Genomic DNA, 57671 nt, shown 5'->3' with positions numbered 1-57671 from the left:
CACCGCTGTAGACAATTTCTATTCCTTCAGGCAACTTGAGATCGGCTATTCGCTCATCTACTTTATTGGAAATAACCCCGAGATTCGTGGATGTTTTGTATTTCAATGTGAACTGGACCGCGTTCTGTTGGTTAATTCGCTGGATGTTGACAGGACCATTGCCGTTTTCAATCGTTGTAACCTGTCCCAAGGCTACATAGTTTCCGTCGGGTTTCCTGATTAAGAGATTTCGCAAATGATCGAGATTCCGGGTAATGTCGTTATCATATTCGACATCAACACCATAAATCGTTGAATCTTCGGTGGTAATTTGTGTAGCTCTCACTCCCCTTGTGACATCATTTACAATCATCGCGATCTGAGCAGGCGCCAGGCCCTCTTGAAGAGCTCTCTCCCGGTTAACCGTGATTTGAATCTCTTCAACCGTCTCTATTAAGTCTGTCGATAATTCATTTACATCATTCATCTCACTCAATGACGCATATATTTTTTCAACCGATTCATGCAATCTTGCTTCATTCGTGTCACGAACACTAAATGTTAATGTATTCGGCGCAGTGCCGGCAGAGGATTGCAGATTATATGTTAACTCGGCCGTTGGATTTGCATTTTTCGCGGCACTCTGAAAATCGCTTTTTAGATCATCGACAAATTGAAAGGTGGATCGGTCTCGTTTTTCTAAATCGTTCATTTTAATATATAGCTCACCGACATTGGCAGAAGTTCCACCTCTAAACGCAGCTTCCTGGGTTGTGCCGATCAAACTTACATATACTTCAACATCGTCCTGCTCCTTCAACTCGCTCTCAAGGGCAGCCATTACCTTTTCTGTTTCCGTTAAGGCAGCTCCATTTTCCAGATTGACGCGCACGCTGAAAAACCCCTCATCAGTCGCCGGCAAAAATTGTGTTCCGACGATCGTCAATCCATACCCTCCCGCGGCCAGAAGAAGCAATGAAATCAACATAACAATAAAGCGATGCCGTAAAGACCACCTCGTCGATCTTTCAAGCATTTTCAGGAAACCGGAACGCTGCCGTTTTCTTTCAATGTTCTTTTTCGGTGTCTTCAACAAGCGGCTAGCCAGCATCGGTACAACTGTTAATGCCACAATCAGTGAGGCAAACAGGCTGAACGAGATTGTCAGGGCAAACTCTGTGAATAACTCACCAATAATCCCCGAGATGAAGGCAACCGGCAAAAATACGACAACTGTGGTCAGGGTCGATGCCGTTATTGCGCCGCCAACTTCCTTAGCACCAGCATGGGCAGCTTCTTTTGGACCTTTCCCCATCGACAGGTGGCGGTATATATTTTCAATAACAACGATTGAATTATCGACAAGCATTCCGATTCCGAGCGCCAAACCGCCAAGCGTCATGATGTTGAGCGTAAAATCGGAGAAGTACATCAAGACAAACGTGAAAATAACTGAATAAGGAATCGCAATTCCAATAATAAGCGGACTTTTGATGCTCCTTAGAAAAAAGAACAAGACAACCATCGCCAGGGCCCCACCCAAAATAAGCGAATCGGAGATATTCCCGATTGCCTGTTGGATATAATCGCCCTGATTGAAAAGAACTTCTGCCTCTATCCCCTTATACTTGTCCAATTGCAGCTGCTCATTTAATTCATTCACAAACGCTTTCGATACGGCAGCAGTATTGGCATCGGACTGTTGCAGAACACTTATCAGCACAGACGGCGCTTGATTTGCCCTTGTAATCGTGCGGTCATCCTGTTTGACGATTTCAACAGTGCTGACATCCTGTAAGCGAATGTTTTGGCCAGTGGCCGGGTTAACAGTGACAGTCAGATTTTTTAATGTGTCGACAGAATTAATTGTACTGATGATTCTCGTTGTTAATTCTTTTCCATCGGCTAAAATGGTATCGCCAGGGAACGAAATATTATTAGCCTCGATCGTATCGACGATATCTGATTGAGTTAAGTGGTACGCTCTCAATTGATCCTGATTCAATTCAACCCGGACATTTTGCACGGATGTTCCGGAAAGATTAACACTTGCCACTCCATCTACTTTCGTCAGCTCAAGCTTTAAATCGTCGGCAAGTTCTCTTAATGATTCCTCATTACCTTCTGAACTTAACGATAGTTGGATGATTGGAAATAATGAAGGATCGAACTTAAGAAAACGTGGCTTTTCGACATCATCAGGCAATCTCGTTTGATCAATTCTTTGCACGACATCATCCTGAATTTCGTCCATTGACGTCGTCCAGGAAAATTCCATTAGAACAAAGTTGGCCCCCTCTTGCGATGTAGAGGTGATCGTCTTTATTCCCGGAAGTGTTGCAAGATTTTCTTCGAGAGGCTTTGTTACTTTCTCAAGCACTTCCTCCGGGCTTGCCCCAGGATAGTTCGCGACAACGACCCCTACCGGCGGATTAATATCAGGAATCAACTTAATCGGGATATTTAAGAGTGAAACCACCCCCAAAATTAAGACAAGAAACATCGTTACAATCGTAAACACTGGCCTTCTAATCGAAAAATTGCTTAATTTCATTATGTACTCCTCTCAGGGCTCGTCAGACTGGTTGAAAATTAATGGTGCTCCGTTCAAATATCTAGAATTCACTATATAAGAGGGCTTAAAGGTATGCAACTATGAAGCCGCTTGTTATTGTTTCATGTGAAAAAATAAATAATTAAGCGAAAATCAACTTTAATAAGCGAAACCGATGATATGAAAAAATTTCCCACTCAAGTTAAAATCAGAAAGAGAGGCATACAACGATGCCCCTCCCCCCTATTCATCAGCCGAATCCATCGGATTATATAGTTTGATATTCGGATTTTTTTCCTGGAACCAGCGTAATGCGAAGTCATTTTCAAACAAGAACACTTTTTTCTCGTAACGGTCATGAACAAGAAGGCTGCGAGAACTGGAGAGATTTTCATCAATCTGCTCATTTTCGACCCAGCGGGCAATTTTGTTGCCAACACGCTCCATTAGCACCTCTACATTGTATTCGTTCTTCATACGGTGCTCGAATACTTCAAATTGGAGCTGGCCGACCGCTCCAAGCAAATACTCCTCGCTTTTGACCGTTTTAAAAAGCTGGATAGCGCCTTCCTGGACAAGCTGTTGGATCCCTTTGTGGAAATGTTTTTGCTTCATAACATTTTTCGCTGTCACCCGTACAAATAATTCGGGGGTAAACTGTGGCAGCTTGTCATACTGGAACGATTCTTTTCCAGAAGTAAGCGTATCACCGATTTGATAAAGGCCTGGATCGTACAAACCGATAATATCACCGCTGACAGCTTCCTCTACTGTACTTCTGTCATCAGCCATGAATTGAGTAGATTGGGCAAGCTTCATTTGTTTGCCGGTCCGTGCCAGGTTTACGGACATGCCCCGCTCAAATTTTCCTGAACAAATCCGCAGGAATGCAATTCTGTCGCGGTGGGCCGGGTTCATATTTGCCTGGATTTTGAAAATAAACCCTGAGAACTCATTCGAAAGCGGGTCGATTTCGCCTGATGTCGAATGGCGCGGTTGCGGTGGCGGGGCAAACTGCAAATACGTTTCCAGGAATGTTTGCACACCAAAATTGGTCAAAGCACTGCCAAAGAAGACGGGAATCAATGTACCATCTGCAATCTTTTCTTTTGAAAATTCATTGCCTGCTTCATTTAACAGCAGTACTTCTTCAAGTGTCTGGTCATATAACGACGAAGCCTTCAAAGGATGCTCACCGTCAATTTCCCCTTGTTCGTTGAGGCTGATAAACCGGTCTTCTTCATTTGCCCGGAATTGTTCGATTCGCTTATAAAAACGATCGTAAATGCCATAGAATTCCTTGCCCATGCCAATTGGCCAATTCATTGGGTACGATTCAATCCCCAAAACCTCTTCAAGTTCAGCAAGCAGTTCAAGTGGATTTTTACCCTGGCGGTCCAATTTATTGATAAACGTAAAAATCGGAATGCCACGCATCCGGCAAACTTTAAAAAGCTTTAAAGTTTGCGCCTCGATCCCTTTTGCGGAATCAATGATCATGACGGCGCTGTCAACAGCTGTCAGCGTCCTGTACGTATCCTCACTAAAGTCCTGGTGGCCGGGAGTATCGAGGATATTTACGCGGTTCCCCTGGTAATCGAATTGCATCACACTCGATGTAACGGAAATTCCGCGCTGCTTCTCGATTTCCATCCAGTCGCTCGTCGCAAATTTCCCGGTTTTTTTGGCTTTTACTGTTCCCGCATCGCGGATTGCGCCCCCAAACAGGAGCAGTTTTTCCGTTAAAGTCGTTTTCCCTGCGTCAGGGTGGGATATAATTGCAAAAGTGCGTCTTGCAAGCACTTCATCATGTAATTTACTAGACATAAAAATTCCTCTCTCTTTTGACAATCATAAATTTTGCTCATACATTCAATCTTATCGTTCACTACCACAGTTTGCAATAATGCATTATTGTTTTTCTGATCTTCACTTCACGCACCTCACTAAAGAATTATTAAATATCGGTTTTTTAGGGGATGCTACCAGTGTAATTAGATAATGGCCTTTTTGCCAGCAAAAACAGGATTGTTCGTTACTGTCTACATAGTATGTTCGTGTTTAAACAGAAAACCATTCGCAACATGTAATAATTCAAATTATGAGGTGTGATATGAATTTTTTGTGGGGAATATTCGGGATATTGGTTGTGTTAGGATTAGCATTTTTGCTTTCTAATAATAGACGAAAGATTAATTTGCGAACCATCATGGTAGGATTGGCCATTCAAATCGGATTTGCTTTCATTGTTTTGAAATGGGATGTCGGCAGAAGGGTTTTAGAAAACTTCACATTTGCAGTTAATGATATCATTAGCTATGCCAATGAAGGAATCAACTTTTTATTTGGCGGATTGTTTGCCGAAGAAACCGGTGTCGGGTTCGTTTTCGCTTTCCAAGTTTTACCGGTTGTGATTTTTTTCTCCGCCCTCATTTCTGTCCTGTATTATTTAAACATCATGCAGTTTTTTATCAGAATAATCGGTGGCGGACTCTCATGGTTGCTTGGAACAAGAAAAGCCGAATCTATGTCGGCAGCGGCAAATATATTTCTCGGCCAAACTGAAGCGCCGCTGTTGATCCGGCCATTTATACCAAAATTAACAAAATCGGAACTATTCGCTGTCATGACCGGCGGACTTGCGTCTGTGGCAGGCTCCGTTTTAGTCGGTTACTCGCTGCTCGGTGTTCCGCTTGAATACTTGCTTGCCGCAAGTTTCATGTCAGCCCCGGCAGGATTGGTTATGGCAAAAATTATCGTTCCGGAAACAGAGACTTCGGAAGAGCCAAACGAGCTTGATATGGAAGCGGATCAAGAATCAACAAATGTTATAGATGCGGCTGCGAGAGGAGCAAGCGTCGGATTGCAGCTCGCTCTAAATATTGGTGCGATGCTATTGGCTTTCATTGCGCTGGTAGCGACGCTAAACGGGCTGCTTGGCTTTATCGGCGGATTGTTTGGCTTTGATGAGCTGACCCTTGAACTAATGCTTGGCTATTTGTTTTCCCCTCTTGCATTTGCAATAGGTGTGCCATGGGAGGAAGCCGTACAGGCGGGAAACTATATCGGCCAAAAGCTAATTTTAAATGAATTCGTTGCATACTCATCGTTTGCCCCGGAAATCCCGAACTTGTCTGACAAAGCAGTGGCGATCATCAGCTTTGCACTTTGCGGCTTTGCGAACATTTCCTCAATGGCGATCCTCCTCGGCGGCCTCGGAAACATGGCCCCTGATCGCAGGGCCGATATCGCCAGGCTGGGAATAAAGTCTGTTATTGCCGGTGCACTGGCTTCGTTGTTGAGTGCAGCGATTGCCGGGATGCTTTTTTACTAACATGCCCTCTTCAGCTTTGAATAAATTAAAACGACGGTTTTCCCGTCGTTTTTAATTTATTTATTCAGTTGAAAGCAATTCTTTTAATTGAAAAACAAATAAGATATTATTCTTTTCCTGCGGCATATTCCTGTTTATTTATCGTTTTTCGGTTTAGCTTATTACATAGTCAGATGGTAAACAATCGATTCGTAAGGGCGTAAGCGGACATTTTCGAACGAATTTGATGCATCAGGATAGTTTGAAAGCAGAACTTGCGCATTGTATCCTTTTAGATCCACATGATCAGGCAGGATAAATTGCGTTTCTTTACCGTAAAAATTATTTACAACAAGAAGTTTTTCGTTATCACCATTTCTGACATAAGCAAAAATATCGGGATGCTCATCAACAATAAGTTCATAATCACCGTACGTGATAATGTCATACTCTTTGCGGAGCTTGATCAACTCTTTATAATAGTAGAACACCGAATCTTCATCGTTTAAAGCTTTCTCTACATTAATTTCTTTATAGTTGGGAGCGACATTGATCCAAGGCGTGTTGCTCGTAAAACCTGCATGTTTTTCGTCATTCCACTGGACAGGCGTTCTTGAGTTATCTCTTGATTTGCTTTTCAAAATTTCAATAATCTCTTCAGCCGGCATTCCTTCCTCTAGCTTAATATCATAAATATTGAGCGATTCGACATCGCGATACTCGTCGATGGAGTCGAATTTCGGATTTGTCATGCCGATTTCTTCTCCCTGATAAATATAAGGAGTTCCCTGCATCATATGAATAGTCGTTGCAAGCATTTTTGCCGATTCACTGCGGAACTCGCCATCGTCTCCATAGCGGGAAACAATGCGTGGCTGATCATGGTTGCACCAAAATAACGCGTTCCATCCTCCGCCTTCATGCATTTCCACCTGCCAGGTCGATAAAATTCTTTTTAAGGAAAGAAAGTCAAAATCAGCAAGAGCCCATTTTTCTCCGTTTGGATAATCCACTTTTAAATGGTGGAAATTAAAAGTCATGCTCAATTCGTTCCGGTCCGGGTTCGAGTACTTTATACAATTCTCAATCGTTGTCGAAGACATTTCACCGACAGTCATACTATCATATTTCGAGAAGACCTCACGGTTCATTTCATGAATAAACTCATGCACTCTCGGACCGTCCGTATAAAATTTCCGGCCATCCCCGGGAGAAACTGATCCATCATCATCGGGAAAATGCTGATTCTTTGAGATTAAGTTGATTACATCAAGCCGGAAGCCATCGACTCCCTTTTCAAACCAGAATTTCATCATTTCATAGATTTCTTTACGGAGTGCTTCATTCTCCCAATTTAAATCGGCCTGGGTCACATCAAACAGGTGCAGATAATATTGGCCTGTTTTTGCATCATACTCCCATGCATTACCGCCAAACTTTGATTCCCAATTTGTCGGCTCACTACCATCTGGCTTGCCGTCTTTCCAAATATAAAAATCACGATAGCGGTTGTCCTTTGATTTCGAAGCCTCCTGGAACCAGCGATGATCTGTCGAAGTATGGTTAACAACAATGTCCATGATAATTTTGATGCCGCGCTTGTGCGCCTCTGCCAGCAGGCGGTCGAAGTCTTCCATCGTTCCATATTCTTCATGGATTTTAAAATAATCGCTTATATCATAACCGTTATCTTTTTGCGGGGATTGATAGATTGGCGTAAGCCAAATAACATCCACACCCAATTTTTTCAAATAATCGAGCTTAGCTGTAATACCCGGCACATCACCGACGCCGTTTCCCGTTGTATCATAGAAGCTTTTCGGATAAATTTGATAAACGACTGCTTTTTTCCACCAAGGTTGGTTTTGCATTGATAACACCTGCTATTCTTTAATGTTTTAAAATTGATTTACCTTTCCCTGACCCGTTGCTGTATAACCAGGAAATATGGATACCATGGAACGTTTAGATTCCATGGCATACTATTGCCTGATTAAGCTTTTTTTACTCTTGCGAATATCATTGTCAAAACAAATGGAACAATTAACACAATAACCATTCCGATAAAGAAGACACCCCAATACTCGGCCATGATTGAAAAGATCGCCGGCAAACCACCGACACCGATTGATGCAGCTTGTACAGCATTCATCGCAATAAAGATCCCTGCGATAGCTGAGCCAATGATCGCGGCAAAAAACGGATATCGATAACGAAGGTTTACCCCGAACATCGCCGGTTCGGTAACTCCGAGCCAGGCTGAAATGGATGAAGTTAAAGCCAATCCTTTCAGTTTGTCATTTTTCCGGTGAATGATCATCATCGCAAACGCTGCTGAGCCCTGCGCAATATTTGATAAGGCTACCATCGGCCACAGGAAGGTTCCGCCAATCGTACCAATCAACTGAAGGTCAACCGCCAGGAATGTATGATGCATGCCTGTGATCACGAGCGGAGCGTATAGCCCGCCGTAAACTAAGCCACCAATCGCAGGTGCCGCATCAAAAATGCCGACGACTCCATCAGTTATGAGGTTTCCGATGTAAAAAGTGATTGGTCCAATCGCGATAAAGGAAAGGAAGCCGGTAACCAGCAATGCGATCGGCGCAACGGTTAACAGTTGAAATCCATCGGCGATTCGCTTTCTTAAAAATATTTCAATTCTGGCAAGTACGTAAGAAGCGACTAATACCGGTAAAACCTGGCCCTGGTAGCCGACTTGTTGCACTTCGAGGCCAAACAAGTTCCAGGTTGGAACCTCTTCGGCTGCGCCATACGTCCAGGCATTTAATAAATCAGGATGTACAAGCATTAATCCGAGAACAATCCCCAGTAATGGGCTTCCACCAAAGCGGTTGACAGCACTCCAGCCAATTAAACCCGGTAAAAATACGAATGCTGTGTTGGCAATCAGGTTAATCATGCCGGCGAGACCAGCCCAGTTTTCATACACGTCAACAAAAGACTGATCATCAAAAAATATATCCGGGGCTGTCATAATATTATTAATCCCCATCAATAAACCCGCGGTAACAATCGCTGGCAGAATCGGAATAAAAATATCTGCAAGTGTTTTGATCGCCTTTTGCAACGGATTAAGCTTTTCAGCAGCGGCTGTTTTTATTTCTTCCTTCGAAGCGCGGCCGATTCCGGTGATGTCTACCATTTCGTTATATACTTTATCAACAGTGCCCTGCCCAATCACCACCTGGAATTGCCCATTGGCAGAAAAAGAACCTTTAACTAGGTCAATATCTTCTAGCTTTTCTTTATCTACTTTATCCTCATCTTTTAATGCAAACCGCAGACGAGTTACACAATGTGTAGCAGCGGCAATATTGTCTTTTCCGCCGACGGCATCGACGATCTGTTCGGCAGATTTCCTGTTATCACTCATTTATCTTTCCTCCTGTGACTGTTTTTCCAAAGGTGAAATGAAATAGAAAACTGCTTTATCCTAATCGTATTATTTGTTAAAAGGTCCAGCTATATCCTGTTAACTATGTAATAAGCAGTTAGCTGATCGCAGTTTATGACACAAACCGAACTTGTATATACATGTCTGTTTACGCTTTCATTTTACATCTATCTATAAGGCGGGTCAACACATAAGTCTTATATTTGATTAAAAACAAGATCACCCTATCTCACACATGATCGACGCAGATACTACTACCCAGGCATAGGCTGCTGTACAATTCTGCTTTTTTTGTTTGGCGGTACATTTAACGGGAATCACCAACTTTCCCCATCCAGGTGACGAAGCACAAAACTGTGCAAGTGAACAAGGGAAATGTCCTTCATCCAGGTCATGAAGGACGAAATTGACAAAGTGACCGGGAGAAATGTCCTTCATCCAGGTCATGAAGGACGACATTAGCTTAGTAACCGGGGGAAATGTCCTTCATCCAGATAATCTAGGACAGCATAATGCACGTGCGCGAATTACTCATTGTGAAAGCGCTTCGGTTGGATTAAGATCAAAAAAAGTGTTAATATCAAAAAAATCATATGTTTATGTTCGATCAATTGAAGGAAAATATATAGAAGAAAAAATCATAAAGTGAGGAATCGGTATGCCAACAGACGAAAAGATTGAAAAAGAACATCAAAAATATGAATCAAAGGCTAGTGGATATGCAAAAGATCCCGCTAAAGCGCAAAATTTGCTTAAAGAGGCCATGAATAAAGCGAATAAGAGTAGAGGGGCTCTGGCTGACACGTGGGACAAGCTTCAGCTGTTTTTTGAAATGATCCGGATGTGGATAAAAGGCGAATACCGGAAAATCCCAACCCGCTCGCTTATTACGATTTTGGCGGCAATCATTTACTTTGTTTCTCCGATCGATATAATTCCGGACTTTATTATTGGCCTGGGGCTTGTTGATGATGCAGCGGTCATCGTCTATGCTTTTAAACAAATATCCTCTGATATAGACAAATTTAAAGCATGGAAAGCTGCACAGGACCATGTCTTCATTGATCCAAACAAGCCCGGCAGCATAAAGCAATAACCAATAAAGGCCATGACAAAATCCGTCAGGGCCTTTATTATTACTGTTGAATTTTGATGGGAGGGCTACTCAATAAAGCTTATCGGTATTGATTTCTCCTAAAGAAACCGCCAAATCCCCATGTGTTACATGAGATTTATTTTATGCGGTATAAAAGTTTATCAGTTACCCCTTCGAGCCGGAACTGATATTAGATCCTTCAATAAAATATCGCTGAAAGAAGAAGAATAAGAGAACGACCGGCAGCAAGACCATGACTGACATCGACATTAAGTAATGCCATTGGATTTGCACGGTTCCTTTAAAGGTTTGCAGTCCAATTTGCAATGTGTATAAGCTTTCGTCGTTTATATAAAGCAGCGGTCCGAGCAAATCGTTCCATGCGCCATTGAATGCCAGAATCGCTACGGCCACCAGAGCTGGTTTGGTCAGCGGCAAAGCGATATTCCACCAAATGTGGAAATGGTTAGCCCCGTCAAGCACGGCGGCTTCTATCAGCTCATTTGGAATTGACATCATAAACTGGCGCAGCAAAAAGATAAAAAAGGCACTGCCTAAAAAGGCAGGAACGATTAAAGGCAAGTACGTATTTAACCAGCCCAAATTAGAAAACAAAATATACTGAGGGACCATCGTGACGAATCCGGGGATCAGCATCGTTGAGAGAACGATGACGAAAAGGACATTTCTTCCCTTAAAACAAATTTTTGCAAAAGAATAAGCGACCAGCGAATTGACCAACACGCTTCCTAACGTCACACATACAGCAATAAACAGTGTATTTAAAGCCCAGCGCGTAAAAGGAGCTGTTTTCCATGCCTCAATGTAATTTGAGAAGCGGAACTCGCTCGGGAAAAAGGACGGCGGGTATTGGGCGATCTCTTGCGGCGACTTCAATGAAGTCGAAACCATCCACCATAAAGGTGAAAGAATCACAACACTTCCGGCTATTAATAATAACATGACGATATAGTTTTTAAGCTTTGTTTTAAACTTTTTCGACTCATAAAATTTTGGCGCAGAAACCGGGGCAGTCTTCATTTGTTATCTCCCCCTTCATAATGAACCCATCGTTTTCCAAGCTTCAAATTAACAAACGTTAACACCATGACAATGATAAACAGAAGCCAGGCCATTGCCGATGCGTATCCCATATCGAAAATTTCAAAAGCATTATTCCACATATGAAGATTATAAAAGAGCAGTGAATTTGCCGGCCCGCCATCGCCGTTTTTCGACATGACATAGGCTTCCTGGAACACCTGGAATGACCCAATCGTGCTTGTAATGACGTCAAAGAAAATAATCGGTGATATCATTGGCAAAGTAATGTAGAAAAACTTTTGGAAGGAACTTGCCCCATCGAGTTCAGCCGCTTCATACAAGCTTCCCGATACACCTTGAAGGCTCGCTAAATAAAGCAGCATTCCGCCGCCGACACTCCACATCTTCATTAACAACAGGGCGGGCTTTGTCCATTCAGGGTCAAACAGCCAGGCCGGTCCTTCAATACCAAACCAGCCGAGAAAAGTATTGACCAATCCTGTTGACGGGCTGAGCAGCTGCATCCATAAAAAATAAACAGCGACGCCTGAAAGAATCGCAGGCAAGTAATAAATTGTGCGGAAAACTTTCATTCCTTTTACCTTCTGATTTAAAAGGACAGCAAGCAGGATCGCCCCGATCGTCGTTAAAGGTACCGAGAATAACACGTAATAAAGCGTGTTCCATAAAGAAGTCATAAATAGATCATCGATTGTAAACATGCGTTTATAATTCTCAAGGCCGATAAAATTCATCTTCGAAGTGATATTATAGTCTGTAACGCTCGTATATAAAGAAAAGAGAAGCGGTCCCAACAGTAATCCAATAAAGCCGACCATCCAGGGGCTTATAAATAAATAGCCGAACAGATTCTCTCTCATCCTTTTCGATAAACGCCTCGGAGCTTGCGTTTGAATGGCTGTTTCTTCACGTTGTTTTGTTCGCTTTTGGACAATGCTTGTTCCAGTTTCCGTATAAGCAGAAGAATCATATGATTTCAAACTCCTCACCCCTCTATTTTTAAGGAAAGAGAGAAGGCGATTTATCCTTCTCTCTTTCACGCACTTATTATTTTTTTATACTTTCAACATCTTTTTCAGCCTTTTCCAATCCTTTTTCAGGAGAGATTTTTCCTCTCATGATATTATCAATCACCGGATTGATGCGGTCATGATATTCAGGATATTCAACTGGGACAGGACCCATTTTTGTTTCCTCGAGATTTCTTACTGTCGCTTCATATACCTCTTTGTCCTTGCCCTGCAATTCGTTCATTGTTGCTTCTGCCGCTTCAATATTGGCAGCATTATCAAAGTTTTCCATTGCCCAATATTTTTGCGCTTCTGGTCCAGTCAAATATTTAATAAATTCAACTGCTTCTTCCGGACTGTCAGAACCTTTTGGAACTTCCGCGACGAATCCGCCGCCTTCAGACCAATGACCCGATCCTTCAGTAAACGAAGGAATCGGGGCCACACCAAAGTCGAGGTGCTGGCCATAATCGCGGATCTGAGTATAGAACGTGCCGACGTCGGTCCACATCGCTACCTTTTCTGCAATGAACGGATTTGACTGTTCACTGCCAAATTCAGCCTTGAAAGCTTGCACATTTTTCGCACCGATGCGGTCCTGCCATTTAAGCAGCCATTCTAATGCTTCAACTTTTTTCGGTGTATTAATCTTTAGTTCACCATCTTCGATATAACCTGTGCCATTATCGGCGTTCATCATCCAGGCTGAAGCATTCGGGTTATCCCAGAGAGGGTAAAAGCCGATTCTTTCATAAGTTTCTCCGTTCTTCTTGTCAAGCTTGATTGCATATTCTTCAAGCTCGGCCCAAGTTTGCGGCGGCTTATTGGGATCCAGCCCTGCTTCCTGAAAAGCTTTTTTATTATAAAACAACATCCTGGTATCTGTATTAAACGGAACTGCGTAAGTTTTATTTTCATAAACGACAGTTTCCCATAAATGCGGGTAAAATTGATTCTTAAACGAATCATCCAAGTATTTGCTTATATCTTCAACCTGTCCGTTTTTAGCTCGCTGGCTGACATTGTTAATATCATTAATAATGACATCTGCAGGATTTCCCGCTGCAACGGAAGCGAGGTTTTTTGTCCAAATATCTCCCCATGGAAGATAAGTATGTTTAACCACAATTTTATCTTGAGAGTTGTTGAAGTCCTCAATAATCTTTTCGATTATCGGCCTTCTTGTTTCAGATCCCCAAAAAGTCCAAAAATCGACAACCACTTTACCGTCTTCCGTTTTTTCGGCTTCAGCGCTGTTTCCCCCGGAGCAGCCGGCAAGGGACCCAAGTATTAAAAACACAGCTAGAATTAACAGCATTCGCTTCCTCATCCGTATCCCCCCAGGTGTAGATTTTTAAATTGCACATACAATTGATACCCGCTTGTTCTTCTCTTAAACTTCATAAGGTGAAGTTTTTTGCGAAAAATGTAAATTTTGGGGATAAAGCTCGAATTCAGCTGCCATCAAAACGATTCTTTTTTAAGGCAAGAAGCTGTTTGTACTCATGATCAAGCGCGCTTATCAAAATTTGACTTTCGTTTCTTTTTGTTTTTCAATTCTTTCATAAAAAAGGATGATTGCCATCTGCAATCACCCCTAACAACTATTAAAATTTAAAACAAGCTGCACCTACAATAATCAGCAGGATAAACAGAACGACGATTAACGCAAAACCGCCGTAGTATCCTCCGGTATGCCCGTAACCGCAGCCGCCATATCCATGGCCGTAGCCGTACATAATAGAACCTCCCTTATACTAGGAATTTTATTAAAATCCTCCGTAACCCCATGATGCTCCAATGATAATCAACAGGATAAACAAAACAACCAGCAGCGCAAATCCGCCGCCATATCCATAGTCGCCTGACATATCAATAACCTCCTTTTTCGAATTTCACTATATCTTATTCAACTTATGGAATAAGTGTTTATAGACACCCGATAAAATTTGGCGATTTTGTCATTGAGAGCAGACAGATGCGGGTTTCAAGGCAGCTGTCATCTCAAAAATAGGCATGTAACCATCACAAACAAAGAAACCTGTTCCACAAAAAATCCGCAACATGCTGAGTCCTATTTATTTCATTGAAACTTGGCCAATATCGACTCCATGCTACCTGCCATTTCGGTAAGCTTGCCAACAGCCTGGTCAATATCGCTAATTGCGTCCAATGGTTATTTTACAATTTTGCAATCATTATTGGGGCTTGGATAACAATCGATAAATATGAAAAAGTACTTGCGAGGCACCCAGCAATATAGAAAAGGGACCGCCGTATCGTACACGCGGTCCCTCTTCTATTCAAATCAACAAATTCCGGCTTTTTCTTTAAAGCCGTCAAGCAAATATTCACAGGCGTCCTTGTCCGATTTAACCGGAAGGGTAAACGGTCGTTCGTATTCTTCGGGTCCTTTGCCAGTGATGAATACCCATTCGCCTTTCTTGGCAGTACTCCATGCCTTTTGGATAGCTAGTGTCCTGTCTGGCAGGACTTCACCCTTGCCGTTTCCGTACAGCATGTTTAAATGGATAAGCTCCTGTTCCATTTTGTGTTCCTCTTCGCCATTCAAGTCGTCGAAGGTCATAATAAAGCGGTCACTCAGCTTAACGGAGGCCGCAATCATGCTTTCCCGTTTTGTCCGGTCCCTTGCTCCCCTGAATCCATATATGTGGGTAATTTTTGTTGCTCCTTGCTGTCTTGCTGCCTGCAGGCAATATTCAATCGCATCGTCCGTATGGGCATAATCAATGATGAATTTGGCGCCTTCCGGATGTTCAATCACTTCAAATCTTCCTGGTACACCTTTAAACGATTCCAAGGCGGCAAAACTAGTCTCTGGATCAATTCCGATATCAGAGGCTGCCAAAAAAGCGATCGCTGCATTATGGACGTTGTGCAGCCCTGGATACTGCAGTGAGACTTCGTATTTTCGGCCTTGATAATCTAAGGTAAACCGCGTTCGGCCATTAAGACGGATGTTTTCGATCCGTAAATAATCGTTATGGCTGTTCCCAAGCGTGATAACGGGGATATCATCCGTCTTCAACAGGCCCGCAAGCTTATCTCCCCATTCATTGAGACGGTTAATAACAGCTTTGCCGCTTTCTTTTAAATGGCTAAACATCGAACATTTACTCAAAAAGTAATCATTCATACTGTGATGGTAGTCGAGATGATCATGTCCTAAATTTGTAAAAACACCATAATCGATCTCCAATCCTTCTACCCTGTGTTGGGAAAGGGCATGTGAAGATATTTCAAGAACGACAAACTCATCATTGCTTAACGACAAAAGCCTTTGCAGCTGAAGTGAATCCGGGGTTGTGTTGGTCGGTTTATACTTTTCATTATTAATGATATATGAAACGGTTCCAAGCATGGAACAGGTCCGGCCTGCCGTCTCAAGGATGTGCCTCAGCATATAAGCTACGGTTGTTTTCCCATTCGTACCGGTAATACCGATGATTTTGTGCTTTTGGGCAGGCATACCGTAGAAAAAACTGGAAAGCTTTCCTAAAGCCTTTCGGCTGTCAATCACTTGAAAGTAAGGCACTGCTGTTTGCAATTCCTTCTCCCCGATAACCGCTACGGCTCCCCTGTTTACCGCGTCATCGATAAAGCTATGGCCATCGGAAGCATATCCTGTTATCGCTATAAAAATATCCCCTGGTCTTACTTGTCTGGAATCCATTTCAATACCGAACACCTCGGCGTCGCAAAAATTCATATCGGAGAGGTGGGCCCGGCCATAAAGATGCTGAAGCAGCTGTGACAATCTCATAATTTTAACTCCCTTACTTGCCCTATTTATGTTGTGTTTTCTATATGTGCATATTTGTTCTTCTTTTTTATTCCCTCTCTGCAGAAAACTATGCCGATATTTATACTTCAATACTTTTTTACCAAGATCACTTATGTAATACGTATCAAGGAATCCTTTAATGAAAGGGTTCTGCCGCTCGCAAGACTTAAGTTAAGGCTACTTGGCATTAATTGCCTGAGCAGGTTAAGCATTAAGAAAACTATTTGAGGATTATTTTTCATTTTTTTCACCGATATCTAAACTAAGAAGAGCATGATAAATCGGAAACCCGTTCTGATTTATCATGCTCTTCTTATTCCAATTTTTTAGTTAAGTCAATTTCACAATGTCATAAGGCAAAACCGAAAAACGAATGAAGTTGTCTAGGTACACAGGAGTATGCCGTAGAAAACGGATAATAATATCTTAATGTAAGTAACTGTTCATTTTTCAATTAAAGGATTGCTTTATGAAATTCAGGAAAATTGCTGTAAATATTTAAAATTCAAGCGGCTGTACTGGTCGAGCAAATAAGCGGACCGCTGCGGTCTCTCCCTCCGGCGCGTGTTTAAAGCGTTAATCATCTCAGCTTCCGTGGCGACTCCAATACCGTGCCCGTAATACCTGCCTTTACCTAAGTAAACCGCATTCTCCCCCATCCAGATCGGCTCTCGGTAATCAGGATTATAAAAGTAAACAATATCTCCAGGAATAAAATTTTTGCCGGGACGGGTAATAATTCCGAGGTCCCAGTCATAATTCCAGTCCCACACAAGCAAGTTGGCAAACAAATAATTGAAAGCTCTTAAATTGATCGAATGAATCAAGGCTTTATAAAAAACAAGCACAATCGCAGTTGAGCATTCAAAGCCATAAATACGGCCATTTTTGAAAATATCATTAATCGCGTCGGATGGTAAAACACCCGGCCTTAATCGGTAGCCTCGACTCGTCCACAACCAAAAATCCGGATTGAATCGCGATTTTTTAAAAGAGGAAAATACAACGCCGCTGCTGTTCAGGCTGAACGAAGCACGGACAATCTGTTCCCTTACCTTTATTTCAAAGAGAAGTTGATCGATTGTATCATATTGATACAAATCCTCGCTGTTGTTCATTTCATTGTAAATATCTCTTTGTAAATCTTTAAGACCGAAGTCGTCTGGACTGGGATAAGCCAGTGAGCGAATTCTAATCAATTTTGTCGTTCCCTCCTTTTTCAATACTATATGCACCCGCAAAATCAATGGGCATATAATTTAGCGGAAACGGGGCGGACCCTTCAAGGATAACGATGAGCAGCGAAAAAAAAAAGACTTAGATTTTGTTCTAAGTCTCTGCTTTGCTTATCGCTTCTTAACTTTACTTTCGGTTTTTTCAGGAACGTTTTGAAAAAATTTTGCGATGCTTGAAAAATTTTCATACAAAAAGAGCAGAATGTCGCCCCGTTTTGACATGTCCCACGCTCGATAAAATGCTTCCAGCTCATCTCTGACGATACAGGTTTGATCCAAAGACACACCTTCGCGAAGCGCTGTTGCCTGAATAATATTGGCTGCCTCAAACGGAGCCCGGCCCCTTAAATCGCGATCCTCCTTGATGACTAAAATGTCGGTGTGCCGCGCAGCGGCTTTTGCAAGGCTAATGATTTCATCATCTATCCGATCTCCTGGTGCCGATATGACCGTTATCAGCCTATCTCGTTCAAAGGAATGGATCGTATCATATATCGCACGCAAACCTGCCACATTATGTGCATAGTCTACAATGATCAGTCTGTCCTGCTTACTGATTTTATTAAAACGGCCTTTCGATTTATCAAAATCCGGGAGAAATGTTAATGATTTTTCTTTTAGCTCCTCCCAGGTGATTCCTTGTGAAAAGGCGGCCGCCAATGCTTGAAGAAGATTGGCGATATTATGCTTCGCTATTCCATTGATCGTGATCGGAATATCACAGGCTGGAAGAAAATTTGTTTTTCTCCCTTCAGCAGCATAAATAATCATTCCTTGGCTATCAACATACCAAACAGGACGTCCATTCCTCATCCTCGCCTGAATATGTTTGTTTAATGACGTCACAGATGTATAAATGACTGTGCCTGAAGTGTATTTTTCCATTGAAGCTACATGGGGGTCATCTGCATTTAATATACAAGCCCCGCCCTTGATGACCACTTCTGGAATCAGTCTTTTTAATTTTACAAGCTGGTCAAAGGTTTCGATGCCATCGTGGCCGAGGTGGTCTTCACTGACGTTCGTGACAATCCCGACATCACAATACCGAAAAGCAAGCCCTTCCCGCAGGACTCCGCCTCTTGCTGTTTCAAGGACAGCTGCATCGACCTTCGGATGGTTCAATATCTTTCTTGCGCTAATCGGGCCGCTGCAATCACCTTCATCCAGACATTGGCTGCCAATAAAAATACCATCTGAATTGGACATTCCGACTGTTACACTGCTGCTCTCAAGGAAATGCTTTACGAGTCTCGCCGTAGTTGTTTTCCCATTTGTCCCGGTAATCGCGATGACTGGAATCGCCGCCTCTTCTCGTGTTTCAAACAAGTAACGGACGATTGCTTTGCCAACATCGCGTTTTTTCCCTTTGCTAGGAAAATGATGCATGCGGATGCCAGGTGCTGCATTGACTTCAACGACCGCGAGTTCACCTGGTTTAAACGGTTCACCAATATTTTTGCAAATTAAATCAATACCGGCGATGTCAAGCCCAAGCGCTTTCGCAGATGCCTGCGCTAATTCTTTTATGGCCGGATTAACTTCGTCCGTCACATCGATTGCTTGTCCGCCCGTCGAAAGGTTCGCATTTCCGACAACCTGAACAACCTGACCTTTGTCAGGCACAGAGTTCAGGGTTAAATCAAATTTTTCGAGATAGCAGTTTACTGTATAATTCAGCGGAATTTTTGACATCGGCTTCTCATGGTCATCACCGCGGTTTGGGTTGCGATTTTCAAGTTCGATTAACGTTCTGATTGAATCCTTTCCATTGCCAATAACGAATGGGGGGGTGCGCAGGCTGGCTGCCACTAATTTATCGTTTACAATCAACAGCCTGTAATCGTGTCCTTTATGATAACGTTCGATAATAAACTCCTTCACATGCTTATCGAGGCAATTCACAACATTAAACAATTCATCCTTATTTTTGATATTTGTGATCACGCCTTGTCCCTGTCTTCCTTTTAACGGCTTAATTACAAGCGGAAATCCAAGTCTGTCTGCAGCTTGAAAAATTTCCGTGAAAGTTGAAACAACCTCACCCTCTGGAACTGGTACCCCGCAGCTGGACAGAATCAGCTTTGTCATTTGTTTATCACAGGCATTTTCAACAGACAGTAACGAAGTTTGGCTTGTAATCGTTGCCTGGACAAATTTCTGTTTTGAACCGGAACCTAAGCGCAGCAAGCTTTCTTCGCCCACTCTTTCAACCGGAATTCCAGCCTGTTCAGCAGCAAGAAAGATCGCTTCTGTACTTGGCCCGAGTTTATTTTGATAATAAAGCCGTGAAATTTCAGACACATATTGTTCAGTGCTGATCTCGCGACGTCCGGCCAGAATTTGCTCGATAATCGCAACAGATGCTCTAAACGCAAATTCTCCGGAGTAAGGTTCTTTATAATCATAAGTGACGAAATACGTCCCTTTTTTATCGCTCGTTATTGTTTTACCCCTTTTTACGGCAATACCTGCCATCGATTGCAGTTCAATTGCCATATGTTCGAGAATATGTCCCATCCATGTTCCTTCTTCCAGACGTTCAACAAACCCGCCTTCATATCCTAGTGAGCAAGTATGGTTTCTTAAAGTTGGCATAATCGCCAGAAGCGAAGCATTAAAACCGGGAATCAGATGTGAAGGCTGCGATTCCAGTTCTTCAAGATCCAGTTCGATCCACATAGTAGGCCGGATGCTAAAATAATTTGGCCCTTTAAGGTATCTCACTCGGTTAATTTTCATTCTTGACTATCCTCTTTTCTGCTGATTAATTTTCGGGATGAAAGATCGAAGCTGAAACCATCTGTTAACGTATGGAGCTTAAAATCTGTAATCGTTAGCTCTTCTCCGCCATTGTCGGATTTTATGACATCAATTAAATGGCCTTCCTTCCCGTCGACTACAAACACCTGGTGTTCACCAAACACTTTGAACACACTGCCATTAATTAAAATAGCCGTATTTTCATCGATCCCGATTCCAACCAGCTCCGGGTTTTCAGCAATCGCCCCGAGAAGCCGCCCAAATCTTGCCCGCTGCGAAAAATGCTGGTCGATAAGAAAGTTTTCAAGAAAGCCAAAGCCCTTGCCCATTTCTATTTTCAAACCTTTATCATTTTCTTTTGTTTTAGCAGACGCAATCATATCGCTGCCCATAATCGATGCTCCTGCACTTGTACCTGCGAGCACCATGCCGCGTTGTCGTGCTTCTTTAAGCGCATCGAACATCTTTGTGCCTGCAATAAATTCTGTTAACCGGCTTTGATTTCCCCCTGTTATAAACAGTGCAGAAAGTCCGGACACCATTGCTGCAATTTGATCACTGTCAGCCTTTTCACGCGAGTCAACCTCAAGAACCTTAATGTCATGAATGCCCAAGTTCTTAAATGCTTCTATATAATCGGCACTTACCTGTTCCGGAATTTCCGATGCAGTCGGTAAAATGCCGACCGCACCTCTGCCTTTCCCGGCAAGCTCTGCAAATTTTCTTAAAATCTCTACACCATTAAATTTTTCTTCATGTCCGCCGATAATCAATAATTCTCCTGGATACATCATTGACCACCTAACCTAAATTAAGTAAAAGCACTGTGCAAGCACCTTCCTGGCCACAGAAATTTATTTAAACAAAAAAACCCCCCAAATAATTGGGAGTTATTTGGATTCTTTCAACTAATTTGCTTTCAATATCATGTGCAAAAATGTAAAAGGAAATACGTTGAAAATCGGCTTTTTTCATAAAGATAGTGGAAATATCACTGTTGCCGACAGTTTTACAAAAACAAAAGAACCTTCCGTTTTTAGAAGGTTCAGATTGTGCAGATCGGGAACAGTTTCATGGGGATGTTATCCACCGATAAGGGTTTTTAAAGCTTTCGTTTTTATGCGCTCATACTCCATCGCCCCGCTCAGCTCTTCTGGAAGCATCACGGTCTTTCTTACATACCTTTCGCGGATGATATCATATAGCTCATACGGAAACAGCATATCAATAAACATAATTCTTTTTTGTTCTTCGGTTAACGGGGATACTGTCTCATATGCATCGATCATAATGTCAAAGGTTTCTTGATCCCACGCACCCGTTGTGTCGAGAAGTGGGATAATCATTTTTCTAAGGTCGCGAATCGGCAAATCAAACGAAACAGTATCAAGGTCAATCACCCAAATTTGCCCGTCATTTCCAAGAAGCGTGTTGCCGGTTCCATAGTCCTGATGGCAAAGATTAGGCGCCTTTTTTACATTTGCTGTCCACGACGGGTAATCCGATGCCAGCAGTTTCTTGTATATTTCTTTTCCGTCGGTAATAAATTCGTCGATTGCTTCCAAATAAAGCTGTGAAAAAGGATCTTCCGGAAAAGCCTTAGCATGAAGCCTCCACGTCTCCATATGCTGGCATCTTTTTACGTAATGATTGGGCCACCGACCCAGCTTTGTAAAAACGGGTACACCTTCGGGCGGCTTATATCCTACCGATGCGGTATGGAATTCAGCCAGCCCTTTCATAATAAATTGCAGATCTTCCTTGACTGTCAGCTCAAATGGTCTTCCTTCAATCCAATCATACACAACAAACAAAAACGGTCCGTATTTTGTAAAGAGCCCGCCATCCTTTGCAGGAATAATTCCCGGTACCCGAAATCCTTTTTTAGCCAGATAATTTTGCGCATTTATGGAAAAGAGAGCTTTTTTTTCAGGCCTGTGAATTCGTTTTAAACAGATAGCACCATCGGAAGTGTGAATTTTCCAGACGAGTGCCATCTGTCCTCCTTGAATCAATTCTATCGAAGTTATGGGGATATCCCAGAATTGCATCATTGATTCAGCAAGTTTGGTGAGTTTTTCTTGTTCTTCTACTGTCAAAATGGCTTCACCATTTTGTTCATTATTCCCATGATGATCCTGTTCATTTTCCAAAATTGTTCACCATCCTCTTCCCTTCTTATTACATAAAGTATGGCAAATCCCTATTCTTGCCCCGGCCGTACAACTATTTTTTTGAATTTTGCCTTCGTTTTGTGGTTTCTGCCCTTTTTTATTTTCTTAAATGTGATTAACTCACCTTGCACTGACAATCCCCGTATCATAATAGAAACATAAATCCTTTCGTCCATATCAGCGAGAATGGAGGTAACAAATGAAAATTGCTCTCGTTGCAACAGAAAAACTTCCTGTTCCAGCTATCAGGGGTGGAGCAATTCAAATTTATCTGGACTCGGTCGCATCCTACATTGGCAAAACCGAGAATGTCACTGTGATCTCGATTAAAGACCCAGATCTTCCCGAGTCAGAGAAACGTTCAAACGTTGAGTATATTCGCTTCGACGAACACCGATATTTGGAAGAAGTCACCCGCCGCGTCAGTCAGGTGCACTACGATGTTGTCCATTTATGCAACCGGCCTGCCTGGTTGACGCAGCTAGCAGAAGCTGCCCCGAAGACAAAATTCATTTTAAGTGTTCACAATGAAATGTTCGCACCGGATAAATTATCCGATCAGGAAGGTAAACAGTGTATTTCAGCTGCATCTAAAATTATTACCGTTAGTGATTACATTGGAAAAACAATTACATCAAGGTTTAAGCAAGCCCAAGTAAAAACGAAGACGGTTTATTCTGGTGTAGATCTTGGAGAATACCAGCCGAAATGGAGCTCTGAAGGGGCTAAAACCTACGAACGGGTCAGAAGTGAGTTAGGGTTGGCCGGAAAAAAGGTGATCCTTTTTGTTGGACGTCTCAGTAAAGTAAAAGGGCCGCATATTCTGCTGCAAGCCCTCCCGCATATCATTGAGAACCATCGCGATGCCATGCTTGTTTTTGTCGGGTCAAAATGGTTTGGAGATGATGACATAAACAATTATGTAAAGCATCTTTATACACTGGGGGCCTTGTATCCAGATAACGTGACCTTTATCAAATTTGTGAAACCGCGAGACATTCCGGGACTGTACGCAATGTCCGATGTGTTCGTCTGTTCTTCGCAATGGCAGGAACCGCTGGCACGCGTCCATTATGAAGCCATGGCTGCGGGGCTTCCGATAATAACAAGCAACAGAGGCGGCAATCCGGAGGTAATTGATGAAGGGAAGAATGGATACATCATCGATGACTTCGAAAATCCTGAAGCGTATGCTTTTCGATTAAATCAGTTATTAGCCGATTCAAAAAAGCGCCACCTTCTTGGAAAAAATGGACGGGCAAAAGTACAAGCAGGCTTTGGATGGCAAACGGTCGCAAATAATCTTTTGCGCGTTTACCAGCAAGCCAACAAACATTTTGATAAGTAAGGGTGAGTTATATGGAAGAACCGAACCATTTGTATGACAGTTATCTCAAAAGTGTGCTGGACCACTACCCTTTTGATGCGGAAGAAATTGTCCTCCTCTCTAACAAGAGCGGCCGGATGACCTGGGAAATCAGCACCGCCGAGGGAGTAAAAGTCTTAAAGCAAGCCGAAATGAATCCGAGGAGAATGCTCTATATAGCAGATGCCCACAATCATCTGTATGAAAATGGCTTGCCGATCGTTCCAATTCAAAAAACGACAAATGGCGCTTCATGCCTGGGAATCGGCAACCATGCGTTTGTTATGTACGATAAAGCCGATGGCAACGAAATGACGTACTACAGTAAAGAGCATCTTGCCCAGGCAATGAAGTTTGCTGCTTTATTTTATCAGGCCTCGAAAGGTTATATCCCCGTACAGGAAAGCAAAAAGCGGGCAAGGCTCAATAAATGGCAAAAACTTTACAGATGGAAACTCCAGGAACTCGAAGGTCATAAAAAAATTGCTCAATCACTGCCGGAAGACCCCTTCTCAATCTTGTTCCTCGAACACGCAGACCAAATGCTTGAACGCGGTTGGAATGCCTTAAGGGAGTTGGAAAACGCCCCATTTCTTAACAGCACTGAAAAAGCCTTAATGGAAGGTGGTTTCTGCCAGCAAGACTTTACTTTTGCCCGTTTAATTGAAGTCGACGGTAAAGCCTATATGAAGGAAATGCATTCTATTACACAGGACCTTCCGACAAGAGATATACGGGTGCTCCTAAATAAAGTGATGAAAAAAATGTCGATCTGGGACCATGATTTAGCTATTCATATGCTAAGTTCCTATGACGAGGCCAACCCGTTAACTGAAGATCAATACCGGGTGTTATGGACAGACTTATCCTTCCCGCATCTTTTTTGTTCGATCATTCATAAATATTATCTTGGCCAAAAGCGCTCCTGGTCAGACGAGAAATATATATGGGCTTTGCAGAACATTACCACCGTTGAAGCATCTAAAAGTCAACTCCTTCATAACTTTGCAGAAACCTTTAGCCAAATAAAAAGAATGAGCGGGGGAAAGAAAAATGGCTAACAAACGAAGCACCTACAGCTTTCCAAAGCTGGAATTATCTAATTTTTCTTTCTCTCCCCCCGGACCAATGGGATGGAGTTTTTCGCAATACGAGAAAATTCTTGAAAAACCGGCTGATATTCTAAATAGCAGCCTGAAAAGATCTACGGGCTTTGAAACATTGCTGGAAGGTCAGAAAATTATTGAATATCCATCCAACCCAGCATATAAACCAGTTGCCCGCGTAAAAAGCCTCAACTTGAAAGCGGAGCCGGAGCCGGAGCTTGGACTATATACTGAGCCTGAACCTGACGATACTGACCTCCCCGATGAAAGTTCTATTGAGCTTATCGAACAAATTTCAGATGAGGAGTCTATCGAAGAGGTTGAGGAAGTCCGTCCAAAAATAAAAATCAGGTTCATCATTAACGATGCAAACACTGCTGCCTGGATTCCACCTAAACTTTGGCGATAACAGCACAAATTCCGATGCGGTGAAGAACGCAGGCAGCAAGATCAGCATATTCTGACATAAAAGTCATTCACATTTAGGAGGGAAACAAATGAGATATAGAGAGGAAAACAACTATGAAATGGAGCTTGAAGAGGAAAGTTACGAATCAAGCGAGGTAACAGAGAGTGAAGAAGCTGAGGACGAAGAATTTAGCAATGCGGAAGAAAATAATGAGTTAAGCTGGGACGAAGCAGACGAGGAAACTGAAGATGAAGAATCCAGCTGTAATTCAAATGAAGAAGAGGATGAAGAATCCAGCAGTGACTCAGATGAAGAAGGCGAGGATGAGGAATCCAGCAGTGACTCAGATGAAGAAAGCGATAATGAGCAATCCAGCAGTGACTCAGATGAAGAAAGCGAGGATGAGGAATCCAGCAGTGACTCAGATGAAGAAAGCGATGATGAGCAATCCAGCGACAATTCAACTGAAGAAAGCGATGATGACGAATCCAGCGACAATTCAACTGAAGAAAGCGATGATGACGAATCCAGCGACAATTCAGGCGATGAGCAGAAATCTGAACTAGATAACGACGATGAAAATGAAGAATCCAGCAATGAATCAAGTGAGGATACAGAAGAAGAATCGAATGACGATGAAACAGAAGGCTGATTAATTGTTCATATAAAGACCCTCAACAATTTTCAAATGCATAAATAGAACAGCCCAGGAGAATGATGATGCTCCTGGGCTGTCCTATTTGATCTAACTTTAATGCAGAGCGTCCATATAAACCTTTTCAAGCCGTTCAAAGACATGCTTATAAGTGAAATTCAATTCAACCAGCTTTCGGCCTGCCTTTACATACTTAATTGCTTCCAGTCGATTGGAAAACAGATAATCAATAGCCTCGGCAAACCGGTCAGGATTTTGATAATCATCAATAACGATCCCGTTAAACCCATTGATAATGATTTCAGAATTGCCGCCGCGATTCGTGGTGATAACCGGTATGCCAGCTGCCATCGCTTCGTAATGTACTCTCGCCAGCGGCTCATTCCATTGCGAGCTGCAAACAAAAACGTCAGCCATTAAGAAAATCTCGGGTATTTTTTCGGGGGGAATAAATTTAGTGAAAATAATATACTCTCCTAAAGGCTCAGCAAGTTCGTGCAGCATTCTCACATAAGAATTTACTTGATTATCGCTAAACCATTTCCCTCCTGCAATGACAAGGACAACATCACCGTTTTCAATTAAAAGCTTTTCCAATGCATGGATTAATAGATGGGGTCCTTTATTTTTGCTTAGCCTGCCCGCAAATAAAATTATTTTTTCCCCACTGACATTGTATGTTTCCCTGATTCGTGCCCTTATTGCAGCCCCCTCTTTTGTCCAGACAGGGGGGTAACTTGAAAGGTCAACTCCAGAATAAACAACATCGATCTTTCCTTCTCCTTCCGGAAACCGGGCTAAAATTTTATCCTTAATATAATGGCTTACAGCAGTGATTCTTGCAGCATAATTGATTGCATCCTTTCCATCAGCATATGATAGCTTTTTCTCGGAAAACATATCGTTATGAAGGCTTAAAACGATTTTGCTGTAAGGGCATGCTAACTGATATAGCTTTACATTTCGAGGCCTGTTGAAGATATGGATGAGATCAAATTGATGATGCTTCAGCTCTGTGGCAACACTTTCACGATAGTTTTTTCTTGGAAAGCGGATATACTCGATTTGTCCATTTTTTTCATAAGCTGGCAGCTCCTCATCGGCAACTGAAAAAACCGTTACCTCATGTTTTTCCTGCAAATACGGGATCACCCCGTCAATCATCATTTGGATGGCCCCGCCTTTCACTGCCGGGGATGGGAGTTTTTCCGTACACACATACCCTATCTTCATAGTGAACCATCTCTATATCTCGTTAAAAAATATTGATACTCCTGCTCAAGTCCATCCTGTAAAGTGGTTAGCGGATTATATTGCAGCAATGTCTTCGCCCTCGAAATGTCTGCCCATGTATGTCTCGGTTCCCCGGAAGGCTGATTTAAAAAGACGAGCTTTGCTTTCTTTCCGGATATTTCTTCTAGAGACGAAATAATTTCTAAAACAGATGAACGTTCTTTCCCGCCAATATTAATCGTCTCACCAATCATATTGTCTTTTTTGATAACAGCAGCTGTTGCCCTGGCACAGTCGTTTATATAAGTAAAATCCCTCGTTTGCATGCCATCACCATACACGGTCAGCGGCTCGCCTCTAATCAGCTGATGGATGAACCGGTTAAAAGCCATATCCGGCCTTTGCCGCGGTCCATACACTGTAAAATAACGGAGAATCACAGTCGGGATCTGATAAAATTGTTGATAAACTCTGCACAAATGCTCGCCGCCGAGTTTCGTGATTCCATATGGGGACAGTGGGCTTGGCATATGGTCTTCGCCGACTCTCCCCTCCATTTCGCCATAAATTGATGATGTCGACGCATAGACAAATTTTTCGATTTTTGTGTCTTTACATGCCTCCAATAGCCGCTGAGTCGCGAGAATATTATGATCAGTGTACTCGCTGAATTTCTCTCCCCAGCTTGAACGCACTCCGGGAATCGCTGCAAGATGATACACGACATCTGCTTCTGCAACAACGTTTTCCAATTTCATCGTCAACAGGTTATCCTTAATCAGTTTAAATTTATCGTGATGATTCAACGGTTTTATATTATCCTCTTTTAAAGCGGCCGGCGTTGGCCCAATAAAACAGTCAATACCGGTCACTTTTTCAACTTCTTGCTTATTTACAAGCAATTCACATAAATGCGATCCAATAAAACCAGCTGCTCCAGTAATAAGAACCTTCATCCAGTGCCAACTCCTATACAATGAAATCCAAGCTTCTCAAGCGAATTCGAGTCAAGGCAGTTTCGGCCATCGACAATCAATGTTCCTTTCATCTGCTCTTTGACCCGGCGCCAGTCAAGCTTCTTAAATTCGGGCCATTCTGTCGCAACAACAAGGAAATCTGCCTCATGTACACAATCGGCTATGCTTTTTACCTGTACAGCTTTGCCAGTTAAATGATCCGGCAGTAGCGCTTTTGGATCATAGGCTTGAACATGGCACCCCTTCTCGAGCAGCTTTGCAATGAAGGCGACTGCCTTTGAATATCTTGTATCATCCGTATTTGGCTTAAATGATATTCCGAGCACTGCTGCCCTTTTTCCATTGAGCCCCTTTAAAGCAGTTTTCATTTTTTTTATATACAATTCTAATTGCGTATCATTCACAGTTTGTACTGCCTCTAAAATACTCGCGGTTATTTCTTTAGAAACGGCTGCATATTGAAGCGCCTCTAAATCCTTAGGAAAGCATGATCCGCCAAAGCCGATTCCGGCTTGAAGAAAATCCGCACCGATTCTGCGGTCCATGCCAATCCCTTTTGCTACATCGCGGACATCAGCTCCGTAAGCTTCACAAATTCTTGCCATTTCATTTATAAAGGAGACTTTCATCGCTAAAAACGCGTTGTTCGCATATTTGATCATTTCTGCCCCTGTAAGTGTAGTTGCGATAAACGGTGCATCAATTCCTTTGTAGATCGCTTTTAAAATTTGCAGCGATTTCGTATCGGTTTTCTGCAATCCGGCCACTGTTTTGTCAGCATGGAACATATCGTAAACGGCAGAGCCTTCTCTTAAAAATTCAGGATTAGAAACGACGGCAAAAAGGTCGCGTTCCACTCCTTTGTCGAGCAACATTTCGACTATATACTCATTTGTCCCAGGCGGCACGGTGCTTTTTGTGATGATTGTTTTATAGGAGGCAATATTTTTTGCGACATCGTCGATTACAGCCTGAATGTAACGTAAATCCGGTGCTCCTCCTTTTGCGGAGGGTGTTCCAACTGCAATAATAATCACTTCGCACTCGGAAATCGCTTTGTCGCTGTCTGTCGTGAATTTTATGTTTCTTTCATTTTTTATGATCAATTCTTCCAATCCCGGTTCAAAAATAGGAAGCTCCTGACCTTGAAGCTGCTTGATCTTCATAAAATTTTTATCCACACATATTAAATTGTGGCCTAATTCCGCAAGAACAGCTGTTGTTGTAAGCCCGACGTATCCTGCCCCAAGCACACAAATTTTCAATCGAATCCCCTCCACCCACCAATACATTGATATATTGTATTACTGGACAAGAAGGCTGTGTGCCTTTTATAAAGCCCAAAGTTCCAAGCTCAACATTTATATTTCGAAAAAAGTTTTCGAACAGAACCTTAATGAATAATATGTTAAAAACGATTTTTCAAAGGGGAAAATGGCCTTGATAAGAAAAGCGATCATACCTGCAGCAGGATATGGAACACGGAGTCTCCCAATTACAAAAGTGATTCCAAAAGAAATGTTTCCTGTCGGTGTCAAGCCTGCAATCCATTATGTTGTTGATGAAGCGTTCCGCTCCGGTGTTGACCAAATTTTAATTGTTGTCTCGAAAAGAAAAAATTTAATTGTTGATTATTTTGATCATTCGCTTGAGCTTGAAGCGTTTTTAGAAAGGGAAAATAAACAGCATCTCCTTGACCAATATACAATTCCTGATGGCGAAATTTACTACACAAGGCAGCCTTATGCGAAAGGTTTGGGAGATGCAATCAGGATCGGGGAAAAATTTATTGGGGATGAGCCTTTTGCCGTTCTTCTGCCGGATGACATCATACTTGAAAAGGGAACTCCCGGGCTGAAACAGCTTATCGACGATTATACCCGATTTCGTTCGAGCATCATCGGCTTAAATAAAGTGGAACCACATTTACTATCTAGCTATGGAGTCGTAAAAGGAACGGAAATAGAGGCAGGAACATACAAGCTTGACGATATTGTTGAAAAGCCGAAACAAAATCCCCCTTCTAATCTAGCCGTGCTTGGCAGATACATTTTTACTCCGGCTATTTTCAGGCATCTTGCAAAGCTTACTCCCGGTGCAGGCGGTGAAATCCAGTTGACAGATGCCATCAAATCTCTTCTCAAAAGTGAAAAATGCCTGGGGAAAATCATTGCGGGCCAGCGCTTTGATATAGGTTCAAATAAAGAATACATTAAACTCCAAAACTTGATCGGGAACAGCCCTGCATCGCTTTAGATCAGGTGTTCCTTATTTCCTTTTTTTACCAGTTTTCCACGGGATGAAAAGGGTAAATTTCATATATGTCATGTAAAATAGGAGATGATATTGATGACAGGCAAAGATAATAAGCTACCGAATTCAAAGAAGAATATGGACCATCCCGAACAATATCCAACTGAAAACGAAAGTTTATTTGACCGCTTTGAAAGCGAAAAAAACGTCGACCCAATCCCAATGGAAGATTTAAAGCAGGAACAGCGTGAAGAAAAAGAACATCATAAAACAAAGCAAAATTCATCGACCGAGGAAAAATATAAAGCAGACTATCGCGTTGACAAATTAGAGTAGCTTCGCAGCTTTTTTGGGCGAGTACCTGATATATAAAAACAGCTTCCTTACCGAAACATAAGGGAAGCTGTCTACTGTATTCGACTATATTCCAGCAAAACCTATTAACTAATTTTACTGACAAATCCAAGCCGTGCCGAAATTCGCCGGCCTGTTTCCAGCATTCTAACCTTCAGCTCTTCAAGCCGTTCGTCGGCCATTCGCATCGTTGGCCCGGAGATACTGACAGCGGCAATGACTCGCCCCAAATGGTCAAAGATTGGCACTGCGATACAGGTGATTCCATACTCATTTTCTTCCAGATCAAGGGCATAGCCATTTTGCTTTACTTCGACCAGTTCCTTGAGAAACGGTTCCTTATCTGTAATCGTTTTGTTTGTATGTGCAGGCATTCCTTTGCGGTTGAGAATATCGATAACAACATTTGAAGGCAAATGAGCGAGGATCGCTTTTCCAACTGAGGTGCAATGCATCGGGGCTCTCTTGCCAACCTTCGAATGCATTCGAAGCGTTTCATTTCCTTCTAATTTCTCAATGTAGACAACTTCACCTTGATCATAAACGACAAGATGAATTACCTCGTTTGTGTCAGTTTCTAGTTCCTGTAAATAAGGTTTTGCTTCGGCTCTGAGGTCAATTGACTCAAGCAGCTTCGAGCTCACTTCTAGAAACTTGTACCCCAGCTTATAGCGGCCCGTTTCCGAATCCTGCTCCACATATCCGTATTGGACAAGTGTGGACAGGATACGGTATACAGAGCTTTTATTAATGTCGATCTGTTTAGCAATCTCGGTAACGCCGAGGCCGCCTTTTTTTGAACTGACAAGGGTAACAATATCCAGGGCGCGGCTCACTGATTTAACCATATTCTCTCGTTCCACGATTACTCACCTCTAGTGCGAAGCTTTCTTGCAAACATTATAGCACAAACACCGCAAGGCTTTTCGCAGCCTATTGGCAAGTTCCTTCTCATTCTTTTACAGCGACAAATGTATTCTGCAGCATCCCAATTTCTTTTATCTCGCAGTGGATGACATCTCCTGCTTTGACGAACTCGGCTCCCACCGGACTGCCTGTTAAAATCACATCTCCCGGTTTTAATGTCATAACGTTTGTAAGATAGGAAATCATTTTCCGAATCGGTACAATCATTAGCTCTGTTGCACTGTTTTGTTTTTCAACATTGTTCAACTTTGCTTCAACCCTGACAGAAAAAGGGTCAAGTTCGGTTTCAATCACCGGCCCCAACGGTGTAAACGCGTCAAACGATTTACCAATCGTCCAATGGCCGTCACGGTGAAAAAATTGCGGCGCTGTCACATCGTTGCCAACTGTATACCCAAATACATAATCCAATACAGCGGACTCGGGTACATTCTTTGCTTCTTTCCCGATCACAACGGCTAATTCGGATTCGAATTTTACTTCATCAATCCCTGCTGGTATCATGATTTCCTCATCTGGACCGATAACCGATGAGGTTGGTTTAAAGAAAAATACAGGTATTTCCGGCAGCTCATTTGGAAGTTCATCGACTTTTCTTACATAGTTCGCACCGATTCCGATAATTTGATTCGGAATTAACGGGGCAAGAAGCTGGACATCTTTTTTGGAAAAGGTAGTACCTGTGTATTCCCATTCGCCAAACATATCACCGCTAATTTCGCTGATTACGTCTTCTTTGAGCACTCCTGTATAAACGGTAGAATTGACTGCAAATCTAGTAAACTTCATCATTAAGCTCCTATCCAAGTTCAAGATTATAATTTAATTGGCAAGACAGGGCATTCTAAGCGAATAGAATGCCCTGTTATATTTTAAATCTACTGGTTTACTGCAAACTTGGCCTTCGCTTCGATTCGGCGGCGGTGCAAGATTGGTTCAGTATAGCCGTTCGGCTGTTCATAGCCCTTAAAGACTAAATCACATGCTGCCTGAAATGCTACAGAGCTGTCATAGCCTGGAGCCATTGGCCGGTATTCCGGATCACCGCTGTTTTGTTTATCGACTACCTTTGCCATCCGCTGCAAAGTTTCCAATACTTGTTCTTTCGTACAAATTCCGTGGTGAAGCCAGTTGGCGACATGCTGGCTGGAAATACGCAGTGTGGCCCGGTCTTCCATGAGCCCGACATTGTTGATATCTGGTACTTTGGAGCAGCCAATTCCCTGCTCCACCCAGCGGACAACATAACCGAGAATTCCCTGGGCATTGTTATCCAGTTCCTGCTGAATTTCATCTTTGCTCCACTGAGGATTTTTTTCGACCGGTATTTGCAAAATATCATTCCGCAGGTCGCGGTTTTCTTTCATTAGTTCGTTTTGCACTTTTCTTACATCTACTTGATGATAGTGGAGTGCATGCAAGGTGGCTGCAGTTGGTGAAGGAACCCACGCTGTATTCGCACCAGCTTGTAAATGTCCGATTTTTTGTTTAAGCATTTCATCCATCATGTCCGGCATTGCCCACATTCCTTTGCCAACCTGGGCCCGGCCCTGAAAACCGCTTGACAATCCAGTGATTACATTTGACTTTTCATAGCCTTGCAGCCACTTTGAAGATTTCATTTCATTCTTTCGAATCATTGGGCCTGCTTCCATCGAAGTGTGAATTTCATCGCCGGTACGATCGAGGAAACCGGTGTTGATAAAGACGATCCGTTCTTTCACCTCGCGAATACAAGCTTTCAAGTTCAATGTAGTTCGGCGTTCCTCATCCATCACACCGATTTTCAGCGTATTCCGTTCAAGGCCAAGCATATCTTCAACCCTGTCAAACAACTGATTGGCAAAAGCGACTTCTTCCGAGCCGTGCATTTTCGGTTTAACGATATAAACCGATCCTTTAGAAGAGTTTTGATATGGACCGTTACCCAATAGAGAATGCTTGGCAAGCAAGCTCGTAATCACTGTATCGAGAATCCCCTCCTGGATCTCGGATCCATCCTGATCAAGAACCGCATTATTGGTCATCAAGTGACCAACGTTGCGGACAAACATCAATGAACGACCAGATAAAGTAAATTCCTCTCCAGCAGGGGAGAAATAATGACGATCAGGATTTAAGGAACGCGTCATTAATTTATTTCCTTTTTTGAAGGTAGCCGCTAGATCTCCCCTCATTAAGCCAAGCCAATTGCGGTATACGAGTACCTTATCCTCAGCGTCAACAGCCGTTACTGAGTCCTCGCAATCCATAATTGTCGTCAGCGCCGCCTCGATAAGAAGGTCTTTCACACCAGCCTGATCTGTTTTGCCGATTGGGTGGTTGCGGTCGATTTGAATTTCAATGTGGAGCCCGTTATTTTTTAGCAAAACGGCTGATGGGTTTTCCTGATCTCCCTGATAGCCTGCCAGCTTTTCTTCATCTTTTAGCCCCGTTGTTTGGCCATCTTTAAGCGAAGCGGATAATTTTCCGGCAACAATCGCATAGCGAGTGACATCCCGATGTGATGCTATTGCCAGCGGTGCCGCCTCGTCAAGAAAGTTTTTGGCAAATGAAATGACCTTCCCGCCGCGGACTGGATTATAGGCTCCGCCCAGCGTAGCGCCAGCTTCTTCACTAATCGCATCCGTTCCATAAAGGGCATCGTACAAGCTTCCCCAGCGGGCATTGGCAGCGTTAATCGCATAACGGCCGTTATTGACCGGGACAACCAATTGCGGTCCGGCTTGAACAGCGACTTCGTCATCAACCTGTGATGTTGTAATCTGGAAATCTTCCGGTTCAGGTTCCAGGTAGCCAATTTCCTCTAAAAAGGCTTTATATTGATCAAAATCAAGATTATTTTCGCGATGCAAGCGATTAATTTTAGCCTGGATCTGATCGCGACGGGCCAATAATTCCCTGTTTTTTGGAGTCAAATCGCGAACCAGTGATTCCAAGTCGGACCAAAATTGCTGCTGGTCGACACCGCTTCCCGGCAGGGCCTCTGAATTAATAAACTCATAGAAAACGCGAGCTACCTGTAGATTGCCTGTTTTTACATAGTTCGTCATTGAATGCTTCCTCCTTTACATCGATCGAGACAGCGCTTTCAAACAAACAGTAGCTTTATATTGTAAAAAAGAAAACCAACCTACTAACTATCTGTTTGTTATTACGAAACACCGTTTCAAACTTTCTTTAAAAAAAGAATATCATGGAACCTTTCTGTATTTCAATATTTTTCTTAAAATTTGTTCAATTTAAATTATGAGCTCGCTGCTGCTTTCATTTCCGTCTTTATTTCGACACAGAGCGCCGGGGATGGGAACAACTTGCCGGCATTTAAGAGATTATCAGGATTAAATACTTGGCGAATATCTGTCTGTGCTTTAATTTCAGTTTCGCTAAAAACAAAGCGCATTTCCTCTCTTTTTTCAATTCCAACGCCGTGTTCACCTGTAATCGTCCCGCCGGCATCTGCGCACGCTTGCAGACATGCACTGCCAGCTTCAAGCGCCTTTTCTGTTTCACCAGGTTTTCTTGCATCAAAAAGAACAAGCGGATGCAAATTTCCGTCTCCGGCGTGAAAAATATTGGCAATACGCAGACCTGTTTCTCCACTGATCTTATTGATTTTGCTTAATACTTCCGGCAGCTTGCTGCGCGGAATCACTCCGTCCTGCACCAGATAATCTGGCGATATTGCCCCCATTGCGCCAAATCCGGTTTTGCGATTGGCCCACCATTGCGCCCTTTCCAATTCATCGCGGGCGGCTCGTACCTCACGTACGTTCCTGTTTCTGCATACTTCAAGAATCTGGTGGATTTGCTCGTCGATGCCAGCAGAAATTCCATCAACCTCGATCAGCAATAACGCGGCAATGTCTTTCGGGTGCCCGACAGGAAAGGCAGCTGCTTCGACAGCTTCGATTGCTGTTTTATCCATCATTTCAAGAGCAGCTGGTACGATACCTGCCGAGATAATATCGGAAACAGCCTGGCTTCCGTCTGATACTCGATCAAAATAAGCGAGAACCGTTTGTTTGGCTTCCGGATTTTTCAAAATCCGCACGGTTATTTTTGTGACGATCCCCAGCGTCCCTTCCGACCCCGTTAACAGCCCGAGCAGATCGTATCCAGGTGTATCCAGAATTCCATTATGACCCAGTTCAATGATCTCCCCGTTTGGCAGGACTACCTCCAGTCCGAGAATATGATTGGTCGTCACCCCGTACTTTAAACAATGTGCCCCACCGGCATTTTCAGCAACATTTCCGCCAATTGTGCAGCAGTACTGGCTTGATGGATCCGGCGCATAATAATACCCTTTATCAGAGATCGAATTCGTCAGCTTTAAGTTCACAAATCCGGGTTCAACTACTGCGCGCCGATTCTCCAGGTCCACACTTAGCAGCCGTTTCATTCGAACAAGGCTAATAATGACCTCGCCATTGATCGGGATCGCTCCGCCGCTTAAACCCGTACCAGCCCCCCGCGCGAGAAAAGGCAATTGGTGTTGTGAGCAGTACTTAACAAGCTTTGCCACTTCCTGTGTATCCTTTGGAAAAACGACCGCTTTCGGCAAATGCTTAAGAATCGTAAAGCCATCGCAATCGTAGGCGAGCAGATCCTCTTTATGGTAAAGGATTGAACGGCTGTCACCGACAATGCTTGCCAACCCTTGAATGTGAGGATCGTTTGTTTTTAACCCTTTAACAGCCATTACTTTTCCCCCTCAAGATCCGCTTCTTTTTGATAAGCCCAATCAAGCAGCTGGACAGTATGGACAACTTTTTGATCCCTGCCGTACTTTTGGACTCCAATTGCCATTTGCAGCATACAACCCGGGTTCCCCATTGAAATCATCTCCACGTCGGCAGGAACATTCTCCATTTTGCTTTCGAGGACGGCACCCGCCATGTCAGGATTGGTTATATTGTAAATGCCTGCACTGCCGCAGCAGCGGTCTGCATTCGGCATATGGACCATGTCGACACCAGGAATATCGAGCAGAATGCTGCGCGGTTCCGTACGTACTCCCTGGCCGTGTGCAAGGTGACATGCATCATGGTAGGTGATCCTTGCATTGATGGCTGCTTTTGGTTTCTCATACCCGGTATCATGAAGATATTTTGCGATATCTTCAACCTTGGCAGAAAACTCTTCGGCTTTCTCATGCCATGCCGGGTCTTCCCTGAACAGCTCGGGATACTCCTTGAGCATGCAACCGCAACCGGCCGCATTAACAATCACTTTATTGGAATCTTTGAAAGCCTCGATGTTTTGTTTTGCCAGCTTTCTCCCGGTTTCCCTGTCGCCTGCATGGACATGGAGCGCCCCACAGCATGTTTGCTGGTTCGGGATCGTTACATCGCTTCCATTCCGCGTTAAAACGTTAATCGTTGCTTGATTAATATCACTGAACATAACATCCATAACGCAGCCCGTTAAAAAGGCCACTTCATTCTTTGTTTCGCCGTTCGCTTTAATGACGCTGTCATTTTTGTATTTTTTACGGACCGGCTCTTTTATTTCCGGCATGATCGCTTCCATTTCGACTAAATGCCGGGGCATTACATTGATCAGCTTCGTTTTTCGAACAGCCTTTTGCAGACCGCTTTTTTGGTAAAATTCCAGCAGGCGTCCGAAAGAATTTAAGCGGTTATGATGGGGGAATAAACCTTGCAGAAAAAATTTGCTGACCGTACCTTTCCAGCCTGTTAACGGCATCGCCTGGCGAATTTGTCCGCGCGCCTCTTCGATCAGGCCGCCCACATCAACATCAGCAGGACAAGCGGTTGTACAGGCGCGGCAATCCAGACAAGCAAAAACCGGGTCCATAAAGTGCTCATTCACCTCGAGCTTTCCTTCCGCCACTGATTTAATCAAGTGAACACGTCCCCGCGGTGAGTGCTGCTCCTGGCCGGTTAGTTCATAGGTTGGACACGATTCTAAACACATGCCACAGTGAACACAATCCGCCCATTTATTTTCATCAGGATGATCGCTCCAAAGGTAATTGCTTAAGCTTTTTGATGTACAAGCCGGGTCCTGCTTTAAATCAAACTCTCTTAAACTCACTTTCATATCCCTCCCAAGAACCGATTCGGATTGAGAACTCTGTTCGGATCAATCTTTTCTTTTATTCCTTCCAACAGGAAGAAATATGGTGGCTTATCACCCCAAACATTGACTTGCTGGCGGAGAGCAAAAGGCAAATGTTTCACAACAACATAGCCGCGCAGTTTTGATACATGGTCTCTTAGATGACCAATAGCAGCAACAACTTCTTCGTTTGTCCCGCGCAAATTTACGTGGCACAGTCCATGTCCGAACCCGCCATGCGCTTCGATTTTCAGATTGAAAGAGTCCTGCAACAGCTCGCTTTCTTTGATGACGTTAAGAACATCAAGATTGACTACACCGATTTTCAAAACGGCTTCTATGTCTTCACCAGCGAGGTCGCGTGTTCCATTCGGGGCGATCGCAGAAAACTGATCCCAAAATGCCCGTGCTGCTGATTGTTGAAGTACGTCAAGATCTGTACGTGCCGGCTGGATGCTTTTGATAAAATTTTCTTGATAATAAACAGAGCTTTCAACGTCCTCCAGACCGATTGCCAGCGTGTATTGCTGGCGCCCGTTTAGCCTGGCTGATAAAGAGGGGTTTAATAGTTCAAGTGTGACGGGCTCCATCGTTGAATCGAGCAGGCGAATCACAAATTGCCGAATCTCTTCATCACTTCCATTTGGAAAGGAAATGAGAATCAGACTTTCGAATTTTGCAATTGGACGGAGTTTTACAGTCACTTCTGAAACAACGCCAAGCGTCCCCATTGCACCAATAAATAGTTTGTTCATATCATAGCCGGCGACATTTTTTACAACCTTGCCCCCTGTGCGGATAATCGACCCATCTGGATAGACAATGCGAAGTCCGATAACTGCATCCCGGGCAGATCCATAGCCAAGCCGCTTAGGACCGCTTTCATTTGCAGCAATAATACCGCCAATCGTTGCAAGTTCAGGCGATGCCGGGTCGAGCGCAATTTTTTGGTTATAAGGCTGTAAAAAATCCTGTAATTCCGTGAATGTAGTACCTGCTTTAACGGTCAAGGTCATGTCGCCAACCGTATGCTCGACAACCCCTTTATAATTTGCTAAAGAAAGGAGAATGTCGCAAGCTTTTGTTAAGCCGCCAAACCCTCTTTTCGTGCCGCCGCCCTCAATAGCCACTGTTGTCCGATGATCATTTGCATACTTTAAAACAGCTGAGATTTCTTCCTCTGAAATCGGAAAAATGTGCAATTGTCCGTTATTTCCTAAATAATTACAGGGACTCGCAGCCACGATTATTCGTTCCTCTGGTAAAATCGTTCGCAATTCCGTTAAAAGTTCTGCAGTAACCAAGTCTCACACCTCCTGTTGTTTTGTAGTAACAAACAATGTTTTCTACCAGTCACAGAAAAAGACATTTTTTCGCCTGGTAATCTCCTTGGTTTACAGTCCTGTTGATGGTCAGGTGAATTTTCTTTTCAAAAGTTCATGTTCAACAAAGTCCAAATGCCGGATCATGAGCCGATTGGATGCATCACGATTTTGCGCTTTAATCGCTTCATAAATTTGTTTATGCTGTTTTTTGATTTTAATTACAGTTGCTGGATTCGTTTCAATATGATGATGAAAATCGATCATTGCTTTTTTCGTCGTTGCAGAAATCATTTGCAGCAACTCAATCAATATTTCATTGCCGGCGGATTTAGCAATCGCAATATGAAATTGGTAATCAGCTTCCCATTCACTGGCTGCTTGATTGAATATCGCATCTTCCATCTTGTGCAAATTCTCACTGGAACGATTTGAAGCAGCCAGTTCAGCAATACCCGGTTCCAATAATTTTCTTACCTCGAACAGTTTACCAATTTCATAGTTACTTGGGATTGCCACCTGATGGTTGAATAATTTCGCCGTCTCGAATTCACAAATATAAGTACCTTCCCCCTGCTTCACAAAAACAGTCCCTTTTCCCTTAAGCGTAGTAATCGCGTCGCGGACTGCCGAGCGGCCCACGCCGAACAAATCACATAGCTCGCGGACGGAAGGAAGTTTTTCGCCCGCTTGAAACTCACCTGAGTCAATCAGCTTTTCAATTCCTTCCACAACTAATTCAGAGACTTTCTTTGTTGGTATTTTTTCTACATTCACAACCCTCGACCCCATTCCTTTCACATATCACATATCAGATATGTTACCGCTTACAATTTATTAAAACATCTTTGATGTTTATTTTCAATCAATATTTAGAATTTACTAAATAATTTGAAATTATTTTCACTGTTTAAATACACTCGAATACAGCTTCTTTGATATTTTTTAAACACCAATTAATTCTAAAATGACGCGGATATGTTCCGCTAATAAGTCTTTGTTCAAATCTGCCAACATTTGTGTTCCTTTAAAAGAAATTTTAAAAAATCGATTATAAAAGCGGTTTACTTTTACGCAGCTTCGGGTATAAAACCAGTAGCTTTTAAAAATATATGACCATTTTCCTATAATGATCGGGAAAATAATTGTGGGGAAAAAGGAATCATGTTATTCTTATCTAGAATAGGACTTTTTACATAATTAGGAGTTTTCTATCTATGGTTACAGAGTATGATCATTTACTTTATATTAAGGAAATTGGAAATTTATTGGACGAATATAAAAAGTGCGATGATCCAAATATCCAACAGCATATTTATAAAGATATCGTTCTTTTGTGCGAGGTATTAGTAGATAACTAAGCGGTGGATTCTGGAATTTACGGGCGATCGGGCAAGTTGAAAGCCATTTGGCGACCTATTTAATTGTGCAGGGCAAATTGGATGAACCACGAGGACGATTATCTTGCACTGCGTCCGAATTACTATGGGACAGAGGCTAAGCCATGAACAATTGTTCATGGCTCAGTTTCTGTCTTATTTTATATGATCCTGTTTTACTGCATTTGGCCATATTGCTGTTGCTGAAGCTGACGGGCCATCAATTCAATTTGCTGACATAATTGAGTAGCATTTTGCTCAGCAAGAGCTAGATACTGGAGTTGGCTGGTTACTCCATCTTGTGGATAAGTTTGCAATTGCATACCTGTTTGTGCCTGCATTTGCTGAAGTTGTTGGGCATTACGCTGTTCTTGGTACTGTAACTGGCGGGCAATCTGTTGAATTTGTTGCAGCTGGAGCTGCGCTTGTTGAGCTGCTTGTTGAATTCGCTGATGCATTTTTAATTCCTCCATAACTGTTGTGTAATAAGCATCCAAAAGATAGCATGATCTATATTCAAAAAACTTATGCAAAAATATTCAGGACGATTATCAGGTGAAATGTCTCGATATATTTGAAAAACTAGCCCTTTACGAAATACCTAAAAGGCTAGCCGAATTAGACATTAGAATGATAACAATACATTTAATGAAAATAAAATATGACGAGCATTTTTAAAACAAATATATGACTCTGTCCGCAAGATCGGTTTCTTTCGGTAAAAAGTAAATGTTTTGTAAGAAACGTAATTTCAAAATGATAATGTCGAAAAAAATAAAAAAAAAACGGTATAAAAAATAAAATAAAACGAATTCTATAGTTGTTGCTTAACACAATTCAAGGAGGAATGAGAATGTATCAAGCAGCAAGACAAGGACAATTCGGTGGCGGCGCTATGGGACAAACCATGATGGGTGGAACCATGATGGATGGAACTATGATGGGAGCTACTCGCCCTCAGCAAGCCATATTCCAACCGGGCTTCGCCGGTACTAATGCCAATCAGGTGAGACAGGATATCTTTGGAGGCATGACGGGGGATGGTTTCACCCAGCAAGCTGTTGGTATGCAAGGTGGGATGATGGCTGGTGGCATGCAAGATGGCTTATATCCGATAAGACGCGGCATGCAAGGTACGCCTCAACAAGCTGGAAATGTGCAATCAGTCCTTCAGCCAGGATTCGGAACGAATCCTCAGCAGGTGAGACAGGATATCGCCCGGGATTTAGCCTACGGAACCCAGCAGCAGCAAGGTGGTATGATGGCTGGCGGAATGCAAGGTGGTATGATGGCTAGCGGAATGCAAGGTGGCATGATGGCTGGCGGAATGATGGACGGTACATCCATGATGGCCGGCGGCATGCAAGATGGCTTATATCCGATAAGACGTGGCATGCAAGGTACGCCACAAATGGCTCAAAATGCTCAATCAGTCCTTCAGCCGGGATTCGGAACAAATCCTCAGCAGGTGAGACAGGATATCTCCAGGGATTTAGCCTATGGAAGCCAGCAGCAGCAAGGTGGGATGGCTGGCGGAATGCAAGGCGGACTGATGGCTGGCGGAATGATGGATGGTGCCTCCATGATGACGGGGGGTATGCAGGGCGGAATGATGGCTGGCGGATTGATGGACGGTTCAGCACCGATCAGACGCGGCATGCAAGGTACGCAACAGATGGCTCAAAATGCTCAATCAATCTTTCAGCCGGGATTCGGAACGAATCCACAGCAGGTCAGACAGGATATCGCCCGGGATTTGGCCTATGGAGGCCAGCAACAGCAGGGTGGCATGATGACAGGCGGCATGATGGATGGTTCAACCATGATGGCTGGCGGCATGATGGACGGTGCGTCCATGATGGCAGGTGGCATGCAAGGTGGGATGATGGCAGGTGGAATGATGGATGGGAGCATGATGGCTGGCGGCATGATGGACGGTTCAGCACCGATCAGACGCGGTATGCAAGCTTCACAACAAATGGCTCGAAACCCTCAATCAGTACTTCAGCCAAATTTCGGAACAAATCCTATGCAAGTAAGACAGGATATCGCCCGGGATTTAGCCTACGGAAACCAGCAGCAACAAGGTGCCGGCCAGCAGATGACCAGCTTACAAGCAGGGATGTTAGGTGCAGGCCAAGGCAGCTTATCGTAGTTTGCCGGCCAGTTAGTATTTCTATAGCAACAGCCCTCTTTGGAGGGCTGTTGTTATTTTACTTGACCGGGCCACGGGCATAACGGGAGCTAAAGAAATGGGCCAATAGCAGCGAGTTTTTTGTCTGAATTAAATCTGCTTAATATTTCCGCGCAAGGATGATGGATGTTGATTGGTGAATTTTCTTATAGTTTTTAAGTCGTTTCACGAACTGAGTAATTGTCACAATGTAAGAAGCTAAACCGAAAAACGAATGAAGTTGTCTACACTAAACGGGAGTATGCCGTAGGAAACGAATTATACTATCTTAATTTTAAATAATTGTTCGTTTTTCAATTAAAGGATTGTTTTATGAACTTCATTCATCTATTAATTCTTTGTTTATAACCCGTTAAAAAGGAAAGCATTGTATGGACTGCTGTTTTCACCGTTATTTCTTGATGGTCTTTGTAAGGATCAACACATACAATGTCAAACACTTTCACTTTAGAACATTTTCCTGCTAAATAAACAGCCTCAAACAGCTCGGTACTAAGCATTCCGCCCGGTGTAGATGCCGGCACTCCAGGCCCGAAACTCATATCCAGGACATCCATATCAACCGTAACGTAGATCGTATCAACTTTGGTGCTGAGTTTCTCCAATGCTTCTTTTATTGTAGTTTCGATCCCATGTTTTCGGGCAATTCGCATCGTTGTGTAGTTTAATCCAACTTCGTCAGCATACTGTTTTAAGGACCTGGCATTAAAAAACCCGTGCAATCCAATATTGTACACATCTTCTCCTTTGACCGTACAACTTTCAATTAAATTACGAATTGGAGTGCCATTGCTCGGTCCGTTGTCTTCCAAATCCCTTAAATCGAAATGAGTATCTAGCTGAAGAATACCAATCCGCTCATTAATATGAACTTCTTTCCATCCTTTTACCAGCATCGCTGTGATTGAGTGGTCACCACCGATCACGACAGGGAGCAGTTCTGGATGATGGATTTGCATACTGATCATCGCTTCTCTTATATTGTTATGGCACACCCTTATGTCAGTCACATGCTGGCGAACATCACCAAGATCCACTACGTTTAAACCGGAAAGATCCTCATCATGATCCAGGTTGTAAGTCGTAAAGTATTTCCAGGCTCTGCGTAGAGCGTCCGGATTTTCACTTGCAGCGGAGGCCGAGATAGAAGATCGCGATAATGGCACTCCGAGGATGGCAACATCATAAACGGTCCAGTTCACTTTCTCAGCGTCCTCCGAATTAAGTGTTCTGATCCATTCGTTTACTCTCGGCTCATGAATAACTGCGCTTCTATCCCAAGAAAAAGCAGGCCGTTTTAGCTGTGGATACGGGTATTGCTGCAAACCAATCTCCCTCCCTTAACGACCACTTCGCCATTTTTGAGGACCGTATGCACATGGTTGATGCCATACCGATATTGAAGTGATACGTAGTTTGGCACATCAAAAATGGTGATGTCAGCCTTTTTTCCTGTCTCGATACTGCCGATTACTTTACCTTTATTAATCGCATGTGCAGCATTAATGGTGGCTGCTGTAAGTACTTCAGCAGGAGTCATGCCCATTTTCATGCAGCCAAGATTCATGATAAGAGGCATTGCAACCGTTGGTGATGAACCGGGATTACAGTCAGTCGATAAGGCGACAGGTACACCTGCATTGATCATTTTTCGCCCGTTGGCCGACTCCTCCATCAGGAAGAATGCTGTTCCTGGTAAAAGAACGGCAATGACGCCCTTTTCGGCCAGTGCTGCAATTCCTTTATCCGATGCCTTTAACAGATGGTCGGCAGATATCGCACCAATCGATGCCGCCAGTTCTGCACCTCCATATGGTTCAATTTCATCGGCGTGGATTTTAGGAAGCAGACCATGTTCAAGTCCCGCCTTAAGTATGAGCTTTGACTGCTCAGGTGTAAAAACACCGCGTTCGCAAAATACGTCGTTAAACTCTGCAAGCTTTCGCCGCGCTACTTCAGGGATCATCTCGTACATGATGTGATTGACAAAATCCTCAGGGTTTTCCCTGTACTCAGACGGGACAGCGTGCGCACCCATAAACGTTCGGACAATATCGATCGGATGGTTTTCATGAAGAGCTTTGGCTACTTCCAATTGCTTTATTTCGTGCTCCAATGAAAGGCCGTAGCCGCTTTTTGCTTCTATGGTAGTTACACCGTGCAGCAAGAACTGATCAAGACGCTTTTTGCTTTCATTAAAAAGCGTATTGTGGCTTGCTTCCCTGGTGACGGCCGTCGTAGCATGGATTCCTCCGTCGCTATTCATAATTTCCATATAGGTCGCACCGTGCAGACGCATGTTAAACTCATTTTCACGGCTTCCGCAATAAACAACATGGGTATGCGGGTCAACTAACCCCGGGGTAACAAGCTTCCTGGAAGCATCAATCGTTTCCGCTTCACTTAGCCGGTCATTGAAAGCCTCAGCCACAACTTCATCTTTCCCAACAAATTGGATGACACCATCTTCAAGCCAAACACTGCCGTTTTCGATAACATGGAGTTGTTCCATTTGTTTTCCAGTCAGTGGTGCATCACTGCTTCCTTTTAATGTGACCAGTTGGTCGGCGTTACGAATAAATACTGGTTTATTGATCATGTCGTTTCCCCTCTCACAAAGTTGGCTAAATAGGTTCCGTTTAACTAATACGCATAGCTATTTATTCAGCACTAGTTGTATTAAACTTTTGCTAAAAAAGGCCTACTTTTTCAACATTGGAATCTGGATGCCTGTTTCTTTTGCAGTCTTGATCGCCAGCTCATAGCCGGCATCGGCATGGCGAATAATACCCATTCCTGGATCCGTTGTAAGTACGCGTTCAAGGCGTTTTTCCGCTTCCTTTGTTCCGTCCGCGACAATAACCATACCGGCATGCAGCGAATATCCCATTCCAACTCCGCCGCCCTGATGCACTGAAACCCAGCTTGCTCCGCCAACGCTGTTGATCAGGGCATTTAAAATGGGCCAGTCTGCCACAGCATCGCTGCCATCCTTCATTGCTTCTGTTTCACGATTCGGTGACGCAACAGAGCCCGAATCCAGGTGATCACGGCCAATCACAATCGGTGCCTTCAGCTCGCCACTAGCGACCATATCGTTGATCATTTTTCCGAATCTTGCCCGTTCTCCGTAACCTAACCAGCAAATACGGGCCGGAAGTCCCTGGAACTTGATTCTATCGCGGGCCATTTTAATCCAGTTGCAAAGGTGCGTATTGTAGCTGAATTCACGTAAAATGACCTCATCTGTTTTGTAAATATCGTCTGGATCCCCGGACAGAGCAGCCCAGCGGAACGGACCTTTCCCTTCACAAAACTGTGGCCGAATATACTCCGGTATAAAACCAGGGAAATTGAAGGCATCTTCGACTCCTTCATCCTTTGCGACTTGGCGGATGTTGTTCCCATAATCAAACGTAACCGCACCCTTGTCTTTGATTTTCAACATCGCGCGTACATGCTCTGCAATGCTTGCTTTGGATTTCACTTCGTATCCTTTAGGGTCTTTACTGCGCAGTTCGGCAGCTTCTTCCAAGCTCATGCCGATTGGATTATAGCCGTTAATCGGGTCATGGGCAGATGTTTGATCGGTCAACACATCGGGAATAAAACCTTTTTCAAGCATCTCGTTTAAGACTTCGCCGGCATTCCCCAGTAACCCGATGGAGGTTGTTTTTTTGTTGTGTTTTGCTTCTAAAGCCAAATTGATTGCTTCATTAAGGCTTTCTGTCATCACATCAAGGTATTTTGTATCCAAACGGCGCTGGATGCGACTGCGGTCAACTTCTATGGAGATGCTGACACCGCCGTTCAATGACACCGCAAGCGGCTGCGCGCCTCCCATGCCTCCAAGTCCGGCCGTTACGGTAATCGTGCCTTCGAGAGTACCGTTGAAATGCTTGCGCCCACATTCAGCAAACGTTTCATACGTTCCTTGGACAATTCCCTGACTGCCAATGTAAATCCAGCTGCCAGCCGTCATTTGTCCATACATCATCAATCCTTTTTTATCAAGCTCATGAAAGTGATCCCAGTTTGCCCATGCCGGTACAAGGTTGGAGTTGGCAATTAGCACTCTCGGGGCATCCGTGTGCGTTTTAAAAACAGCTACCGGTTTTCCGGACTGAACCAATAGCGTTTCGTCATTTTCCAGGTTTTTCAGCGTCGAAACAATCGCATCAAAGCTCTCCCAATTGCGAGCCGCTTTTCCGATTCCTCCATATACAACTAAGTCTTCCGGCCGTTCGGCGACATCGACATTCAAATTATTGCACAACATCCGCAATGCCGCTTCCTGTATCCATCCCTTTGCATGGAGCTCACAACCTGTATAGTTTTTAACTACTCTTTTCCCTGTTTGCTTTACAGACATATCATCACCCGCTCATTCAGTATTTTAAAGACTACAAAAGGATGGGAGTTCTTTTCAGAAACTCCCCTTGTTCTATACCGTAATTGTAGACAAATGATGCAAGCGAAAATAGATGTCTGTTTTTTGAATTTTTAAAATTTTTTTCGAATTTTATACTGTATTATAGCGCTTACATTTTAAACCTATATTTATTTTAGTTTTCTATACTTTTTTGCGATCTCTAAATGAGCGAGGGGTTATCCCGGTTTGTTCTTTAAAAATTTTGCTGAAGTAATTTGCATTTATAAATCCCGTTTGTTCCGCTACATCCTGGATTGATAGTTTTGTTTCAAGTAAAAGACACTCTGCTTTTTTTATCCGATTTTTCGTTAATAACTGCCTGAAAGAGATTCCTCGTTTTTTGGTTAGGAGCGAGCTGAAATAAGCCGGGCTTCTGTCTACATGATTCGCGACATCCCCAAGATTTAACCCGGGATTGTTAAAGTGCTCTTCAATATACTGGATACCCTGTTCGACCACATCTGTACGTGGATGCTCCTCGTGAGTTGCGGCCCGGTCAAGCACTTCGTAAAGGAATAACAAAAACTCCTGAACAATCCGGTACAAAATAGGATTGTATAGAATGGTTTCAAATATTTGATGGTAACGAGCCTCAAGCAATCCTTCGTCAAGGTAAAATGACTTCATGAAGCGGCGAACCTGGGCTAATAAGCTTGTTAACCTCGTCCGTAATAAACCTGGCTCGGGGTATGGTTCTCTCATATTTAAAAATTCTTTATACATCCACTGTTTAAACTTGTTCCTGTCGCCCTCATTTAGCATCTGAATCCATTCCCTCTGTTCTGACGGGGTCAGAAACGGATCGATCATTACCCAGTCCACTTTGTCTTCAATGACCGAAAGCTGCCGATATCCTTTAAAAAAACGGATTTCAAGCCCTTGCTTCGCGCGACGATATTGTTCATTTAACGAAAGAAACGGATCGTGGGAGTCATATAAAACAAGTGATATCGGTTCTGAAAACCGCTCTTCCCACTCTATTAAAATTCGATTGCTTATCTGTTTTAGGTATTCGAGCGGTGATATGTGATCGCATGAAAAAACTAAAACGATCATATCGCTAAGCGGCAGTAATACCGGCGGGTAATGAAAATAATATTCCTGTAAAAAAGAAAGCAGTATAGGAAGTTTTTTCGGGTTCTCCAACTGCATTAGCATTAATCGGTAATTTACGTCCAGCGTTTCTTGATGGACGAACAATGAACGGTAAGAGATGGAGGATTCTTCGCTTTGAGCCGATGGGTCTTGTTTTTTCTTAGCTTGGGAAACATCCTTGCAGCAGAGGGATAACACTCGTTTGATATGGTCAGGCGAATGCGGTTTTAACCAGAGATCAAAGGCATGAAGTTCAATGCCTTGAAGTGCCCGTTCAAATGTGGCCTCTGCAGTCATGACGATGACCTTGGTTCTATACCGTTTGACCAACTCCTTAAAGCGGTCCCATCTATCCTTTGAAATCATATCGAGTTCAATGCAGATAACATCCGGCAATTCGGCCTCGAAAAGGTCAAATAGCTTCGATATTGAGCCTGCCGCAAGAACATGATCAAACGGAATTGAATACGAGGAAACAAGCCAGCCAATCCCTGTTCGTTCATTGTGATCACGGTCGGCAATTAACAACTTAACCATACAGACCCTCTCTTATGGTAGTTAGGTATATTGTAAACTATATTCAGCTGCCGCTTATCATTTTTCCTATTAAAAAACCCCGCACTAAGATTAAACAAAAAAAAGCTGCCAAAAAAGACAGCTAAAAAAGTTATTTGTTGCGAGTAGCGTCGTTTAAGGTGCTGTGCTTTCTCCCATAGGAAAAGTAAATCACTAATCCGATCAAGATCCAGGTTGCAAAGCTTATCCATGTTGTTGCTGGAAGCTGAAGGGATAGATAACCACAAAACAGAATCGCCAAAATCGGAATTAATGGTACAAATGGGACTTTAAAGCCGTTACTTTCAGAGCGATTTGTTTTACGAAGATAAAGAATTCCCGCTGATACGGTCGTAAATGCAAATAATGTGCCGATATTGGTTAACTCCGCCAGCTTGTTGAGCGGTACCACCCCGGCAAAAAACGATACGACAATACAAGTTATCCATGAATTTGTAATCGGTGTTTGCCTCTTTTTATCCACCTGTGAGAATACTTTCGGCAGCAATCCATCACGGCTGATTGCATACAGCAATCTGGTTTGTCCATACATCATGACTAGTAATACGGTGGTTATGCCAGAGATGGCACCGAGGGAAATAAAACCGGCTACCCAGTCCTGGCCAATATAAGATAGCGCAAATGCAACAGGGTTTTTCACTCCCAGTTGATCATAAGGAACGATGCCTGTCAATATCAATGAAACTATAATATATAAAGCTGTACAAATTAACAGTGAGGCGATGATACCAATCGGCAGGTTTTTCTGTGGATTCTTTACTTCTTCAGCCGCAGTAGCAACCGCATCAAAGCCGATGTAAGCAAAGAAAACAGTAGCGGCGCCTGCGGTAACACCGGCGAAGCCAAAAGGCATAAACGGTGACCAATTAGCCGGTTCAACATACCATACCCCTACCACAATAAACAAAAGGACAACAATAAGTTTAATAAAGACCATGACCGTATTAAAACGGGAAGATTTCTTAACACCCTGAGTTAATAACAGGGTAATCAAAACTGCAATCATTATAGCCGAAACATCGATGAAGGTACCTTCTGCCGGGTTATAAGCGCTTGATAACGCCTTTGGGATTTCGATACCAAACCCCTGCAGCAGCCCTTGAAAATACCCCGACCAGCCACTTGCCACAGCAGAGGAAGCAAGACCGTATTCAAGTATTAAATCCCAGCCCAGTATCCAGGCAATCAGCTCGCCAAAGGTTGCATAGCTATAAGTATACGCACTACCAGCAACGGGCACTGTGGACGCAAATTCCGCATAGCAAAGAGCGGCAAAAACGCAAGCAAGGCCTGATAAAACAAATGAAAGAATAAGTGCAGGGCCCGCATGCTCTGCAGCAGCTACTCCAGTTAAAACAAAAATCCCAGTGCCAATTATGGCTCCAACCCCAAGCATTGTTAAATCAAATGCGCCAAGTTCTTTCTTAAGGGTAGTCCCTTTTTTACCCGTTTCCAAGATGAGCGCACCAATTGATTTTTTCCTAAACAAATTCATAACGAACCCCCGAAAATTAAATATTCAGAATTTATCTCCCAATAAATATATATTAAGATAATATATTTATTATATTGAAAAAAAAATAAAATTCAAATTTTTTTCATTTGTAGTTCTTGCCAATTCCAATTACCGCTGACTAAAGGTATTGTGCGCCAGTATAAGTTTTCACATAATATAGATGTTATTATCATATCCGCAAGCTTAACATTTCAAAACAGCAACAACAATCCACCCATCTATAATTGTACCCAAAGCAAAAGCATCTACAAAAAATAGATGCCTGTTTTGAGCAACATTATTGTTTTTAAGCTTTTCCAACTAAACAAATGCAATTTAATGTGATTACGGGTAAATGCTACAGAACCATTTTTAAAACCGCTAACACAACTCCTATCATAAACCCGCAAACAGCTCCATTGACCCGAATCCACTGCAGATCTTTTCCGACATTGTTTTCCATCATATGGATCAGCGACTCGGTATCAAGCTTGTCTAAATTTTCTTTAACCAGCTTGCCAATTTTTGAATGGTTGCTTTCAATCAATTCGGCAATTTGTTTTTGCAGCCAATTCTCAATCGCGTTGATTTTGGCCGGGTCAGTTTTTAGATCGTCAATAAATCGTTTCATAAGCGGGAATATATATTGATGATAAAAGGTTTCTTCATTGATAAATTTTACAGCTCTCTGCTGCGCCTGTAGTAATAGTTCTGTTATTTGGCCTGATAACCGCCAATCATCAATGATTTGTTCTTTCCAGTCATTTATTTCTTTTACCAATTCTTTTCGATTATCTATATCTGCGAGTTCTGTCCGGATTCGCGTAAGAACAATCTGTCTATATTCGTTATCCGGTTCCCTCAAAAGAGGAATTCTTTTCATAAGGAAACTTTGGAGAATCTGGCCAAGCTTTTCTTTATTGATAAACTGTTTTAAAGACTGGAGAGCAAATTGCATAAAGCCGTCGGATTTTGTGTTTTCAAGCAGTTCCATCGCGATGCTGCCCATCTTTTCTTTCGCATCCTCTTTTGCAGCCCATTTTTCAAGCTCGGCTAATAAATAATCAATTGTCTTTTCATCATATCTCTTTGCGATTACCTGCGACGCTCCCGAATGAAGAATTTTTCCAGCATCGATCCGGTAGAGATAATCTTTGAGCTCTTTTTCCAGGAAAGGAGAAATTTTCTCTGCATCGAGGCTGCGAATGATTTGTTCCATAATAGAAACTGCACCCTTTTTGATCGGTTCAGAGCGAATTTCAGTTTCTATGATAGGAATGAGCTTTTTAGTAATCTCTACTTCATTAAGCTTTTCGCGAATGCTTTCTTTAGTGAGCCAATTATTTTCAAGCATATGGATTAGCGCACTTACCATTTTGTCGCGATTTTTCGGAAGCAATGCCGTATGCGGAATCGGCACACCAAGCGGATGGCGAAATAAAGCTGTCACTGCAAACCAGTCAGCCAATCCTCCAACTAATCCCGCTTCAAATCCGCCATGTAACAATCGTCCGATTATGTGATCCTGAACGGGAATCGATGCAAGGAACCCACTTCCCATGATTATTAAAGAAATAGTTGCCAAATATTTTGACCTCGTGCTTTGTTTAGCCATAAAATCTTCCTTATCGTTTTGTTTTATATCACTTTAACATCTAATTTTACCACAGGAAAAATAATTTGCTAAATGTATGGTATAATAGTTAAACCATTTGCTTTACTTGTACCATTGAAGCCCTGCTCATTCGATGAGCAGGGCTTTTCAATATAAAAAAACAGACTCTCGCGATGGAGAGTCTGTTTTGAAAATCAATTATTATGCTTTTTGAACGTTGCTAGCTTGGGGTCCGCGTTGACCTTGCTCAACGTCAAAAGTAACTTCTTGGCCTTCATCTAAAGATTTGAAACCTTCGCCTTGAATAGCTGAGAAATGAACGAATACATCTTCTCCACCTTCACGCTCAATAAATCCGAAACCTTTTTCAGCGTTGAACCATTTAACTTTACCTTTTTCCATCTTTTGTTGCCTCCCTGTGTGTAAGCACACAATGTATTACTATCCTTGCTCTTTTGATATTCAGGCGAAAAGTATCAAAACTTGTTCCTTCCTTATATACCGAACAAAAATAATTCTTCTTTATAATAACAGAACTTAACGAAATAAACAATTATCCTGTTGATTTTTTTCTTTTTAAGCTTTTTTATGAACCGCCGTGATCGTTTCTACACAATTTTGTGAGCAGGATTTTTTAATACTGCAGCTTGCACATTTCCCTTGTTTTGACTTATTTATAAATCTAAATAGAGCCCAGCCCGCATATCCAAATATCGCTCCGGCAATAACAATGTTGGCAATCATTCGATTTCCCCCCTTTACGACAGACCCAGGAATTTGCCGCCCTGAAAAACAAGAAACGCTAAAGTATAGGCAATAAAAAATGCGTATAGAATAGAAAATGCTGTCCATTTTTTTGAACCGGTTTCTTTATAAATCGTTGCTGTCGTCGCAAGGCAAGGAATATAAAGTAAAATAAATACCATAAAGCTATAGGCAGCAAGGGGAGTAAAATATTCTGCAAGCAATCCTTGCAAACTTGCTTCATCAGGCACAAAATAGATAATATTCATCGTTGAAATAATTGCTTCCTTCGCAAAAAAACCCGTTAATAAGGATGCACCTGCCTGCCATGTACCAAATCCGATTGGCTCAAATAGAGGTGCAAAGAGACCTCCAACCGCTGCCAAATAGCTATCATCCATGGCAACGTTGAAGCCGTTTGGCCCGATATACGATAATGTCCATATAAAGACGGAACCTGCAAAAATAAACGTTCCAGCCTTTTTTACAAAGCCTTTCCCTTTATCCCATGTACTTTTCCATAATGCCTGGAATTGTGGGATCCGATATGGGGGAAGTTCAATCACAAATAAAGATGTTTCCCCTTTTAAAATCGTTGAAGAGAATATTTTAGCCAAAATAAGCGCCGTCAAAACGCCGAGGACATACAGGGATAAAACAACAAATGCTTTATTTTGCACAAAAAATGCTCCAACAAACAAAGCATAAACCGGCAATCGAGCTGAACAGGACATCAATGGCGTAAGTAAAATGGTCAACAATCGTTCTTTAGGTGTTTCAATCGTTCTTGCAGCCATGATTCCCGGGACATTACAGCCAAAGCCAATCACCATCGGAATGAAGGCTTTTCCGTTCAATCCGACCGTTTCCATTATCCGGTCCATAACAAGAGCTACTCTTGCCATATAACCCGAATCCTCCAGTAAGGAAATAAAGAAGAACAGGATAAAAATTTGTGGAACAAAAACAAGTACTCCGCCAACTCCTGCAACAATGCCGTCAAGGACCAAGGAATGAATGAATTCCGAGGCCCCTACTGCTGTAAGTAATGCGGCAATTCCACCTGCCAGCGGGCCAGAAATGAATCCATCCAACAAATCAGATAGCGGAAAGCCGACCCAATCAAACGTTAGCATAAACATCAGATACATGAATGTTAAAAAGATCGGGATTCCTAATACCTTGTTGGTGACAATCGTATCGATCCGCTCCGTTAAAGTAGTCTTCGCCTGGTCTCCCTTTACGACTGCTTCTGACAAAATTGTATCGATCTTTTCCTGTCTTTTTTCATGAATATACTGCTCAAGCGATTTTGCTCCGTGTTGATGTTTCAGGTTGATTTCGATTGATTGAACCAGTTCATCTAAAATGTGATTATCTATAAATGTTTGCAAATAATTTTTCACATATTGGTTTCCTTCAAATAGCTGTAAGGCAAGCCATCTAGTTGAGTGGGCTGCTTTACCTTTCAGCATTTCCTCAAGCTTCAGCACGCCTGCTTCAAGTTCTTTCCCGTAATAGACAAGATTGTTTTTTGTCCTTGAAGCCGAATTTGTGGTTGCTGTCTTTGTTAAGGAGTCACAACCTTTCCCGCTCCTTGCAATAACAGACACAACTGGCACACCAAGAAGTTCTGACAATTTTTGCGGATTCAGCTTAATGCCACGCTGTTTAGCTACATCAATCATATTTAAACCAATGACAATCGGTTTTCCGTATTCAAGCAACTGAATTGTTAAGTGTAAATTTCTCGGCAGTTGAGAAGCATCAATAATGTTTAGCGCCTTGTCAAAGTACTCCGTTAAAAAGAACTGACTGACAACTCCTTCATCCTTTGACAGCGGATTCAACGTATAAATACCAGGCAGATCAATTAATTTATCTTTGTTGTTCTTAAATAATCCCACTTTTTTCTCAACCGTTACACCACTCCAGTTCCCAACATACTCATATGAACCGGTCAAATGATTAAATAATGATGTTTTTCCGGTATTCGGGTTTCCAAGCAACGCAATATCCATTATACCCTCTCCACTTCGATGCGGAATGCTTCAGTTCGGCGAATGCCGACACACTGACCGCAAGACTCCAACAAGTAAGGTCCACCAAATGGCATAATGCATTTAATACAAACTTCTGTTCCTTCCGTTATTCCAAGACTCATAAGCCTGCGGCGCACCAAATGATCTGCCTTTGAAATGTCCAAAATCTTACCTTTATCGCCTGCTCTTAATTGTCCCAACATGTTCCTCACCCTATATAAAAAGTATTTATCAGCTTATTAGTTGAGAATGATTCTCTTTATCTTTATTTATAACAATTCCCTATTTGTTTTGCTGTGCGAAAAATCACATTCTTTGGCTCTTCTTCATGATTTAATAAAAAATTTACATGTATATTCAAAGCCCGGTAGTCTCAATGTCAAAAGAGCAAAAAAAGAAGCCATATTGAAGGCTCCTGATTGTTTCACATTTTGTAATTCTGCTGGATAATTTTCTCAGCCTGGACGCAGTTTTTTCACTCTGAATTATTGGTGAGCTGCTGTCCGATCACTCCGTGAGGCTCTGGAACATAATCCAAATGAAGCATTTCCTTTGATACAACATCACGTTCATACGAATCGTCTTTCAGATTCTTATCCTTTTTGACCTGATCATTTTCCTTCATATATGTCACCTCCATCTTCTATAATTTTTGGAGAACGCTTTAATAATATGCGGTAATGAAAATGGGTTGTATTGTAAATATTAAAGTAGTACCCGTTCGAAATAATTGTGAAGGAGAGACTTATATGGAGAACCAACGGATCAATAATCGAAGTGAGCTGAATCAAGCCGTATCACAAACTAAGCAATCAATTATCCAGTCATTTCAAGACGGTGTAACCCAGGCAAAGGACGATCTTGCCCAGGCTGAGAATGCTGGAAATCCAGACTCTATTAAGAGGCGCCAAGAACAACTTACTGAAGCACAGAATGGTCTATCACAAGCCCAATCTACTTTTAGTAATACTGCTGAAAAAACCCAGTAATGAGCGGATTATTTATGAAGCTATCCTGAATGGATAGCTTTGTTTAAAATTTTTGCAGGTCAAGTTATTCTTAGTACTGTATGCTACAGTTACTATTAAACTATAATTATTTTATTGCGTTTGCGCGCTAATCGAGAGACCTCCAACTTACTTTGAAGTTAAGTACCGACCTTATATTTCCATAATCAATAAAATGAATGCATAAATTTCATAAAGCATATTTTTTATTTAAAAACGAACATTTATTTAAAATTAAGACATTGTTATTCTTTTCAAACTGAATCCTCCTTGTGCATATGACAATTTAATTCGTTTTTCGGACTTTTTTTTGTGCACACGTTTTTCAGAGGGTGCACCCTTGTTTCCAACCCATCCATGTCGTTGTTTCCATGACTTTATGTTTTTAGCGACACTCCATACTTCTTGGTAATCTCTTTCATGTCTTTTAAATATTTTTTTTGCGATTTGATGTGAAGTTCAGCCTTCTACACACAGCCTCACCCTTTGATTCGTGTTGTTTTGGAGCAAAAGAAAAAGCACCCTTAAAAAAAGGATGCTCTCTATCTTTATTTGTGATTATATACCGAAACCCATGTAACTAAATTCATATTGATTTTATGAATTCCGTTATCGCGTTCCCCAACAAAGTAATCCCCAGAATTATATACGTTATCCATTACTTGTTCTGGGCTTTTTCCTTCTAGAAAAAGTGTTTTTGTGTTTTCTTTGCCAAAGTGAAATATTACTTTAAATTCTTGCATACGTGGAGTGGCCTCCCCTCTTTAATATATAATTCGATAAAAAGATGGGTCTTTCCTGCTTTATGATATATATTCAACAATGGATGGATTCTTAAACAATGCTGCCTTTGTGCTATTTCTAAATTTAACACGGCATTTTATTTGAGTACAAATTATAGCATCATTATGTATTCACCCAAGTGGCTTGTCCTTACATGATCTTTCATAAATCTATCTCCCTTCATTAGTACATTTCGACAAAAGGAGAAATTTTCTACAATACACCAAAAATTGCCTATATAACAACATCTATACGTCAAAAAAAAGAACGACTGTAAAAAAATGCACTTTTTGCGAATATGTGCATGGTTGAATGAATATATTTAATAAAACGTACTTGGAGGTGACGGAAATGGAATGGACAGAAATAGCTTTAATAATTATTGGTGTCCTTTTGTTTAAAAAAGGCCCGATAATAGTTATCCACAATCATAACGGACCTAAGGGTTAAGATTCCCCCACAGCCAAATGGGGTAAAAACTGACTTACCTTATATATATATTATATGGAGTGTTTTATGACTTGTTTTCACTAATTTACTAAGTTAATTTATTTTAAGTTTAAGAGCCTTTTTTTAGGAAACGAGGAAAAGGCTCTGTGCATCCTCAATTCAATTTTCGTTTCCGCCCGTTCTAGATGATTCTGAACAGTACTTTTCTAACTCCCATCAGCTCAGCTGTAAATTCTTCAGTAAACATATTTTTATTTAAATCAGAGCATTTTTTCAATTAAAGAACTATTTTCACAACACAATTTCTCTTCAACTAAATTATTGTTGATAGCCAAGGAATCCTTTAATATCAAGGAAATAACGTTTTTTTATCATATTTTAGAATTACATTAATGTTGGTTGTTGGTCATCACAAACAAAATAAACGTTTGAAGTTACAGATGTTGGTAACTAGGTCTGACATGTATATACACCTGGGCTTAAAATTCAAATACATCTTCAATCATCGTGCCCGTTTGTAGAAAAAACCCTACTGATTAATTTATGTATAATTACTCAATAAAAAAGAACTGCAGTTCTTTCATCACAGTTCTTTTTTATTAAAGTTTAATGCAGTATATTTATACCTAAGGTTGATTGAATCATATCGCTGCCAAAACGTCGAAAATATGTTCAAGTCACACACACATTGTACTTGAATCAATTTCATAAATTTAACCCCTTGAACCCCAATGGTTCTGAGACGCAAAAAAAGGAGT

The 57671-nt window shown here is 42.4% G+C and carries 47 protein-coding genes and 1 pseudogene (1 of these 48 running past the window's edge); 10 read left to right on the top strand and 38 right to left on the bottom strand.

What is annotated here, in order from left to right:
• A protein-coding gene (locus tag CVD23_RS12480; protein ID WP_101577847.1) for an efflux RND transporter permease subunit crosses the window boundary here: on the bottom strand, positions 1-2533 show its 5' portion. Its footprint begins 752 nt before the window's first position; 2533 of the gene's 3285 nt are visible here — the first part of the coding sequence; the start codon lies at positions 2531-2533; its stop codon lies off the left edge, out of view.
• A gap of 243 nt (positions 2534-2776) precedes the next feature.
• The gene (locus CVD23_RS12475; RefSeq protein WP_101577846.1) at positions 2777-4360 is read right to left on the bottom strand and encodes a peptide chain release factor 3; all 1584 of its coding nucleotides are present in this window, start codon (positions 4358-4360) and stop codon (positions 2777-2779) included.
• A gap of 286 nt (positions 4361-4646) precedes the next feature.
• On the opposite strand from CVD23_RS12475, the gene CVD23_RS12470 reads away from it, so the two are divergent.
• Complete coding sequence (locus CVD23_RS12470) at positions 4647-5867, top strand: NupC/NupG family nucleoside CNT transporter (protein ID WP_101577845.1); 1221 nt, start codon at positions 4647-4649, stop codon at positions 5865-5867.
• A 161-nt stretch (positions 5868-6028) separates the two neighbouring features.
• Here the strand turns inward: CVD23_RS12470 and treC are convergent, their stop codons facing one another.
• On the bottom strand, positions 6029-7717 hold the full coding sequence (treC, locus tag CVD23_RS12465; RefSeq protein WP_101577844.1) for an alpha,alpha-phosphotrehalase: 1689 nt from the start codon (positions 7715-7717) through the stop codon (positions 6029-6031).
• Between the two features lie 122 nt (positions 7718-7839).
• Positions 7840-9243, bottom strand: coding sequence for a PTS system trehalose-specific EIIBC component (treP, locus tag CVD23_RS12460; RefSeq protein ID WP_101666203.1), 1404 nt, complete (start codon positions 9241-9243; stop codon positions 7840-7842).
• A 679-nt stretch (positions 9244-9922) separates the two neighbouring features.
• Between treP and CVD23_RS12450 the strand changes: the two genes are divergently transcribed.
• Positions 9923-10360 carry a YkvA family protein gene (locus CVD23_RS12450; RefSeq protein WP_101666202.1) on the top strand — a complete coding sequence of 146 codons (438 nt, stop codon included), beginning with the start codon at positions 9923-9925 and terminating at the stop codon, positions 10358-10360.
• A gap of 165 nt (positions 10361-10525) precedes the next feature.
• Here the strand turns inward: CVD23_RS12450 and CVD23_RS12445 are convergent, their stop codons facing one another.
• The 10 genes from CVD23_RS12445 to CVD23_RS12400 all read right to left on the bottom strand — a co-directional run bounded on the left by CVD23_RS12445 (position 10526) and on the right by CVD23_RS12400 (position 22340).
• Complete coding sequence (locus CVD23_RS12445; RefSeq protein ID WP_101666201.1) at positions 10526-11401, bottom strand: carbohydrate ABC transporter permease; 876 nt, start codon at positions 11399-11401, stop codon at positions 10526-10528.
• A complete protein-coding gene (locus CVD23_RS12440; protein ID WP_101666237.1) occupies positions 11398-12285 on the bottom strand; it encodes a carbohydrate ABC transporter permease in 888 nt (295 codons plus the stop codon). The genes CVD23_RS12445 and CVD23_RS12440 overlap by 4 nt, the downstream gene beginning before the upstream one ends.
• Positions 12286-12472: 187 nt before the next feature.
• Positions 12473-13765, bottom strand: coding sequence for an ABC transporter substrate-binding protein (locus CVD23_RS12435; protein WP_101661879.1), 1293 nt, complete (start codon positions 13763-13765; stop codon positions 12473-12475).
• A 277-nt stretch (positions 13766-14042) separates the two neighbouring features.
• The gene (locus tag CVD23_RS12430) at positions 14043-14174 is read right to left on the bottom strand and encodes a YjcZ family sporulation protein (RefSeq protein ID WP_101577838.1); all 132 of its coding nucleotides are present in this window, start codon (positions 14172-14174) and stop codon (positions 14043-14045) included.
• A gap of 30 nt (positions 14175-14204) precedes the next feature.
• A complete protein-coding gene (locus tag CVD23_RS12425; protein ID WP_101577837.1) occupies positions 14205-14306 on the bottom strand; it encodes a YjcZ family sporulation protein in 102 nt (33 codons plus the stop codon).
• A gap of 437 nt (positions 14307-14743) precedes the next feature.
• Positions 14744-16219 carry a UDP-N-acetylmuramoyl-L-alanyl-D-glutamate--2,6-diaminopimelate ligase gene (locus tag CVD23_RS12420; protein WP_101666200.1) on the bottom strand — a complete coding sequence of 492 codons (1476 nt, stop codon included), beginning with the start codon at positions 16217-16219 and terminating at the stop codon, positions 14744-14746.
• A 497-nt stretch (positions 16220-16716) separates the two neighbouring features.
• Positions 16717-17439 carry a protein-glutamine gamma-glutamyltransferase gene (locus CVD23_RS12415; RefSeq protein ID WP_101577835.1) on the bottom strand — a complete coding sequence of 241 codons (723 nt, stop codon included), beginning with the start codon at positions 17437-17439 and terminating at the stop codon, positions 16717-16719.
• A 147-nt stretch (positions 17440-17586) separates the two neighbouring features.
• Positions 17587-20217, bottom strand: a complete 2631-nt coding sequence (gene cphA / locus CVD23_RS12410; protein ID WP_101666199.1) for a cyanophycin synthetase — start codon at positions 20215-20217, stop codon at positions 17587-17589.
• Entirely contained in the window at positions 20214-21029 is an 816-nt protein-coding gene (locus CVD23_RS12405) for a cyanophycinase (RefSeq protein WP_101666198.1), read from the bottom strand. The genes cphA and CVD23_RS12405 overlap by 4 nt, the downstream gene beginning before the upstream one ends.
• 291 nt (positions 21030-21320) lie before the next feature.
• Positions 21321-22340 carry a CotS family spore coat protein gene (locus CVD23_RS12400; RefSeq protein ID WP_374702638.1) on the bottom strand — a complete coding sequence of 340 codons (1020 nt, stop codon included), beginning with the start codon at positions 22338-22340 and terminating at the stop codon, positions 21321-21323.
• A gap of 271 nt (positions 22341-22611) precedes the next feature.
• Between CVD23_RS12400 and CVD23_RS12395 the strand changes: the two genes are divergently transcribed.
• The 4 genes from CVD23_RS12395 to CVD23_RS12380 all read left to right on the top strand — a co-directional run bounded on the left by CVD23_RS12395 (position 22612) and on the right by CVD23_RS12380 (position 25945).
• Complete coding sequence (locus tag CVD23_RS12395; RefSeq protein ID WP_101666197.1) at positions 22612-23760, top strand: glycosyltransferase family 4 protein; 1149 nt, start codon at positions 22612-22614, stop codon at positions 23758-23760.
• Positions 23761-23771: 11 nt separating this feature from the next.
• Positions 23772-24839, top strand: coding sequence for a CotS family spore coat protein (locus tag CVD23_RS12390; RefSeq protein WP_101577831.1), 1068 nt, complete (start codon positions 23772-23774; stop codon positions 24837-24839).
• Positions 24832-25293, top strand: coding sequence for a hypothetical protein (locus CVD23_RS12385; protein WP_101666196.1), 462 nt, complete (start codon positions 24832-24834; stop codon positions 25291-25293). Before CVD23_RS12390 ends, CVD23_RS12385 begins: the two co-directional genes overlap by 8 nt.
• An 88-nt stretch (positions 25294-25381) precedes the next feature.
• Positions 25382-25945 (top strand): hypothetical protein, encoded by a 564-nt coding sequence (locus CVD23_RS12380; protein WP_101666195.1) that lies wholly within the window; start codon positions 25382-25384, stop codon positions 25943-25945.
• A gap of 99 nt (positions 25946-26044) precedes the next feature.
• On the opposite strand, the gene CVD23_RS12375 is transcribed toward CVD23_RS12380, so the two are convergent.
• The 3 genes from CVD23_RS12375 to CVD23_RS12365 are packed head-to-tail and all read right to left on the bottom strand — an operon-like array spanning position 26045 to position 29423.
• A complete protein-coding gene (locus CVD23_RS12375; protein ID WP_101577828.1) occupies positions 26045-27181 on the bottom strand; it encodes a glycosyltransferase family 4 protein in 1137 nt (378 codons plus the stop codon).
• Positions 27178-28137, bottom strand: coding sequence for an NAD-dependent epimerase/dehydratase family protein (locus CVD23_RS12370; RefSeq protein WP_101577827.1), 960 nt, complete (start codon positions 28135-28137; stop codon positions 27178-27180). Before CVD23_RS12370 ends, CVD23_RS12375 begins: the two co-directional genes overlap by 4 nt.
• Positions 28134-29423, bottom strand: a complete 1290-nt coding sequence (locus CVD23_RS12365) for a UDP-glucose dehydrogenase family protein (RefSeq protein ID WP_101577826.1) — start codon at positions 29421-29423, stop codon at positions 28134-28136. Before CVD23_RS12365 ends, CVD23_RS12370 begins: the two co-directional genes overlap by 4 nt.
• A 175-nt stretch (positions 29424-29598) precedes the next feature.
• Here CVD23_RS12365 and CVD23_RS12360 point away from each other — a divergent pair, with 175 nt between their 5' ends.
• Together CVD23_RS12360 and CVD23_RS12355 are read left to right on the top strand one after the other, a co-directional pair.
• Positions 29599-30414, top strand: coding sequence for a UTP--glucose-1-phosphate uridylyltransferase (locus tag CVD23_RS12360; RefSeq protein ID WP_101577825.1), 816 nt, complete (start codon positions 29599-29601; stop codon positions 30412-30414).
• A 93-nt stretch (positions 30415-30507) separates the two neighbouring features.
• On the top strand, positions 30508-30747 hold the full coding sequence (locus CVD23_RS12355; RefSeq protein WP_101577824.1) for a hypothetical protein: 240 nt from the start codon (positions 30508-30510) through the stop codon (positions 30745-30747).
• 104 nt (positions 30748-30851) lie between these two features.
• On the opposite strand, the gene CVD23_RS12350 is transcribed toward CVD23_RS12355, so the two are convergent.
• From CVD23_RS12350 to CVD23_RS12315, 8 genes are all read right to left on the bottom strand, one after another.
• Positions 30852-31628, bottom strand: coding sequence for an IclR family transcriptional regulator (locus CVD23_RS12350; protein WP_101577823.1), 777 nt, complete (start codon positions 31626-31628; stop codon positions 30852-30854).
• 88 nt (positions 31629-31716) lie between these two features.
• Positions 31717-32481, bottom strand: a complete 765-nt coding sequence (locus CVD23_RS12345; RefSeq protein WP_101666194.1) for a fumarylacetoacetate hydrolase family protein — start codon at positions 32479-32481, stop codon at positions 31717-31719.
• Between the two features lie 89 nt (positions 32482-32570).
• Positions 32571-34745, bottom strand: coding sequence for a malate synthase G (locus CVD23_RS12340; protein ID WP_101577821.1), 2175 nt, complete (start codon positions 34743-34745; stop codon positions 32571-32573).
• A gap of 194 nt (positions 34746-34939) precedes the next feature.
• Positions 34940-36397, bottom strand: coding sequence for an FAD-linked oxidase C-terminal domain-containing protein (locus CVD23_RS12335; protein ID WP_101577820.1), 1458 nt, complete (start codon positions 36395-36397; stop codon positions 34940-34942).
• A complete protein-coding gene (locus tag CVD23_RS12330) occupies positions 36397-37755 on the bottom strand; it encodes a (Fe-S)-binding protein (protein WP_101577819.1) in 1359 nt (452 codons plus the stop codon). The genes CVD23_RS12335 and CVD23_RS12330 overlap by 1 nt, the downstream gene beginning before the upstream one ends.
• A gap of 2 nt (positions 37756-37757) precedes the next feature.
• Positions 37758-39083 (bottom strand): FAD-binding oxidoreductase, encoded by a 1326-nt coding sequence (locus tag CVD23_RS12325; RefSeq protein ID WP_101577818.1) that lies wholly within the window; start codon positions 39081-39083, stop codon positions 37758-37760.
• A 108-nt stretch (positions 39084-39191) separates the two neighbouring features.
• Positions 39192-39878 carry a FadR/GntR family transcriptional regulator gene (locus tag CVD23_RS12320; RefSeq protein ID WP_101577817.1) on the bottom strand — a complete coding sequence of 229 codons (687 nt, stop codon included), beginning with the start codon at positions 39876-39878 and terminating at the stop codon, positions 39192-39194.
• A gap of 778 nt (positions 39879-40656) precedes the next feature.
• Positions 40657-40938: a hypothetical protein gene (locus CVD23_RS12315; RefSeq protein ID WP_101577816.1), complete on the bottom strand. Its 282-nt coding sequence runs from the start codon at positions 40936-40938 to the stop codon at positions 40657-40659.
• Between the two features lie 395 nt (positions 40939-41333).
• Between CVD23_RS12315 and CVD23_RS12310 the strand changes: the two genes are divergently transcribed.
• Entirely contained in the window at positions 41334-42635 is a 1302-nt protein-coding gene (locus CVD23_RS12310; RefSeq protein ID WP_101577815.1) for a hypothetical protein, read from the top strand.
• 362 nt (positions 42636-42997) lie between these two features.
• Here CVD23_RS12310 and CVD23_RS12305 read toward each other — a convergent pair whose 3' ends face one another.
• The 11 genes from CVD23_RS12305 to CVD23_RS21985 all read right to left on the bottom strand — a co-directional run bounded on the left by CVD23_RS12305 (position 42998) and on the right by CVD23_RS21985 (position 55298).
• A complete protein-coding gene (locus CVD23_RS12305; protein WP_101577814.1) occupies positions 42998-43999 on the bottom strand; it encodes an agmatinase family protein in 1002 nt (333 codons plus the stop codon).
• The gene (gene hutI, locus CVD23_RS12300) at positions 43972-45273 is read right to left on the bottom strand and encodes an imidazolonepropionase (protein WP_180955652.1); all 1302 of its coding nucleotides are present in this window, start codon (positions 45271-45273) and stop codon (positions 43972-43974) included. Before hutI ends, CVD23_RS12305 begins: the two co-directional genes overlap by 28 nt.
• 102 nt (positions 45274-45375) lie before the next feature.
• Positions 45376-47046, bottom strand: a complete 1671-nt coding sequence (hutU, locus tag CVD23_RS12295; protein WP_101577813.1) for a urocanate hydratase — start codon at positions 47044-47046, stop codon at positions 45376-45378.
• A gap of 201 nt (positions 47047-47247) precedes the next feature.
• Positions 47248-48738 (bottom strand): helix-turn-helix domain-containing protein, encoded by a 1491-nt coding sequence (locus tag CVD23_RS12290; protein WP_101577812.1) that lies wholly within the window; start codon positions 48736-48738, stop codon positions 47248-47250.
• Between the two features lie 130 nt (positions 48739-48868).
• On the bottom strand, positions 48869-50272 hold the full coding sequence (locus CVD23_RS12285) for an amino acid permease (RefSeq protein WP_101666193.1): 1404 nt from the start codon (positions 50270-50272) through the stop codon (positions 48869-48871).
• Positions 50273-50630: 358 nt separating this feature from the next.
• Positions 50631-51887, bottom strand: a complete 1257-nt coding sequence (locus tag CVD23_RS12280) for a DUF445 domain-containing protein (protein ID WP_101666192.1) — start codon at positions 51885-51887, stop codon at positions 50631-50633.
• 201 nt (positions 51888-52088) lie between these two features.
• Positions 52089-52289: a cold-shock protein gene (locus tag CVD23_RS12275; protein WP_101577809.1), complete on the bottom strand. Its 201-nt coding sequence runs from the start codon at positions 52287-52289 to the stop codon at positions 52089-52091.
• Between the two features lie 174 nt (positions 52290-52463).
• Positions 52464-52631, bottom strand: a complete 168-nt coding sequence (locus CVD23_RS12270) for a FeoB-associated Cys-rich membrane protein (RefSeq protein WP_101666191.1) — start codon at positions 52629-52631, stop codon at positions 52464-52466.
• A gap of 14 nt (positions 52632-52645) precedes the next feature.
• Positions 52646-54652 carry a ferrous iron transport protein B gene (feoB, locus tag CVD23_RS12265; RefSeq protein ID WP_101666190.1) on the bottom strand — a complete coding sequence of 669 codons (2007 nt, stop codon included), beginning with the start codon at positions 54650-54652 and terminating at the stop codon, positions 52646-52648.
• Positions 54652-54876: a FeoA family protein gene (locus CVD23_RS12260; RefSeq protein ID WP_101666189.1), complete on the bottom strand. Its 225-nt coding sequence runs from the start codon at positions 54874-54876 to the stop codon at positions 54652-54654. The genes feoB and CVD23_RS12260 overlap by 1 nt, the downstream gene beginning before the upstream one ends.
• 272 nt (positions 54877-55148) lie before the next feature.
• Positions 55149-55298, bottom strand: a complete 150-nt coding sequence (locus CVD23_RS21985) for a hypothetical protein (protein ID WP_180955651.1) — start codon at positions 55296-55298, stop codon at positions 55149-55151.
• Between the two features lie 124 nt (positions 55299-55422).
• On the opposite strand from CVD23_RS21985, the gene CVD23_RS12255 reads away from it, so the two are divergent.
• Entirely contained in the window at positions 55423-55662 is a 240-nt protein-coding gene (locus CVD23_RS12255; protein WP_180955650.1) for a DUF1090 family protein, read from the top strand.
• Positions 55663-55983: 321 nt separating this feature from the next.
• Here CVD23_RS12255 and CVD23_RS22715 read toward each other — a convergent pair.
• Positions 55984-56102, bottom strand: a pseudogene (locus CVD23_RS22715) (phage terminase small subunit); the annotation flags it as partial.
• A 126-nt stretch (positions 56103-56228) separates the two neighbouring features.
• Positions 56229-56423 (bottom strand): hypothetical protein, encoded by a 195-nt coding sequence (locus CVD23_RS12250; RefSeq protein WP_101577804.1) that lies wholly within the window; start codon positions 56421-56423, stop codon positions 56229-56231.
• Positions 56424-57671 lie beyond the last annotated feature (1248 nt).

Source organism: Bacillus sp. V33-4 (assembly GCF_002860225.1).
GTDB classification, from domain to species: domain Bacteria; phylum Bacillota; class Bacilli; order Bacillales; family Cytobacillaceae; genus Bacillus_BJ; species Bacillus_BJ canaveralius.
Note: the sequence above shows the minus strand (reverse complement) of the source record. Positions and strands in the feature narration are given on the sequence as shown.

Excerpts from the sequence above, each read along its gene's own strand:
- CVD23_RS12475 (WP_101577846.1), bottom strand. The coding sequence starts at position 4,360 with ATGTCTAGTAAATTACATGATGAAGTGCTTGCAAGACGCACTTTTGCA.
- CVD23_RS12470 (WP_101577845.1), top strand. The coding sequence starts at position 4,647 with ATGAATTTTTTGTGGGGAATATTCGGGATATTGGTTGTGTTAGGATTA.
- treC (WP_101577844.1), bottom strand. The coding sequence starts at position 7,717 with ATGCAAAACCAACCTTGGTGGAAAAAAGCAGTCGTTTATCAAATTTAT.
- treP (WP_101666203.1), bottom strand. The coding sequence starts at position 9,243 with ATGAGTGATAACAGGAAATCTGCCGAACAGATCGTCGATGCCGTCGGC.
- CVD23_RS12450 (WP_101666202.1), top strand. The coding sequence starts at position 9,923 with ATGCCAACAGACGAAAAGATTGAAAAAGAACATCAAAAATATGAATCA.
- CVD23_RS12445 (WP_101666201.1), bottom strand. The coding sequence starts at position 11,401 with ATGAAGACTGCCCCGGTTTCTGCGCCAAAATTTTATGAGTCGAAAAAG.
- CVD23_RS12440 (WP_101666237.1), bottom strand. The coding sequence starts at position 12,285 with ATGAGAGAGAATCTGTTCGGCTATTTATTTATAAGCCCCTGGATGGTC.
- CVD23_RS12435 (WP_101661879.1), bottom strand. The coding sequence starts at position 13,765 with ATGAGGAAGCGAATGCTGTTAATTCTAGCTGTGTTTTTAATACTTGGG.
- CVD23_RS12430 (WP_101577838.1), bottom strand. The coding sequence starts at position 14,174 with ATGTACGGCTACGGCCATGGATATGGCGGCTGCGGTTACGGGCATACC.
- CVD23_RS12425 (WP_101577837.1), bottom strand. The coding sequence starts at position 14,306 with ATGTCAGGCGACTATGGATATGGCGGCGGATTTGCGCTGCTGGTTGTT.
- CVD23_RS12420 (WP_101666200.1), bottom strand. The coding sequence starts at position 16,219 with ATGAGATTGTCACAGCTGCTTCAGCATCTTTATGGCCGGGCCCACCTC.
- cphA (WP_101666199.1), bottom strand. The coding sequence starts at position 20,217 with ATGAAAATTAACCGAGTGAGATACCTTAAAGGGCCAAATTATTTTAGC.
- CVD23_RS12405 (WP_101666198.1), bottom strand. The coding sequence starts at position 21,029 with ATGTATCCAGGAGAATTATTGATTATCGGCGGACATGAAGAAAAATTT.
- CVD23_RS12395 (WP_101666197.1), top strand. The coding sequence starts at position 22,612 with ATGAAAATTGCTCTCGTTGCAACAGAAAAACTTCCTGTTCCAGCTATC.
- CVD23_RS12390 (WP_101577831.1), top strand. The coding sequence starts at position 23,772 with ATGGAAGAACCGAACCATTTGTATGACAGTTATCTCAAAAGTGTGCTG.
- CVD23_RS12385 (WP_101666196.1), top strand. The coding sequence starts at position 24,832 with ATGGCTAACAAACGAAGCACCTACAGCTTTCCAAAGCTGGAATTATCT.
- CVD23_RS12380 (WP_101666195.1), top strand. The coding sequence starts at position 25,382 with ATGAGATATAGAGAGGAAAACAACTATGAAATGGAGCTTGAAGAGGAA.
- CVD23_RS12375 (WP_101577828.1), bottom strand. The coding sequence starts at position 27,181 with ATGAAGATAGGGTATGTGTGTACGGAAAAACTCCCATCCCCGGCAGTG.
- CVD23_RS12370 (WP_101577827.1), bottom strand. The coding sequence starts at position 28,137 with ATGAAGGTTCTTATTACTGGAGCAGCTGGTTTTATTGGATCGCATTTA.
- CVD23_RS12355 (WP_101577824.1), top strand. The coding sequence starts at position 30,508 with ATGACAGGCAAAGATAATAAGCTACCGAATTCAAAGAAGAATATGGAC.
- CVD23_RS12345 (WP_101666194.1), bottom strand. The coding sequence starts at position 32,481 with ATGAAGTTTACTAGATTTGCAGTCAATTCTACCGTTTATACAGGAGTG.
- CVD23_RS12340 (WP_101577821.1), bottom strand. The coding sequence starts at position 34,745 with ATGACGAACTATGTAAAAACAGGCAATCTACAGGTAGCTCGCGTTTTC.
- CVD23_RS12335 (WP_101577820.1), bottom strand. The coding sequence starts at position 36,397 with ATGGCTGTTAAAGGGTTAAAAACAAACGATCCTCACATTCAAGGGTTG.
- CVD23_RS12315 (WP_101577816.1), bottom strand. The coding sequence starts at position 40,938 with ATGCATCAGCGAATTCAACAAGCAGCTCAACAAGCGCAGCTCCAGCTG.
- CVD23_RS12310 (WP_101577815.1), top strand. The coding sequence starts at position 41,334 with ATGTATCAAGCAGCAAGACAAGGACAATTCGGTGGCGGCGCTATGGGA.
- hutI (WP_180955652.1), bottom strand. The coding sequence starts at position 45,273 with ATGATCAATAAACCAGTATTTATTCGTAACGCCGACCAACTGGTCACA.
- hutU (WP_101577813.1), bottom strand. The coding sequence starts at position 47,046 with ATGTCTGTAAAGCAAACAGGGAAAAGAGTAGTTAAAAACTATACAGGT.
- CVD23_RS12290 (WP_101577812.1), bottom strand. The coding sequence starts at position 48,738 with ATGGTTAAGTTGTTAATTGCCGACCGTGATCACAATGAACGAACAGGG.
- CVD23_RS12285 (WP_101666193.1), bottom strand. The coding sequence starts at position 50,272 with ATGAATTTGTTTAGGAAAAAATCAATTGGTGCGCTCATCTTGGAAACG.
- CVD23_RS12280 (WP_101666192.1), bottom strand. The coding sequence starts at position 51,887 with ATGGCTAAACAAAGCACGAGGTCAAAATATTTGGCAACTATTTCTTTA.
- CVD23_RS12275 (WP_101577809.1), bottom strand. The coding sequence starts at position 52,289 with ATGGAAAAAGGTAAAGTTAAATGGTTCAACGCTGAAAAAGGTTTCGGA.
- CVD23_RS12270 (WP_101666191.1), bottom strand. The coding sequence starts at position 52,631 with ATGATTGCCAACATTGTTATTGCCGGAGCGATATTTGGATATGCGGGC.
- feoB (WP_101666190.1), bottom strand. The coding sequence starts at position 54,652 with ATGGATATTGCGTTGCTTGGAAACCCGAATACCGGAAAAACATCATTA.
- CVD23_RS12260 (WP_101666189.1), bottom strand. The coding sequence starts at position 54,876 with ATGTTGGGACAATTAAGAGCAGGCGATAAAGGTAAGATTTTGGACATT.
- CVD23_RS21985 (WP_180955651.1), bottom strand. The coding sequence starts at position 55,298 with ATGAAGGAAAATGATCAGGTCAAAAAGGATAAGAATCTGAAAGACGAT.
- CVD23_RS12255 (WP_180955650.1), top strand. The coding sequence starts at position 55,423 with ATGGAGAACCAACGGATCAATAATCGAAGTGAGCTGAATCAAGCCGTA.
- CVD23_RS12250 (WP_101577804.1), bottom strand. The coding sequence starts at position 56,423 with ATGCAAGAATTTAAAGTAATATTTCACTTTGGCAAAGAAAACACAAAA.